Annotated in this window: 41 protein-coding genes, 1 rRNA gene and 1 riboswitch; of the genes, 22 read left to right on the top strand and 20 right to left on the bottom strand. The window is 59.5% G+C overall.

Annotation, left to right across the window (positions count from 1 at the left end; genetic code table 11):
• Positions 1–157: 157 nt before the first annotated feature.
• Complete coding sequence (gene yfbV / locus ACB042_RS19730; RefSeq protein WP_043851809.1) at positions 158–598, bottom strand: terminus macrodomain insulation protein YfbV; 441 nt, start codon at positions 596–598, stop codon at positions 158–160.
• Positions 599–902: 304 nt separating this feature from the next.
• On the opposite strand from yfbV, the gene ACB042_RS19725 reads away from it, so the two are divergent.
• The 5 genes from ACB042_RS19725 to ACB042_RS19705 all read left to right on the top strand — a co-directional run bounded on the left by ACB042_RS19725 (position 903) and on the right by ACB042_RS19705 (position 7,658).
• Entirely contained in the window at positions 903–2,105 is a 1,203-nt protein-coding gene (locus ACB042_RS19725) for an acetate kinase (protein WP_005349210.1), read from the top strand.
• Positions 2,106–2,160: 55 nt separating this feature from the next.
• Positions 2,161–4,341 carry a phosphate acetyltransferase gene (gene pta / locus ACB042_RS19720; RefSeq protein ID WP_005339119.1) on the top strand — a complete coding sequence of 727 codons (2,181 nt, stop codon included), beginning with the start codon at positions 2,161–2,163 and terminating at the stop codon, positions 4,339–4,341.
• A gap of 377 nt (positions 4,342–4,718) precedes the next feature.
• Entirely contained in the window at positions 4,719–5,039 is a 321-nt protein-coding gene (locus ACB042_RS19715; protein WP_371178969.1) for a ComEA family DNA-binding protein, read from the top strand.
• Positions 5,040–5,135: 96 nt separating this feature from the next.
• Positions 5,136–6,047 (top strand): UTP--glucose-1-phosphate uridylyltransferase GalU, encoded by a 912-nt coding sequence (galU, locus tag ACB042_RS19710; protein WP_128816261.1) that lies wholly within the window; start codon positions 5,136–5,138, stop codon positions 6,045–6,047.
• Positions 6,048–6,260: 213 nt separating this feature from the next.
• Positions 6,261–7,658: a peptide MFS transporter gene (locus ACB042_RS19705; RefSeq protein ID WP_047436211.1), complete on the top strand. Its 1,398-nt coding sequence runs from the start codon at positions 6,261–6,263 to the stop codon at positions 7,656–7,658.
• Positions 7,659–7,732: 74 nt separating this feature from the next.
• Here the strand turns inward: ACB042_RS19705 and ACB042_RS19700 are convergent, their stop codons facing one another.
• Positions 7,733–8,704, bottom strand: coding sequence for a response regulator (locus ACB042_RS19700; protein WP_371178968.1), 972 nt, complete (start codon positions 8,702–8,704; stop codon positions 7,733–7,735).
• 239 nt (positions 8,705–8,943) lie between these two features.
• On the opposite strand from ACB042_RS19700, the gene ACB042_RS19695 reads away from it, so the two are divergent.
• The 3 genes from ACB042_RS19695 (at position 8,944) to ACB042_RS19685 (ending at position 11,337) form a co-directional block, all read left to right on the top strand.
• Entirely contained in the window at positions 8,944–9,642 is a 699-nt protein-coding gene (locus ACB042_RS19695) for a DnaT-like ssDNA-binding domain-containing protein (RefSeq protein WP_005349201.1), read from the top strand.
• A gap of 71 nt (positions 9,643–9,713) precedes the next feature.
• Positions 9,714–10,568, top strand: coding sequence for a DnaA ATPase domain-containing protein (locus ACB042_RS19690; RefSeq protein WP_371178967.1), 855 nt, complete (start codon positions 9,714–9,716; stop codon positions 10,566–10,568).
• 133 nt (positions 10,569–10,701) lie between these two features.
• Positions 10,702–11,337 (top strand): SDR family oxidoreductase, encoded by a 636-nt coding sequence (locus ACB042_RS19685; protein WP_371178966.1) that lies wholly within the window; start codon positions 10,702–10,704, stop codon positions 11,335–11,337.
• Positions 11,338–11,447: 110 nt separating this feature from the next.
• Here the strand turns inward: ACB042_RS19685 and ACB042_RS19680 are convergent, their stop codons facing one another.
• The 4 genes from ACB042_RS19680 to ACB042_RS19665 form a co-directional block, all read right to left on the bottom strand.
• Complete coding sequence (locus ACB042_RS19680) at positions 11,448–12,644, bottom strand: ABC transporter permease (RefSeq protein ID WP_371178965.1); 1,197 nt, start codon at positions 12,642–12,644, stop codon at positions 11,448–11,450.
• Positions 12,644–13,798 carry an ABC transporter permease gene (locus ACB042_RS19675; RefSeq protein ID WP_371178964.1) on the bottom strand — a complete coding sequence of 385 codons (1,155 nt, stop codon included), beginning with the start codon at positions 13,796–13,798 and terminating at the stop codon, positions 12,644–12,646. Before ACB042_RS19675 ends, ACB042_RS19680 begins: the two co-directional genes overlap by 1 nt.
• Entirely contained in the window at positions 13,798–14,802 is a 1,005-nt protein-coding gene (locus ACB042_RS19670; protein WP_080771367.1) for an HlyD family secretion protein, read from the bottom strand. The genes ACB042_RS19675 and ACB042_RS19670 overlap by 1 nt, the downstream gene beginning before the upstream one ends.
• Positions 14,803–14,875: 73 nt before the next feature.
• Positions 14,876–16,273 carry a TolC family protein gene (locus ACB042_RS19665; protein WP_259584060.1) on the bottom strand — a complete coding sequence of 466 codons (1,398 nt, stop codon included), beginning with the start codon at positions 16,271–16,273 and terminating at the stop codon, positions 14,876–14,878.
• A 292-nt stretch (positions 16,274–16,565) separates the two neighbouring features.
• Here ACB042_RS19665 and dusB point away from each other — a divergent pair, with 292 nt between their 5' ends.
• From dusB to ACB042_RS19635, 6 genes are all read left to right on the top strand, one after another.
• Positions 16,566–17,531: a tRNA dihydrouridine synthase DusB gene (gene dusB, locus ACB042_RS19660; protein ID WP_019445016.1), complete on the top strand. Its 966-nt coding sequence runs from the start codon at positions 16,566–16,568 to the stop codon at positions 17,529–17,531.
• 26 nt (positions 17,532–17,557) lie between these two features.
• Positions 17,558–17,854, top strand: coding sequence for a DNA-binding transcriptional regulator Fis (gene fis / locus ACB042_RS19655; RefSeq protein ID WP_005309538.1), 297 nt, complete (start codon positions 17,558–17,560; stop codon positions 17,852–17,854).
• A gap of 112 nt (positions 17,855–17,966) precedes the next feature.
• Positions 17,967–18,848, top strand: a complete 882-nt coding sequence (locus ACB042_RS19650; protein ID WP_335839388.1) for an EamA family transporter — start codon at positions 17,967–17,969, stop codon at positions 18,846–18,848.
• Between the two features lie 258 nt (positions 18,849–19,106).
• Positions 19,107–19,925: a DUF3100 domain-containing protein gene (locus ACB042_RS19645; RefSeq protein WP_005339140.1), complete on the top strand. Its 819-nt coding sequence runs from the start codon at positions 19,107–19,109 to the stop codon at positions 19,923–19,925.
• A complete protein-coding gene (locus ACB042_RS19640) occupies positions 19,922–20,371 on the top strand; it encodes a hypothetical protein (RefSeq protein WP_005349183.1) in 450 nt (149 codons plus the stop codon). Before ACB042_RS19645 ends, ACB042_RS19640 begins: the two co-directional genes overlap by 4 nt.
• The gene (locus ACB042_RS19635; RefSeq protein WP_371178963.1) at positions 20,371–21,552 is read left to right on the top strand and encodes a M20 family metallopeptidase; all 1,182 of its coding nucleotides are present in this window, start codon (positions 20,371–20,373) and stop codon (positions 21,550–21,552) included. Before ACB042_RS19640 ends, ACB042_RS19635 begins: the two co-directional genes overlap by 1 nt.
• A gap of 103 nt (positions 21,553–21,655) precedes the next feature.
• Here ACB042_RS19635 and ACB042_RS19630 read toward each other — a convergent pair whose 3' ends face one another.
• The 8 genes from ACB042_RS19630 to ACB042_RS19595 all read right to left on the bottom strand — a co-directional run bounded on the left by ACB042_RS19630 (position 21,656) and on the right by ACB042_RS19595 (position 28,632).
• A complete protein-coding gene (locus tag ACB042_RS19630; protein ID WP_005339144.1) occupies positions 21,656–22,615 on the bottom strand; it encodes a LysR substrate-binding domain-containing protein in 960 nt (319 codons plus the stop codon).
• A 135-nt stretch (positions 22,616–22,750) separates the two neighbouring features.
• Entirely contained in the window at positions 22,751–23,377 is a 627-nt protein-coding gene (locus ACB042_RS19625; protein WP_236382452.1) for a LysE family translocator, read from the bottom strand.
• 104 nt (positions 23,378–23,481) lie between these two features.
• Positions 23,482–23,976 carry an acetolactate synthase small subunit gene (ilvN, locus tag ACB042_RS19620; RefSeq protein ID WP_005311605.1) on the bottom strand — a complete coding sequence of 165 codons (495 nt, stop codon included), beginning with the start codon at positions 23,974–23,976 and terminating at the stop codon, positions 23,482–23,484.
• Positions 23,976–25,694 (bottom strand): acetolactate synthase 3 large subunit, encoded by a 1,719-nt coding sequence (locus tag ACB042_RS19615; RefSeq protein WP_005339146.1) that lies wholly within the window; start codon positions 25,692–25,694, stop codon positions 23,976–23,978. Before ACB042_RS19615 ends, ilvN begins: the two co-directional genes overlap by 1 nt.
• Positions 25,695–26,084: 390 nt before the next feature.
• The gene (locus tag ACB042_RS19610; protein ID WP_005339147.1) at positions 26,085–26,237 is read right to left on the bottom strand and encodes a hypothetical protein; all 153 of its coding nucleotides are present in this window, start codon (positions 26,235–26,237) and stop codon (positions 26,085–26,087) included.
• A gap of 37 nt (positions 26,238–26,274) precedes the next feature.
• Positions 26,275–27,384, bottom strand: a complete 1,110-nt coding sequence (locus tag ACB042_RS19605; protein WP_005349173.1) for an MJ1255/VC2487 family glycosyltransferase — start codon at positions 27,382–27,384, stop codon at positions 26,275–26,277.
• The gene (locus tag ACB042_RS19600; protein WP_075115363.1) at positions 27,381–27,884 is read right to left on the bottom strand and encodes a phosphatase PAP2 family protein; all 504 of its coding nucleotides are present in this window, start codon (positions 27,882–27,884) and stop codon (positions 27,381–27,383) included. The genes ACB042_RS19605 and ACB042_RS19600 overlap by 4 nt, the downstream gene beginning before the upstream one ends.
• A 127-nt stretch (positions 27,885–28,011) precedes the next feature.
• Complete coding sequence (locus ACB042_RS19595) at positions 28,012–28,632, bottom strand: TetR/AcrR family transcriptional regulator (protein WP_005349170.1); 621 nt, start codon at positions 28,630–28,632, stop codon at positions 28,012–28,014.
• A gap of 408 nt (positions 28,633–29,040) precedes the next feature.
• Here ACB042_RS19595 and leuA point away from each other — a divergent pair, with 408 nt between their 5' ends.
• From leuA to ACB042_RS19570, 5 genes are all read left to right on the top strand, one after another.
• Positions 29,041–30,603 carry a 2-isopropylmalate synthase gene (gene leuA, locus ACB042_RS19590; RefSeq protein ID WP_005341192.1) on the top strand — a complete coding sequence of 521 codons (1,563 nt, stop codon included), beginning with the start codon at positions 29,041–29,043 and terminating at the stop codon, positions 30,601–30,603.
• Between the two features lie 192 nt (positions 30,604–30,795).
• A complete protein-coding gene (gene leuB, locus ACB042_RS19585; protein ID WP_042052497.1) occupies positions 30,796–31,881 on the top strand; it encodes a 3-isopropylmalate dehydrogenase in 1,086 nt (361 codons plus the stop codon).
• Between the two features lie 33 nt (positions 31,882–31,914).
• Positions 31,915–33,312, top strand: a complete 1,398-nt coding sequence (gene leuC, locus ACB042_RS19580) for a 3-isopropylmalate dehydratase large subunit (protein ID WP_021231979.1) — start codon at positions 31,915–31,917, stop codon at positions 33,310–33,312.
• A 12-nt stretch (positions 33,313–33,324) separates the two neighbouring features.
• On the top strand, positions 33,325–33,924 hold the full coding sequence (leuD, locus tag ACB042_RS19575) for a 3-isopropylmalate dehydratase small subunit (protein ID WP_129504700.1): 600 nt from the start codon (positions 33,325–33,327) through the stop codon (positions 33,922–33,924).
• Between the two features lie 117 nt (positions 33,925–34,041).
• Positions 34,042–34,971, top strand: coding sequence for a transglutaminase domain-containing protein (locus ACB042_RS19570; protein ID WP_371178971.1), 930 nt, complete (start codon positions 34,042–34,044; stop codon positions 34,969–34,971).
• A 30-nt stretch (positions 34,972–35,001) separates the two neighbouring features.
• Here ACB042_RS19570 and ACB042_RS19565 read toward each other — a convergent pair whose 3' ends face one another.
• The gene (locus ACB042_RS19565; protein ID WP_005339160.1) at positions 35,002–35,292 is read right to left on the bottom strand and encodes a PilZ domain-containing protein; all 291 of its coding nucleotides are present in this window, start codon (positions 35,290–35,292) and stop codon (positions 35,002–35,004) included.
• A gap of 89 nt (positions 35,293–35,381) precedes the next feature.
• Positions 35,382–35,472: riboswitch (TPP riboswitch) on the top strand.
• A gap of 60 nt (positions 35,473–35,532) precedes the next feature.
• On the opposite strand from ACB042_RS19565, the gene thiB reads away from it, so the two are divergent.
• The 3 genes from thiB to thiQ all read left to right on the top strand — a co-directional run bounded on the left by thiB (position 35,533) and on the right by thiQ (position 38,909).
• Positions 35,533–36,513 (top strand): thiamine ABC transporter substrate binding subunit, encoded by a 981-nt coding sequence (gene thiB, locus ACB042_RS19560; RefSeq protein ID WP_371178962.1) that lies wholly within the window; start codon positions 35,533–35,535, stop codon positions 36,511–36,513.
• Positions 36,510–38,132, top strand: a complete 1,623-nt coding sequence (gene thiP, locus ACB042_RS19555) for a thiamine/thiamine pyrophosphate ABC transporter permease (RefSeq protein ID WP_371178970.1) — start codon at positions 36,510–36,512, stop codon at positions 38,130–38,132. Before thiB ends, thiP begins: the two co-directional genes overlap by 4 nt.
• 81 nt (positions 38,133–38,213) lie before the next feature.
• Complete coding sequence (thiQ, locus tag ACB042_RS19550) at positions 38,214–38,909, top strand: thiamine ABC transporter ATP-binding protein (protein WP_128815406.1); 696 nt, start codon at positions 38,214–38,216, stop codon at positions 38,907–38,909.
• A gap of 80 nt (positions 38,910–38,989) precedes the next feature.
• Here the strand turns inward: thiQ and ACB042_RS19545 are convergent, their stop codons facing one another.
• From ACB042_RS19545 to rrf, 5 genes are all read right to left on the bottom strand, one after another.
• Positions 38,990–40,360: a PhoH family protein gene (locus ACB042_RS19545; RefSeq protein WP_005358170.1), complete on the bottom strand. Its 1,371-nt coding sequence runs from the start codon at positions 40,358–40,360 to the stop codon at positions 38,990–38,992.
• A gap of 220 nt (positions 40,361–40,580) precedes the next feature.
• Entirely contained in the window at positions 40,581–41,264 is a 684-nt protein-coding gene (locus ACB042_RS19540; protein WP_139493764.1) for an NrdJb, read from the bottom strand.
• Between the two features lie 10 nt (positions 41,265–41,274).
• Positions 41,275–43,422: an adenosylcobalamin-dependent ribonucleoside-diphosphate reductase gene (locus ACB042_RS19535; protein ID WP_371178961.1), complete on the bottom strand. Its 2,148-nt coding sequence runs from the start codon at positions 43,420–43,422 to the stop codon at positions 41,275–41,277.
• A 211-nt stretch (positions 43,423–43,633) separates the two neighbouring features.
• Positions 43,634–44,086 (bottom strand): pullulanase, encoded by a 453-nt coding sequence (locus ACB042_RS19530; RefSeq protein ID WP_005349109.1) that lies wholly within the window; start codon positions 44,084–44,086, stop codon positions 43,634–43,636.
• A 283-nt stretch (positions 44,087–44,369) separates the two neighbouring features.
• A 5S ribosomal RNA gene (gene rrf / locus ACB042_RS19525) occupies positions 44,370–44,475 on the bottom strand; the annotation flags it as partial.

Genomic DNA, 44,475 nt, shown 5'->3' with positions numbered 1-44,475 from the left:
GCCAGTTTAAAAGTCAGCGAGTAATCGCGCTGTGTCCGTTTCACACCTTGTCCCATCGGGTTCTCCATTTATTGGGGGGAAAGGTGTAAACCATATTCAGGACGGGACAACCGCAACAAAAAAGGCGCCACTGGCGCCTTTTTGCATCTGAAACGGGTTATTCGTAGAGAAAGGATTTATCGAGCTGCTGAAACGCAGCCTTGAGGGTATCGGCCAGCTCTTCATAGCGCGGTTGTGACACCAGCTGACGACGGCCACCCTGCTCGTTCATCTTGCCGTTGATCTCCCGATACCAGCTCGCCAGCGACGGGGGTAAACGGGTGTCGGCACGCTGGCCGAGCCAGTAGTAGCCCTGCAGCGGCAAGCTGAGCAGAAACAGCACCGAGGTGATGACGGAGGGCCAGTAGTGCTGCTCCCCAAACTGGAACTGCAGCATCACGCTCAGCACCGCCAGCGCGGGGATCACCTTGAGGGCGAACTCGGTCGCCTTGATCACCCGATTTTCAGGAAACATCGAATTGAGCTCGGGACGGCGCGGCCAAAGCGTCATATAATGGCGGCCTTGCTGTAACTTAGTTCCAAAAATGTTCATGCTCATACTACCTCCGAGCGCTTTTTGAACGTACTAACGGCAAAACCTCGACAAAATTTGATGCAAAGTAACAAAGGTTGAGGATGACTTTGTTATTTTTCAACAATCGGGTTATCCTTTGTACGCCCATTTTTGCGTCAAAAGCTTCTTGCTATTGACCTGTCAGGGACGTCTGGATTTCGGGTCTTGTATCACTATACAAGGGGCAAGCAACAGATTGCCAACCCTCATAAGGATAAGTTGAAAGTTTTTGGCCGCACCGCGTCCAACGCATCCGCCTACACAACCCAATCTGCGATAGGATTTATTCATGAGTAAGCTGGTTCTTGTTCTTAACTGTGGCAGCTCTTCCCTGAAGTTTGCCGTCATTGACGCAACCACCGGTGATGACCTGCTGTCCGGCCTGGCCGAGTGCTTCAACCTCGACGATGCCCGCATCAAGTGGAAACTGAATGGCGAGAAAGGCAGTGCCGATCTGGGCGCGGGTGCCGCTCACCAGGAAGCGCTGGACTTCATCGTCAACAAGATCCTGCCGCTCAATCCGGAACTGTCCAAGAACCTGATCGCCATCGGTCACCGTGTTGTTCACGGCGGCGAGCGCTTCACCTCTTCCGTCGTTATCTGCGAAGACGTGATCGCCGGCATCGAAGCTGCTGTTCCGTACGCACCGCTGCACAACCCGGCTCACCTGATCGGTATCCGTGAAGCTCGTCGCGTATTCCCGGCGCTGGCTGACAAGAACGTGGCCGTATTCGATACAGCGTTCCACCAGACCATGCCGGAAGAAGCCTTCCTGTACGCCCTGCCGTACAAACTCTACAAAGAGAACGGCATCCGTCGCTACGGCGCTCACGGCACCAGCCACTACTACATCAGCCTGGAAGCTGCCAAGCAGCTGAACAAGCCGGTTGAAGAGCTGAACATCATCAACTGCCACTTGGGCAACGGCGGTTCCGTCTGCGCCATCAAGAACGGCAAATCTGTTGATACCTCCATGGGCCTGACCCCGCTGGAAGGTCTGGTGATGGGTACCCGCTCCGGCGATCTGGACCCGGCCATCATCTTCTTCCTGCACGACAAGCTGGGCATGAGCGTTGCCGATATCAACACCATGCTGACCAAAGAGTCCGGCCTGCAGGGTCTGACCGAAGTAACCTCCGACTGCCGTTTCGTTGAAGACAACTACGACAGCAAAGAAGAAGCCAAGCGTGCTATGGACGTTTACTGCTATCGCCTGGCCAAGTACATCGGCGCCTACGCTGCCGCCATGGACGGTCGTCTGGACGCCGTTGTTTTCACCGGTGGTATCGGTGAAAACTCCGCCCCGATCCGTGAAATCACCCTGAACAAGCTGGGTCTGCTGGGCTTTGACGTCGATCACGACGCCAACCTGAAGGCTCGTTTCGGCAAGGGTGGCGAGATCACCAAGGCTGGTTCTACCAAGGCCCTGGTAATCCCGACCAACGAAGAGTGGGTTATCGCCCACGACGCGCTGGAACTGGTCGGCGCTTAATTGACGCAGTAACTCGAGGCCGCCCACCAGGGCGGCCTTTTCCTGATCCCAAAAAATGAACAAGGGGTATAAAGTGGCACGCACTATTATGCTTATCCCGGTCGGCACTGGTGTCGGCGTAACTTCCGTGAGTCTGGGCGTTGTTCGCGCCATGGAGCGTCACGGTGTCAATGTCAGCTTCTTCAAACCGGTTGCCCAGCCGCGTCCGGGTGAAACCGGTGCCGAGCGCTCAACCGCCGTTATCCGCGCAGCTGCCAACATCAATCCGCCCGAGCCCTTCACCCTCTCCTACGCCGAGAACATGATCAGCTCCAGCAACACCGACATCCTGCTGGAAGAGATCGTTGCCCGCTTCGAAGAGCACGTGAAATCCAGCGGTGCCGAAGTGCTGGTTGTCGAAGGTATGGTGCCGACCGACAAGCAGCCCTTTGCCAACAAGCTGAACTACGACGTTGCCAAGGCGCTGGATGCCGACATGGTATTCGTGACCCACCCTGGCCATGACTCCAGCCAGAAGCTGAAAGAGCGCATCGAACTGGCCTGCTCCAACTTCGGTGGTGTCAACAACCCCCGTATCGTTGGCTGCGTGATCAACAAGGTTGGTGCGCCGGTTGACGAGCATGGCGTAACCCGCCCTGACCTAACCGAGATGTTCGAAGCCCATCACCACGCTTCCGACGCCGCCCACAACCTGGAAGTGCTGCAAGTGTTTGGCAAGAGCCCGCTGCGCATCCTGGGTTGCATCCCCTGGAACACCCAGCTGATCGCCCCGCGCGCCAAGGATCTCGCCAAGCATCTGGCCGCCAAGATCCTGCACAAAGGCGAGCTGGACAGCCGTCGCCTGCAGACCGTGACCTTCTGTGCCCGCTCCATCCACAACATGGTCGAGCACTTCCGTCCGGGCAGCCTGCTGGTGACCTCTGGCGACCGCTCCGACGTCATCGTCTCCGCCTGCCTCTCCGCCATGAACGGCGTCAAGCTGGGCGCCCTGCTGCTGACCGGTAACTACCATCCGGAGCCGCAGGTCATGGCGCTGTGCCAACAGGCCATGGCCACCGGCCTGCCGATCATGATGACCGGTACCAATACCTGGCAGACCGCCGTCAGCCTGCAGAACTTCAACGTCGATATTCCGGAAGATGACCGCGAGCGTATCGAGCTGGTACAGGACTACGTCGCTGGCCACATCGACAAGCACTGGATCGAGTCGCTGACTGTCAGCTCTACCCGTTCCCGTCGCCTGAGCCCGCCGGCATTCCGTTATCAGCTGACCGAGCTGGCCCGTCAGGCCAACAAGCGTGTCGTGCTGCCGGAAGGCGACGAGCCGCGCACCATCAAGGCTGCCGCCATCTGTGCCGAGCGTGGCATTGCCCGTCCGGTACTGCTGGGTAACCCGGAAGAGATCCGTCGAGTTGCCGAACAGCAGGGTGTGGTACTGACCGATCGCGTCGAGATCATCGATCCGGCCGTTGTGCGCGAGCGCTATGTGCCGCGTCTGGTCGAGCTGCGCAAGAACAAGGGCATGACCGAAGTGGTTGCCCGCGAGCAGCTGGAAGACAACGTGGTACTGGGTACCATGATGCTGGAGCGCAATGAAGTTGACGGCCTGGTATCCGGCGCGGTGCACACCACTGCCAACACCATCCGTCCGCCGATGCAGATCATCAAGACCGCTCCGGGCTCTTCCCTGATCTCCTCCATCTTCTTCATGCTGCTGCCTGACCAGGTTCTGGTCTACGGTGACTGCGCGATCAACCCGGATCCGACTGCCGAGCAACTGGCCGAGATCGCCATCCAGTCCGCCGACTCTGCTGCCGCTTTCGGCATCGAGCCGCGCGTCGCCATGATCTCCTACTCTACCGGTACCTCTGGCGCCGGTGCCGATGTAGAGAAAGTGCGTGAAGCGACCGAGCTGGCCAAGGCCAAGCGCCCCGACCTCATCATCGATGGCCCGCTGCAGTACGACGCGGCCATCATGGAGAACGTGGCCAAGTCCAAGGCACCGAACTCACCGGTTGCAGGTAAAGCCACCGTGTTCGTGTTCCCGGATCTGAACACAGGTAACACCACCTACAAGGCGGTGCAGCGTTCCGCTGACCTGGTCTCCATCGGCCCGATGCTGCAAGGCATGCGCAAGCCGGTCAACGACCTCTCCCGTGGTGCCCTGGTTGACGACATCGTCTACACCATCGCCCTGACCGGTATCCAGGCTGCCCAGGCTGACGAACAAGCTTAATCAGCTCTAGCCTGAAAAAACCGATCACAAAGGCTGCTCACCCCAGGTGAGCAGCCTTTTTTCTTAGTTCTCTTTTGAAGACCAGTGAAACATGCCATCAGCGCAGTGTTGCACAGAATAATGCCATGTGATGTGCCAGAAATGTCTCGAGCGTAGCGCCGCGGGAAAGAGTGCCCGCCACCTTAAAGATGTATCTAAAATAGATTCAAGATCATAAGGTTGGATATATGAAGGCATTCATAGCGAAGCGCTTATAGCAAATATTTCGCCATCGGCATGAGGATTTGACCTGTTAGAAATAACAGTGAAAAAGACCCGTTCGATACGCTATTCATCAATGTGCCACTCGGCAATATCCACATCATGGAGGAATGGAAATGCTGATGAAGAAGCTCTCTGCTGTCATGCTGCTGGCCTGCTTGCCCCTGTTCAGCCAACCCGTACTGGCCGCAGATAAGGCAGCGCCCAAGCAAACCACCACGACCGCGGTCGCCAAGGAGTCCGGCAAGCTGAATATCAATACGGCCACCCTTGCCGAACTCACCAGCCTGAAAGGGATTGGCGACAAGAAGGCACAGGCCATCGTCGACTATCGGGAAAAACAGGGAAAGTTCACCTCGGTCGATCAGCTGGCGGATGTAAATGGCATTGGCCCTGCCACCCTGGAAGCCAACCGTGACATGATCATCGTCAAATAACGTCCGAGCTCTGCATATACGAATGGGGTCGCCTGTGGCTGCCCCATTTTTCTTGGAGTATCATGGCCGCACTTTAATCCCGCTGGATAGTTTTCCATGAAAAAGACTCCTCTGACAGTTCGCAAAGCCGTGCTCCCGGTAGCCGGTCTGGGTACCCGTATGCTGCCAGCCACCAAGGCCATCCCGAAAGAGATGCTGCCGGTGGTCGACAAACCGCTGATCCAGTACGTAGTGCGCGAAGCCATCGCCGCCGGTATCAAAGAGATCGTGCTGGTCACCCACTCGAGCAAGAACTCCATCGAAAACCACTTCGACAAGAGTTTCGAACTGGAAGCGACCCTCGAGAAGCGAGTCAAGCGTCAGCTGCTGGAAGAGGTGCAACAGATCTGCCCGAAAGACGTCACCATCATGCACGTCCGCCAGGGCGAGGCCAAAGGTCTGGGCCACGCGGTGCTCTGCGCACGCCCGCTGATCGGTGACAACCCGTTTGCCGTGCTGCTGCCGGATGTACTGATTGATGAAGTAGCCAGCGACCCGAAAAAAGACAACCTGGCCGAGATGGTGCACATGTTCGAAGAAGACCAGATCAGCCAGATCATGGTGGAAGCGGTTCCTGAGAGCGAAGTGGACAAATACGGCATCGCCGACATCAAGGGCGAGGCCCTGAGCGAGGGGATGTCTCTGCCGATGCAGGCCATTGTCGAGAAGCCGCCCCGTGACGAAGCCCCCTCCAATCTGGCGGTGGTGGGTCGTTACGTCCTCTCCTCCAATATCTGGCCGCTGCTGGAGAAGACCCCGGCCGGTGCCGGTGACGAGATCCAGCTGACTGACGCCATCGCCATGCTGATGGAGCAGGAGCAGGTCAACGCCTACTTCATGAAGGGCAAGAGCCACGATTGCGGCAGCAAGCTGGGCTACATGAAAGCCAATGTGGAATATGGTGTGCGCCATCACGAGCTGAATGGTGAATTCATCGGCTGGCTGAAGCAGTTCGTCAAGCAGTTGTAATCGCTGATAAATCTGTTTTTTATAGAGGTATTTAAGGGGCATCAAATGATGCTCCTTTTTCATTTTTGCAACAAAAAATCAATCAAGAGTAAATAAACTCTCAGCAAATCATAATGTTGTAATTTATTCACACATGCTCTATAAGGATTGAGGCGTGTTTCTCGCCCTTGCATAAAAAACTCAAAAAAATATAAGACACAGGTGGAAGTTCCAATGAATAACCCGTCAAAAGGGACCTTTTTAGGTCACCCTAAAGGGCTTTTTTTGCTCTTTAGTACCGAACTGTGGGAGAGATTCTCCTATTACGGCATGCGTGCCGTGCTGGTGCTCTATCTGACCGACCTGACTGCCAACGGCGGTCTGGGCTGGAGTCAGGCAGATGCCCTCAAACTCTACGGTATCTATACCGGTCTGGTTTATATCACTCCGCTGATCGGCGGCTGGCTGGCTGACACCTTCCTGGGTCAACGTCGTGCCATCCTGATCGGTGCCGTGCTGATGGCCGCAGGTCAGTTTACTCTGGCACTGCCCCACGCCATGTTCCCGGATATGGTCAACACCATGTTCTACGCGGGCCTCGCGCTGCTGATCGTGGGTAACGGTCTGTTCAAACCGAACATCTCCACCATGGTGGGTGACCTCTATGAAGAGGGCGATCACCGCCGTGATGGTGCTTTCACCATCTTCTACATGGGTATCAACCTGGGTTCCCTGCTGGCAGGTGTGATCTGTGGTGCTGCCGCTACGGCCTACGGCTGGCAAGCTGCCTTCGTCGGCGCTGGTATCGGTATGCTGCTCTCTCTGGTGATCCAAGCCACCATGGCCCAGCGTTTCTTGGGTGACATCGGTCGCGTCACTGCCGCCCAGCGCGCAGCAGCCCTGCGTACTACCGAGCAGAAAGCACCGCTGACCAAGCAGGAAGTGGATCGCATCAAGGTTATTCTGGTACTGGGTCTGTTCACCATCATCTTCTGGGCCGGTTTCGAGCAGGCCGGTGGTCTGATGAACCTCTACACCCAGGAGTATACCGACCGCATGATCGGCAGCTTCGAAGTGCCGACCGCCTGGTTCCAGTCCCTGAACCCCTTCTTCATCATCACTCTGGCACCGGTCGTTGCGGCCATCTGGATCAAGCTCGGCAAGAAAGAGCCTAACTCTCCGGTGAAATTCGCCATGGGTCTGCTGTTCCTGGCTATCGGCTTCCTGTTCATGGTCGGTGCCGTGCTCCAGCAGGGTGGTGACAACACCGTCAAGACCTCCATGTTCTGGCTGGTAGGTGCTTACCTGTTCCACACCCTGGGCGAGCTCTGCCTCTCCCCGATCGGCCTCTCCATGGTGACCAAGCTGGCTCCGCTGCGTCTGGCTTCCCTGATGATGGGTGCCTGGTTTGGCTTCGTTGCCCTGGCCAACTACGCTGCGGGCTTTATCGGCTCCTTCGTGGGTGAAGCCGGCCCGATCGCCATCTTCGGTGGCATCGCCCTGGCGGCGGTACTGAGCGCCCTGATCCTGCTGACCATGGCCAACCGCCTGGTTTACTGGATGCACGGTGCCGAAGGCCCGGCCAAAGAGCCGCAAGCTCAAGAGAAGAAACTGCACTCCGCCACCGTCTAAACGGTCAGGATTGTAAACAACAAACAGGGCGCCCATCGGCGCCCTGTTTGTTTTAGCCTGTTTATCAGGCGGCATCAGTGATGACGAACCTGCACATCCAGCGAGCCGCCGCTGTCGCTGCGAAACTGCAGGGCGAACGGTTCATGCCAGCTACGTTTGTGCAGGGCGTAGTGGCTGCTGCGCATCAGACCAAGGGGTAGCCCGCCGGAGCGCATCAGCCAGTGGGGAGAGGTGAGCCCTGCGTTGGCAAACACCAGCCCATCATGCTGATCAAACAGCAACGCCGCCATGGCAAAAGAGTGGCGAAGCCCGGACGCCATCAACTGATGGTTGAGGTATTCTAGCAACCGGTGCGGCTGGCTCAGCAACCGGCTCTCGTTCTGCTGAAACTGGCGGTAGGGGACGTTCATCAAGGAGCGCACCAGTGCCCCACAAAATGCCGTATCCGTCCCCATGATCGGCAGTTCCATCACCAGCACCAGCAGCTTGTCTTCCACCTTGAAGGTATCGGGAATAAACAGCTGCCCCAGCCCCTTGAACGTGACCTGCCAGGGGCCCCACTCCTGCAAGCCCGGCGGCTTGAGCCCCGCCAGCAGGCGGCTAGCTGCCTTGTCATGGGCACTGAAATAGTCGATGTGATCCATCAGCTCCAGCTGCTGCGCCCGGTTGGCGCTGCCGTTGAGACACTGTTCAATGCTGCGCTCTACCAGCGCGTAATCCTCAAGGGGTTTGAGCAGATAGTCCCGCGCACCGGCACGCAAGGCGCTGGCGACTGCCTCCATGGTGCTCTGGGCCGAAATGACGATAACCGGAATATGGGGATAGCGCGCAGAGAGGCAGGCGATCACCTCGTGGCCATCCATATTGGGCATATTGAGATCGCACAACACCACATCGGGATGGTAGAGGGCCGCCGCCGATAGCCCCTCAATACCATCTTCGGCCTGAAATACCGTTGCCCCGTCCCGTGCGAGGTAACTTACTAACGAGTGGCGAAAAACGGCCTCGTCCTCCACCACCAGGATCCGTAGCCCGGCTTTTGACATCTTGATAAAGCTCTTATTAGTCAATTGGTTATTTAGGTATTAAGACTAGCTCAAAAGTGCGGTCAGCGCGGAAACCCTGCGTCAAAAGTAGACCTCGATCATACGAAGGCATCAAGAGAACCCCATCTGTCCGCGCAGCTCTATTCACTCGGGTGGCCCCGTGACTGCGACCGCCATCCGAATTGTGCAAGTGGGCGCCATAAGGGATAATGCCCCCACTCCAGCTCGTGAAGAAGACCATGACCCCAGCCGAATACAGCGCCCTTGCCCACCCCAGATTGTCCCATCCGGCTCGCAGTCTCTATACCCTGCAGCTGCGCCGACTGGTGCTGGAAAATCAGGCGGCCCGGCTCAACTATCCCGAGCTGGGTCGGGCGCTGGCGGTGGTCGATCCGGGTGATCCCTGCGGCTTCTCGTTTCAGGTCAATGCCCGTCAGCTCACCGAGCTGTTCGATGAACTGATGGAGGCGGGCCTGCTGCAGGTCGAGGCTCAGCCCGAGAGTGAGCACTACCATCAGTGCCCGTTCCAATTGCCACTGCTGACCCAGAAATTGCGCAGCCCGCTGCCGGAACGCCCCTTCCAGATGCATCTGCAATGGCGACCGGACGAGGAGCTGCCCGCCCTCGCCCGTCTGTGCGGGGTGATCGATGCCAGCTATAGCGAAGAAGATCTGGGGGAGTTTATCGCCTACTGGCTAGGGCGCCCCGAGGTGTTCGACTCCCAGCATCAATGGATGCTCAAGTTCATTCGCGCCCTCAAGACCCGCCGCTATACCCGTCGCAAACCGATGGAGGTGCAGGGCTATCAGCAGGTGACGCCGGCACCAGCAGAGTCGGGCCCCAGCAAACGGGCCCAACAGATGATCGAAGAGGCCAAGCGACTGGCCCAACAGCAGACGCAAGAACCCGCAGCGCAGCAGGAGCCGGATAATGATTGATAGCGGCCCCCGCCTGCAGGCAGAATCAACCCCTTGTCTACCCATCCCTGATCGAGCAGAAGGAGCATTCCATGACTGACCCGCAAGATCCCCTGCGCCAGGAGCTGGAAGAGATCGAAGCCAAGCGCCAGAAGATCGCCAAGGCCAAGCAGGATCACCGCATTCACGACCCGGAATTGAGCCGCCATGTGGGTGGCCTGCTGGAGCGCATTCGTCGCCTGCAAAAAGAGACCGGTGGCGGCCAGTATGACTACGAGACCCTGCGCAAGGAGTACGACGCCAAGGCCAACGCCGAGGTGCGCGAGCTGCAGAAGGCGGCCCGCCAGGAGCGGATCCAGAAACTGATCGCCCAGGCCGACCTCAACCCCGACTGGGTGTTCGACAAAATGGATGCCACAGACCCGGCGCTGCAATACCCCATCGAAACAGCCCGTTACTTTATTAGCGGCTTCGAGCACTGGGAGAAGAGCGGTGGCGGCTGCATGCTGATCTACGGCGACTACGGCACCGGCAAGTCAACGCTGGCGGGAGCGGTGGCGCATGAGCTGATCGCCCGTCACCAGAAATCGGTGATCTTCCAGCAGTGGGCCTCCATCGTCGATCGGCTGTTCTTCAACGTGATCCCCGATCAGGACGAGCGCAACCAGTACCGCCGCGCGCTGGAAGAGGTGGATCTGCTGATCATCGACGAGGTATCGGCCAACCGCGCCAAAATGGCGGAGAGCCAGTCCAGCTTCCTCGGCCACCTGCTGCGCCGTCGTCGCAACCTGTCAAAGAGCGTCATCATCATCACCAATCACACGCCCCAGACCCTGCATCAGGCGATCGGTGATTTCAGCTATGAGGCGATCAAGGCATTCAATCCGGTGGATATCCACCTGAGCGGCCCAAGCCGTCGCCCCAGCATCGGCAACTACAACGGCTGATGCCTCTCAAAGAGTGCGAGTCGCTGGCGGCTCGCACTCTCTCCTCCCTGCCAGCTCACAAATAGAAACAACTCTCATTTACAGCAGACGAACAAGCCACTAGGCTAGCCCCTTTTGCCAAGGGAGCTCATCTATGCCAACCACACTGATTTTCGGAGCCAGCCGCGGGCTGGGCCGCGCCTTTACTCACCACGCCCTGAGCCAGGGTCACCGGGTCGTTGCGCTGGTACGCAACCCCGAGATGGCCACCGAACTGAGTGCGCTGGGAGTTGAGGTGATCGAAGGGGATGCGCTGGATCCGGCTGCGGTGCAGCAGGCATGTGTCCGGGCGGGGCAAGATGCACAAGTCGTCTCTACCCTCGGCAGCTTCCGTCAAGCCGCGCCGGTGGACTATCAGGGCAACCGCCATGTAATCGATGCCATGGAGCAGGCAGGCCTGAAACAGCTGCTGCTGGTCACCTCCCTCGGCTGTGGCGACAGCTGGCAGTATCTGCCGGAGCGGGCACGCGCCGCCTTCGGTCACGAGGTACGTCTCAAGAGTCTGGCGGAGAGCTGGCTGCAGACCAGCTCCCTCGCATGGACCATTCTTCGCCCGGCGGGCCTTCAGGATGGCGACGCCACCGGCCGCGCCGAACTGAGTCAGGGCAAGGAGATACACGGACTGGTTCGCCGCGCGGATGTGGCCGCCCAAGGACTGCGCCTGCTGGCGGATGAGACGGCGGTGGGGCAGATCTACGCCATCGGGGATCCCACGCTGCAGCGCGGCTAAAGCAGCAGTAAAACCGCTTAACCCCACCACATAGCAAAACGGTCAGCCCAAGGGCTGACCGTTTTCGCTTTACCGCACACGCCATCTTGCTCGCGCTTGCACCATCCCGCTTAACCGGCGGTCGTTTCACCCTGCACGACTGACGGACGAGCAACCGGCAGCGACCGCTGCCGCCAACACAGCAACAGGCAGGCCAGCACACCGTAAAGCAGCGCCAGACCCCATAGTTGCCACCAGTAGCGGGCAACCTGCGCAAAGTCGGCCCCCATCTGGTTAAGGCGCAGAAAACCCTCGATAGCGGGGATAGTGGGCACCCACTGAGCCAGCCAGTTGAGGGGCGCCGGGATCAGCTCGAGCGGCCAGATAAAGCCCGCCAGAAAGACCAGCGGCAGGGAGGAGATGAGTACCACCTGAGTGGGCAGATCCCGCCGGGTAAAGATGGCGCCCAGCACAATCCCGAACCAGCAGGTCGCCAGCAGGAACGGCAGGGCGAACAGCCACAGCTCCAGCGGATCTGCATGACGAGCGATATTGTAGTGATCGAAGCAGAAGCCGAGGAAGTAGCTCACCGGCAGCAGGAACAACCCAGCCAGCACCAGGGTTCTGGCCAGCAGCAGCGGCAACACCGGCGCGCTTTGCCAGTAACCGTGCTCGCCGCGACAGCTGCGCTGGTTCTGGGTCGCTCCCTGGATCCCCGCCCCCATCAGCAACACCTGATGGAGGATCAGCACGAACACCGCCGGCACCACGTAATTCACATAGCCCATGGTGGGGTTGAAGACCGGCACCACGTTGAGGGCCACCGCATTCCAACCCATGGCCGCTTGTGGCAGCGCCTCGCCGTGGCTCAACAGCCGCGCCACCTTCACCTGCGCGGCGAGAGTGCCACCGGCCTGCGCCAACCCCTCGGCAATGGTACCGTAGACCAGAAAGTAGGAGGCATCACCGGCATAGCTCAGGGTGACGCTCTTGCCCAGCATCAGGTCCCGATAGAAGTGGTTGGGGATGTGCAGGATCCCGCTCGCCTCCCCGGCCATCATCAGCTGGCGCGCCTCGGCCAGCGAATTGGCCCGCGCCACCAGCTTCACCTGCGGCGTGGCATCGGCCATAAACTCCAGCTGACGGGACAACTGACTGCCATCCTCGTTGACCACCACCACCGCCTCTTCCCGCGGCAGCTGATGCAGATAGGGCTGGGGATAGAGAAACGAGTAGAAGATCACCCCGCCAAACAGGGTCAGCATGATGGCGCGATCCGCCAGCAGGGTGCGCAGCTCTAGGCGCAACAGATCGACAAATCCCAGCATCACTCAGGCTCCTTTTCGGCGATCGCCACTGCGGCTGATTGACGGGCCAGCTCGGCCTGCTGCTTGTAACGGCGCACCACCAGCAGCAGGGGGAGCAGGAACAGCAGCATCGCCCCCAGTTGCGGCAACGCCGATGCGAGAGGCAGACCATAGTTGCTCTGACCAATCTGCAGCTCCACATAGTGAGAGACCGGCAACAGGCTGCGCCAGAAGCGGGCAAATTCCCCCATGGCACTCACCGGAAAGGTGACCCCCATAAAGGCAAAACCGGGCGCCGTGTAAGCCCCCGCCAGCGACAGGGCGCGGGCCGGATCCCGAATGATGCCGTAAAAGAAGGCCCCCATGGTGACGCAGGCGGCCGAGGCCAGCCCCAGACCCACCAACAGCACCAGCCAGTTGCCGTGCATGGGGTAGGAGAAGCCCTTGAACAGCAGCAGCGTCCAGACAATCCCCCAGCCCCAGCCAATCAGCACGTGGGGCAGCAGGGTGCGCCAGAGACCAAACCAGACACCGCGAGTGGTCCAGTCCAGCCCCAGCCGATCGGTACGGGCCAGCGCATTGAGGCCGAACAGCACCACCAGGATCTGCCATACCGCGGGCAGAATGGCACTCAGCAGAAACTGGGCGTAGCTGGAGTTGAGGTTATAGAGCGCAGTGACCTGACTGCTGATCGGCACCGACTGCCCGAGTGCGCCGGGCAGTGCCTTGCCGTCAGCCATCGCCTCCAGCACGCCGACCTGACCGTTAAGGGTGCCTACCACCTGCGCCAGCGCTGAGTTGACCAGCTTGGCGATCAGGATGAACTGGCCGTTGTTGAACACCGTCACCTGCGGCTGGGTGCCCTGACGGGCATCCCGCTCCAGATGGTTGGGGATCACCACCAGCGCATAGATGTCGCCACCGCGCAGGGCTCGGGCGCCGGCATCGATGGAGTCAAACTGTTGCGCGACCTTGAGCCCGGCCGAGCCATCCAGCGAGAAGGCGAGCTGGCGCGAGAGCATGCTGTGGTCGAGATCCACCAGCCCTACCTTGAGGTCGCGGGCCAGCCCTGCCGAGAAGATCCAGCAGAGGATCCCCATCAGCAGCAGCGGCACCCAGCTCATCAGGGCACGACTGAAGGGATCCTGCCACAGCAGCCGAAATTCACGTCCCATCAGAGTTCAACCAGCACACTCATGCCAACCCGCAGCCCCTCAACCGGTTGCAGCGGGCGAGCCTCCACCTGGAAGCTCTTCATGTCGAAACCCTGACGGGTATCGGTAGCGCGCCAGGTGGCAAAATCCCCCATCACGGCCACATGGGTCACCTTGAAGCGCACCATCTGATCGCCAAGGCCCGGGATGCGGGCATCGAACTCGGTACCGACCGGGAAGCGGGGCAGCAGATCCTCGCGAACGTGGAACTGGGCCCAGGCATCACTCATATCGAGCAGGGTCACGACAGGGAAGCCTTGCGGCGCCAACTCGCCGCTACGCAGCAACACCTGACTTACTTCACCATTGTGGGGGCTGGTGATGCGGGTATCAGCCAGATAAGCCTCTACCTCAGCCACGGAACCCGCCGCCATTTTGGCCTTCTCGCGGGCGGCGATCTTGGTCTCTTCCCGCGCCCCTTCCAACGCCATCTGGTACTGCTGCCACGCCATCCCTTCGCTGTAGCGGGCGGCTTGCCAGGCAGTCCAGGCCTCGTCGCGTTTTTGCAGCGGCATCACGCCGTCGCGGTGCAGACTGGCCACCCGCTCATAGGTCTTGCCACGCAGCTGGGCGGCAGCCTTGGCTTTTTGCCACTGATCCTTGGCGGCAGCGATCTGCTGGGCTCGGGCCCCTTTCTCGGCCTCTTGCGCCAGCGCCCCCGCAGCGGCCTCACCGGCCTTGGCCTGGCTCAGCTTGGCTTCGATCTCGGGGCTCGCCAGGGTAAAGACCAGTTGATCCTTGGTCAGCTGATCGCCCTTTTTCACCAACACTTCGTCGATGCGCCCCGGCACCTTGGAGGAGACCGAATACTGCTGTGCCTCAATCTGCCCTTGCAGATGCACCGGCTCGGGTTGATAGGCGAGCCAGAAGCGCCAGCCGAGCCAGACCACCAGGATCACCAGCACCAGCGGCAACAACAGCGGTTTACCCTGGCTCATCTTCTTTTTGATGGGGGGATGGCTCATCACTTCACCTCGACAAACGGGCGACCCTTGGCGGTCGAAACAGAGATAGAAAAAGGAACGGACTGGAGTGCGATCATGAGTTCACCTCGATCACCTGACCGTGCTGATATTGATTGAAACTGTTCATCTGGCCGGAGAGCGCCAGCAGGCGGGCCAGCGACACCACATATTGATAGGCCGCCGCTGCGCGCTGGGTCTTGACCCCCGCCAGCTGGTTCTGGGCATCCACCACATCAAGGGAGGTAGAGAGTCCCTGCCCGAAGGCCTTGTCCCGCAGTAGCACGTTCTCCTCTGCCAACGCCTGGGTGGAAGAGAGGGATTGATACTCCTCCAGCCCCTGCGCTGCTTCGCGCCAGGTCTTCTCCACCAGCAGCTTCAGATCATCGCGAGTCTTGGCCTGCAGCAGATTGACCTGCAGCTCGGCGCTCTTGGCGGCCTGCACCGTCTCTGAGCGGCCATCGCGGCTCACCAGCGGCATGCTGACACCCACCCCCACCAGCCAGTCCGGCGCTGTCTTGGAGGCGAGTGAATCATCTTCATAGAGGTTGTAGTTGCCGAACAGGAACACCTCGGGGGCATATTTGCCCTGCTCGACCCGGATCAGCCCCTTGGCCTGCTCCTTCTTGGCAGTGAGCAGCTTGAGACCGGGGTGCACCTCCAGGGTCTGGCTCACCAACCCCTCGAGGCGCGGCAGCTCCTTGTTGACGAACAGGCCGCTGCCCGGCTGGGCATTCGGCAACTTCAGCATGCGGCCAAGGGCCAGCTCGGCGATCTCGAGGCTGCGGCGCGCCTTCTGGGTATCGATGCGGGCCCGATCATAGGCCGACTGGGCGGAGAGGCGCTCCACCCTGGCGATCTGGCCCTGCGCTTCTAGCTTCTTGGCATGATCCAGATGGTGGGCCAGTCCCTCTTCGATCTCCTGTTTGGTCTGCACCACCTGAGCAGCCAGCACCACGCCGAAATAGGTCTGGGAGAGGCTCTCGAAGGTGGATTGCTGCTTGAGCACCAACAACTGCTGCGCCTCGCTCACCTGCGCCTGGCGGATATCCTGCGCCGCATCGATGCGACCACCGGCAAACAGCGGCCAGAGCATCTTGACCGAGCTGGTCACCACATTCTGTTTGGTCAGGGGAGTGACAAATGCGTTGGCCCCGACCCCGAACAGGCTGCCGAGTGCCAGGATCAGATCTTTCTGCTTGGCCAGCGGATTGAGATCGAGGGCATCAAGTTCAATCGGCTGATCAAGATGGGTATAGCTGGCCCCCAGATCCACCTTGGGCAGATACATGTCCTTGGCCGCCTCGCGCAGCTGCTTGGCCCGATCGACCCCGGCCTGCTCGGCAGCCAGCCCTTCATCCTGCTGGATGACCCGGGTCCAGGCTTCGCCAAAACTGATGGTTTGCGCCTGCGCCGACCCCAGCACGGCCCCCATCAGACACGGCCAGAGTGATTTAATGAACCTTGACGTCATAGATCCCCAATCCGCTTTTGTTGCATAAATGTTTGGAGCATTTGCTCGACTTAAGCCCGCTATCATAACGCAAAGCGGGCCTGCAAGTGGACTGACAATTATGCAGGTGTCCGACCCGAATGGTACAGCGCTCACTCTCCGTCAATCTGGCCGTTTTTCAATAACTCCAGAATTTGCAAGCCTTGGCGCGACGTTTTTTTCAGAAAAAAATGGCTGACGCTCAAATACTAACCTTTTCTCCTGCCTAAAAAATGCGTAATATACGCCGCCCTAAGCCGATGGTAACCGTGGAATGCAGATAGGTCCCCACACGCTTGAAACTCCCTTGATTGTGGCTCCCATGGCCGGTGTAACTGACCGACCATTCCGTGAACTTTGTTTGCGATTGGGGGCTGGCATGGCCGTTTCCGAGATGCTGCTGGCCAACCCGGATGTCTGGGATACCCAGAAAACCCGGATGAGGATGGATCACTCTGCAGAAGGCGGATTGCGATCGGTCCAGATTGCCGGAGCCGACCCCGAGATGATGGCGTTTGCTGCCCGCTACAACGTTGAGCAGGGCGCACAGATCGTCGACATCAACATGGGATGTCCGGCAAAAAAAGTGAATAAGAAGTTGGCAGGTTCTGCCCTGCTGCGAGCCCCCGATCAGGTCAAAGCAATTTGCCGGGCCGTGGTGGATGCAGTGGAGGTGCCTGTCACCTTGAAGATCCGCACAGGATGGGATCCGGATAACCGCAATGGCGTGGAGATCGCCCGAATCGCCGAAGATTGCGGTATCGCGGCCCTTGCCGTGCATGGTCGTACCCGTGCCTGCCTCTACAAGGGCGAAGCGGAGTACGACACGATCAGGGCGATTAAGCAGGCCGTATCGATTCCTGTTGTCGCCAATGGTGACATCAACAGCCCGGAGAAAGCCCGGTATGTCCTCGACTATACCGGTGTTGACGCCGTGATGATCGGCCGAGCTGCGCAAGGACGACCCTGGATTTTCCGGGAAATCCGTCATTTTCTTGAGACGGGCACCAAGCTGCCGCCTCCCGAGAGGGAAGAGGTTCGCACCCTGATGAACGAGCATGTAACCAACCTGCACCGGTTTTATGGTGCATATCTGGGAGCGCGCATAGCCCGTAAACACGTGGGCTGGTATCTGGATGAAGAAGAGACGGGCCGAGAATTCCGTAAGCACTTCAATGCCCTGGATTGCGCAGACGCGCAACTTGAGGCACTCGAAGCGTATTTCGATGGATTAGGTTAACAAGATAACTAAAGAGCCGACCGAATATGTTCGAACAAACCCTGACTTCTGATGCATTGGTAACAACTACTCACAATCACGCTGCCGAGCCGACCCAGCGCCCCCTGCGTGACTCTGTGCAACAGGCCCTGCGTAACTACCTGGCCCAGTTGAACGGTCAGGAAGTGATTGATCTGTACGATATGGTTCTCTCCGAAGTCGAAGCGCCGATGCTGGACGTGATCATGCAGTACACCCGTGGTAACCAGACTCGCGCTGCCGTGATGATGGGTATCAACCGTGGCACCCTGCGCAAGAAGCTCAAGCGTTACGGCATGAACTGATTGCTGGCCGCGAGCCGCGACGGCGGTTCAAGGCAGATGCGAAAGGCGCCAGGTAGCAATACCTGGCGCCTTTCCTTTATGCTCTCCCCTCCATTTCACCATGGCGACCCCGATGAACCGCACTCCCCTGCTGCTGATGGTACTGGTCACCCTGCTGGCCGCCGCTGGCTGGCTCTTCTCGAAAGAGGCGATCCGCGAACTGCCCCCCGCCGCCTTTATCGGCAGCCGCTTTCTGCTGGCCGCGCTGCTGTTGCTCCCCTTGGCCTGGTTGCGTGAACCGCCGCCGACTCGCGCCCAACTGGTGCGCGCTGCCGGTTGCGGCACATTGCTCGGTGCCAGCCTGCTGCTGTGGGTCACCGCCATCAGCCAGAGCGATGCGCTGGGCAGCGGCGCCTTTATCATGAGCGTCGCGACCCTGATGGCCCCACTGGCCGCCTGGGGAGCCTTTCGGGCCAAGCCTGGCCGCCACTACTGGCTCACCCTGCCCATCGCCATCGCCGGTTTGCTGCTGCTCTCCAGCAGTACCCACTGGGGCGTGTCGCTTTCACTGTTCTGGTTTCTGGCGGCGGCCACCACTCTCGGCATCCAGCTCGCCGTCCATCGCCACTTTGCCCAATCCATTGCCCCCACCTGGCTCACCTGCATCCAGCTGGCGATGACCGGCCTGCTCGGCACCCTGCTCTCCCTGCTGACCGAACAGTGGCCCGAGGCTGGAGTCAGCAACAGCATCTGGGGCTGGTTTGCGGCGAGCGTCTTGATCGCCACCACATTGCGCTACTGGCTGCTCACCCATGCGTTGAGCAAGATGACCACCGCCCACGCCGCCCTGATGATGCTGCTGGAGCCGGTCTGGACTCTGCTGCTGAGCACCCTCTTCTATAGCGAACCCCTCGGCGGCGCCAAACTGGCCGGAGCCGGACTGGTGCTCGGCGCCCTGGTGCTCTACCAACTGCCCCTGCTGCTGCGCAGTGCACGGCTCAAAACGCCCGTCTGATCCGCGTCACTGCCCTGCGGGGCGGTGTCACCATTTCCCTCCTGTTTGCTTATCTTGTCCTGCCAATGCTGACGTTCTGTTAACGGCCTTTAACCCTTGGTATCCAGAGGGTTAAAGGGCATACCCCATGAAAAAATGCCATATGGCCAGCTTGATGAAGGTCACATACCTGCCCCTCTTAGCTCCCTATGATGCCCCCATCATCGGTCTGGACAATCCTGACGATGGCCACACATGGGAATAACAAGAGAAAAGACTATGCAGCAAACTAGCCCCCTCAAGACGGTCACGGTCAGCATATTGGCAACCGCCATGCTGATCTTTGTGGCCCAGTACCTGATAGGCAAGCAGGAGATCAAGATCGGCATCGCCATCATTCCGATCCTGCCGATGCTCTTTGCCGTCATCATCGGCATGATTGTCTCCGCCAAGCCGGTCAAGGATCGCATCCCCGGCTGGAAGCAGCTATTCACCGAGAAAGAAGAGGGCTTCTGCGGCAAGATGGTGGGCTTCAGCCTGCTGATCCTGGGTACCCAGTACGCGGGGATGATCATCCCCAACCTGAAGATGATCCTGAGCGTCGGCGTGCCGTTGTTCCTGCAGGAGATCGGCAACCTGCTGCCAATCCTGATCGCCATTCCGCTGGCGGTGAAGTTCGGCTTTGGCCGTCGCGCCATCGGGGCCTGCTCCTCCATCAGCCGTGAGCCGTCCGTTGCGGTCATTCAGGGCAAGTTCGGCACCGGCTCTCAGGAGTACATCGGTGTGCTGGCCATCTACCTGTGCGGCTCCGTTATCGGCACCCTCTGGTTCAGCGTACTGGGCAGCATCGCCCCGCTCACCGGTCTGCACCCGCTGGCACTGGCTGCCGGTTCCGGTGTGGGCTCAGGCTCCATGCTGAGCGCTGCCTCCGGCGCCCTGATCAACGGTCTCGACGAAGCGCTGGCTCAGCAGGTGCTGAGTATCGCGGCAGCCTCGAACCTGCTCTCATCTGCCCTCGGCGCTCTCTCCCTCACCTATCTGGGTCTGCCGCTCGCTGAAAAAATCTATGCCCTGACTGCCAAAGGAGAGAAAGCATGAAAAGCATCGTAATGGATATGCGGTTTGTCTTTCTGGCGATCCTGCTGGCCATGTTTACCCAGACCCTGACCACCGGCACTCCGCTCTGGCTTATGGGTGACAGCTTCGTCGCCATGTCACTGGTGGTGTTCGCTTCGCTGATTGCCAAGCGCTATCTGCCCTCCTCCCTGCCAGCATTTGCCTATGCCACCATCATCGGCATTCTCATCTGCCTGCCGGAAACCCCGGTGCGCGGCCTCTTCATTGACGCCGTTGCCAAGATCTCCTTCCTCTCCTGCTGCGTACCGCTGCTGGCCTTTGCCGGTCTCTCGGTGGGTGGTCAGCTGGAAGAGCTGAAGAAGATGTCCTGGAAAGTGATCCTGATCTTCATGATCGTCTCCACCTGCTGCTTCTTCGGCGCCTCGCTGGTGGCCCAACTCGGCTTCTCCATCCAAGGGATCATCTGATGAACAACATTCACATTGAACCGGCCCTGCTGGCCCTGCGCGACTTCAGCCACGAAGTACGCCACCACCTACACACCATTCCGGAGGCCTCCGGCGTCGAGTTCAAGACCTCGGCCTACTGCCGCGAGCTGATGGCAGGCTTTGGCTATCGCCTCACCGACTATCCGGGCTTCACCGGTTTCCACGGCGATCTGGTGGTTGACCCCGTACTGCCGACCATCGCCTTCCGTGCCGACATGGATGGCCTCGAGATGCACGACATGAGCGACGTTGCGTTCAAGTCGACCCACGAGGGAATGGCCCACAACTGCGGTCACGACTCCCATATGGCGATCGCCCTGACCGCGGCCAAGTTTCTGGCCGCCAACCGCGATCGCCTGCAGTACAACGTCCGCTTTATCTTTCAGATGGCGGAAGAGGACATGCGGGTGCCGGGCGCCGAGAAGATGGTGGAACTGGGCTGCATGAAGGGGGTGGACGAGGTCTATGCCCTCCATAACGACGGCGCCATGGAGATTGGCACCATCAAGTTCAACCACGGTGTCATGTCCTCCTGGGGCTCCGCCTGGACGCTGGATGTGCACGGCATCTCCGCCCACGGCTCAACTCCCCACAAGGGGCTGGATGCCATTCGTGAAGCGGTGCGGATCATCGAAGACATGGACTACATCGTCGCCAAGCGCACCAGTCCGTTCAGCCCGGCGGTGTTTGGCTGCGGCATGATCAACGGCGGTACCATCCCCAACGCCATCGCCGACCATGTGCAGGCGCGCGGCACCATCCGCGCCATGGATGCCGAGACCGACCAGATCCTGAAGAACAGCTTCAAGGAGATCGTGGCCCAGAGCGAACTGCGCGGCTTCAAGACCAAGATGGTCTATGCCGGTTATCCGGCGGTCGAGAACCACGCCGATGCCTGCGACCGCCTGCTGCAAGCGGCCGCCGATGTATTACCTTCTGAGGGGATCAATGCTCAGGGTCAGCCGATGACCGGCAGCGAGGATTTCAGCTACATGGTCAACGCCTGCCGTGGCCGCAAGGGGGCCATGTTCTTCCTCGGCAGCGGCTGTCAGGCCAAGGGGATCTGCAACTACCTGCATGCAAATCCCTACTATCTGGATGACGACTGCCTGTTAGTGGGAGCCCAGATCTTTATCAATCTGGCGACCTGCCGCGCTTAATCCCGCATACCGATAAAACCAAAAGAGAGGCCAAGGCCTCTCTTTTTTTGTCTTTGCACTTTTTATTCCAGCGCTTTATCTCTGCACTGCAAGCAACCGACGCCTACAACCACGGCAGCTCCACCATATTGGCGGCGGGCGGCTGGTTGATAAGGTGCAGCTGCACCGTCTCCCGGCTGATATGGGGAGCGTAGAGGTGGATAAAGTCATACATGTAGTCGCGCAGATGGGCATGTTTGCGCAGGCAGATGTGGGTCGCGCTCGAAGCGATCAGGTGGTCAATATTGAGGCTCACCAGATCCTCCCTGTCCCCCTCGTCAAAGGCCACGCTGGCGATCACCCCGACCCCCATGCCGAGCCGGACGTAGTGCTTGATCACGTCGGTGTCGGTGGCGGTCAGCACTGTTTTTGGCGAGAGGCCGTGGCGGCCGAAAGCCTTGTCCATCTTGGAGCGTCCGGTAAAGCCGAACACATAGGTGATGAGGGGATAGCGAGCCAGATCCGCCATCGAGAGCGGCTGGCAGTCGAGCAGCGGATGACCGTGGGGCACCACCACGCTGCGCCCCCAGCGATAACAGGGTACAGCGGCCAGCTCGTCGAACAGATACATGGATTCGGTAGCGATCGCCATATCCACATCGCCGCTTTGCACCATCTGGGCCAGCTGGGCAGGCGCCCCCTGATGGAGCTGGATCGCCACATCGGGATAACGACGGCTGAACTCCGTGATCACCGCTGGCAGCTTGTAGCGCGCCTGGGTGTGGGTGGTGGCGATACGCAGCACCCCGCTGGTGGCCAGTTGCTCCCCCAGCGACAGCTGGTTGATCTGCTCCACCTGCGCCACCACTCCCTTGGCCAGCTCCATCACCTTCTCGCCTGCGCTGGTCAAGCCGACCAGATTCTTCCCCTTGCGGGTAAAGAGGGCGAGCCCCAGCTCATCTTCCAGCATCTTCATCTGTTTGCTGAGAGTGGGCTGGGAGGTGTAGAGCTTCTCCGCCGTCGCCGAGATGTTGAAGTTGTTCTTCACAATCTCGGTAAAGTTCTTGAGCCGGGCGATGTTCATCTGGGCAAGGGATCTCGCTGCTGCAGCCAGCAATGCTGGCGTTGATAAGAGCGCGCGGGAGAGACCCCGCATCTGACAGCCGACCATACCACAGCGCCGCGCACGATAACCTGCCCCAAGTCAGAAAGCGGCGAGCTAGTCGCTGGCCAGCTTGATCCCGAGTCCGACAAACAGGGTGCCGATGCCCCGATTGAGCCAGCGACCAAGACGCTGTGACAACCGAACCCTGTGGCTGGCATAGACGGTGGTAAAGACCAGCAGGTGACACCAGATGATGCCGCCCAGATTGAAGATGCAGCCAAGCAGAATAAAGGCGAGCGCCTTGTCGGGGGCATCCGGTGCGATGAACTGGGGCACGAAGGCGAGAAAAAAGAGCGCCACCTTGGGGTTGAGCACATTGGTCAGCACTCCCTGCCGGTAAATCTGGCCATAGGATAGGGCAGGCAAGGTGATCCCTCTCTCCATTGCACCCGTTGCCTGCTGGCGCAGCAGGGAAAACCCCAGATAGATGAGGTAGATGGCGCCAGCCAGCTTGATAAGGGCAAACAACTCGGCCGAGGCACTGAGCAGGGCCGACAGACCGAGGGCCGCCGCCAGCACATGCACCATGACACCTGTGCCGATGCCAAGGGTCGCGACCGAACCGGCACGCCACCCTTGCGAACCGCTGCGCAGCATGACCAGCAGGGAGTCGGGCCCCGGCATGATATTGAGCAGCAGCCCCGAGACCATAAACAGAGCAAGATCATGAATACCGAACATCATCCCTACCCTCGTAAAGCAAAACCAAACAAAGAGGGCTCCGCAGAGCCCTCTTTCCTTTCACTCTGCGGCAGCTGACGAGTCATCAGCTGTCCCGCCAGCCATCAGGGCCGCAGCGCCTTGTCCGCCCGGGAGATACCGCAGACGCCGGAGCGCACCACTTCGATGATCTCGTTGGTCTGGGCGGCAGTCTTGATAAAGGCATCCAGCTTCTCGCTGGTGCCCACCAGCTGTACCGTGTACTGCTCGGGGGTGACGTCGACAATCTGGCCACGGAAGATATCTGCCAGCCGTTTCAGCTCGTCACGGGCCCCACCGGCGGCACGCGCCTTGACCAGCGCAATCTCCCGCTCGATATGCTCCCCTTCGCTCAAGTCGCACACCTTAAGCACATCCACCAGCTTGTGCAGCTGCTTCTGGATCTGCTCCAGCACCCGCTCGTCACCCATGGTGACTATGGTCATGCGTGACAGGGTGGGATCCTCGGTCGGCGCTACCGTCAGGGTCTCGATGTTGTAGCCGCGCTGGGAGAAGAGACCCACCACCCGGCTCAGGGCGCCGGATTCGTTCTCCAGCAGTACTGAAATGATGTGTCTCATCAGGTTCTCTCCGTCTTGCTCAGCCACATCTCATCCATGGCACCAAACTTGATCTGCATCGGATAGACGTGCTCATCCGGGTCGACCGAGATATCCATGAACACCAGCCGATCCTTCATAGCGAAGGCCTTCTCCATGGCGCTCTCCAGCTCCGCCGGATCACTCACCGCGATGCCGACGTGGCCGTAGGCTTCCGCCAGTTTGACGAAGTCCGGCAGGGACTCCATGTAGGAGTGGCTGTGACGGCCGCCGTAGAACATCTTCTGCCACTGCTTGACCATGCCCAGCGCACGGTTGTTGATGGAGATGATCTTGATGGGCACCCCGTACTGCATGCAGGTAGAGAGCTCCTGAATGTTCATCTGCACCGAGCCATCCCCGGTGACGCAGCAGACCACCGCATCAGGGTTGGCAAACTGGGCCCCCATGGCGGCCGGAATACCAAAGCCCATGGTGCCGAGGCCCCCTGAGTTGATCCACTGGCGCGGTTTGGCAAACGGGTAGTAGAGGGCAGCAAACATCTGGTGCTGACCGACGTCGGAGGCGACGAACGCCTGACCCTGAGTCACTTTGTAAAGGGTCTCGATAACCTGTTGCGGCTTGATCTGGGTAGCCGACTTTTCGTAGGCCAGACAGTGACGGGAGCGCCACTGGTTGATCTGGCTCCACCAGTCCGCCAGCGCCTCCTTGTCGTTATCGAAGCCACACTCGCGGATCACTTCCAGCATCTGCTCCAACACGGTTTCCACCGAGCCGACGATGGGCACATGGGCCTGCACCGTTTTGGAGATAGAGGTGGGGTCGATATCGATATGAACCACGGTCGCATTGGGGCAGAACTTGGCCACGTTGTTGGTGACGCGGTCATCGAAGCGGGCTCCCACGGCGAAGATGAGATCCGCGTTGTGCATGGTTTTGTTGGCTTCGAAGGTGCCGTGCATCCCCAGCATGCCGATAAATTGCGGATGGACGCCGGAGAAAGCCCCCAGCCCCATCAGGGTGGTGGTCACCGGCAGGTTCAGCAGCTCTGCCAGCTTGGTCACCAGATGATCCGCGTTGGCATTGATAGCGCCGCCGCCCACGTACATCACCGGGCGCTGGGCTTCTACCAGCAGCTTGGCTGCCCGCTTGATCTGCCCTTTATGGCCAGACTTGGTCGGGTTGTAGGAGCGCAGGGAGACCGTCTCGGGATACTGGTAGGGGAATTTTTCTTTCGGGTTCTGCACATCTTTGGGCAGATCCACCACCACCGGCCCCGGGCGGCCGCTGGCGGCAATGTAGTAGGCCTTCTTGATGGCCTCGGGAATATCGCTCGCCTTCTTGCACAGGAAGCTGTGCTTCACCACCGGGCGGGAGATACCGATCATGTCGGTCTCCTGGAACGCATCCTCACCGATCATGCTGGTCGGCACCTGGCCGGAGAGGATCACCAGCGGAATGGAATCCATATAGGCGGTGGCAATACCGGTAATGCAGTTGGTCGCTCCCGGGCCTGACGTTACCAACACAGTCCCCACCTTGCCGGTGGAACGCGCGTAACCGTCAGCCATGTGAACCGCGGCTTGCTCGTGCCGCACCAAGACATGCTCCATCTTGCCGTTTTCGAAGAGAGCGTCATAGATGTCGAGCACTGAGCCACCAGGGTAGCCGAAGACGTGCTCAACTCCCTGATCTTCCAGCGCTCTAACCACCATCTGGGCGCCTGATAACATCTCCATGATAAAGCCCTCCAGGCTTTGCTCCGTTTAGCGAATCCCGCCGACGATGCCGTGCTTCCCGGCACGGCCCGATCCGTTTCTTGTTGTTATCTGAATGCAGATCGGCCCAATTCAGCCCCGTCGACAGTAGAAAAAAAGGATTTTTCCGTCATTCACCCGAAAATAGGGTGAAAAACCAACTTAACCCGCTTCATAACGCTTGTCCACGGCTTTATCTGACCAGAACAGTCATACATTTCAACCGGCTATTAACATTCAATGACTTGCTGCAGCGACCATGAGACAAAAGGGAAGGAAGTCGGGGAATGGCCAGCGGATCATTCCGCTGAGGGGGAAAACAGCCACAAAAAAGCCCACCGCTCAGCGGTGGGCTTGATGCCGAATGATGACTCAGTTCTCCTGATCCGGCTCCGCCAGCCAGATCTGCTGATCCGGATCGGTCTCTTCACTGACCGAGATGCTGACACCCATATCGAGCAACTCGTGCAGGGTGAGATTGTCAGCCAGGTTCATGACTTCGCCGTTTTCATTGGTAAAGCGCATTTGCTCCGTCCTCTCCTTGGTGGGATCGCCTTTCAGTCTAGTCAACAACGCTCACTTGCGATAACCAGCAACTGGATAAACAGTCGCCCCCATCCAGCTCGCTCAGACGATCACTCACCTCCTCCGGAAACAGGGTGCGCGCCCAGAGCCGCCGTGACAGAGAGGCTACGCTCTCGTCGGCTCCCGCCGCCAGCCAGCGGGCCAGCTCCCCCGCTACATCGGGGTAGCAAACCGCCCCCGGCGAGGCGCTGTCGAGCCAGGTGCGCACCAAATTGGCATCGAGCACATCCATCAGGGTCGCCAGCCCCATCATCTCGAGCGTCTTGCCGTTGGTCAGCTGCTCGAACTGGCCGCCGAGGGGCTTGACCAGCAGCTTCTTGCCGAGGGTGAGCGCCTCGGAAGCCAGCTCGAAACCCGCGTTGGAAATGACACCGCGACAACCGGCCAGCACGGCGATAAATCCGTGCCGCGACGGTGGTTCGAAGCGCAGGTTGCGCCACTGGCTGGGGGTACGAATGGCGGGGTGAAAGCAGACAAAGCGCTGCTGACCAAAGCGCGACAACAGGGCGGCGATCGCCTCGGTCTGCTCGAATGGCAGATAGACCAGGATCTCGCCATTATCCGGCGCAGCGGCGATAGGGTCGATCACCGGCGGCAACAAGGGGTGACCGAAGTGAAACCAGTGCAGCCCGAGCGGCTGATCCACCGGGGCAAAGTGGCGCATCAGCTGGCGGCTGACCCCATCCTCCCCCCAGCGCGGAATGGGCCAGTTGAAGCTGGCCTGATGGCTGACGGTGAGGCTCGGCTTGCCATAGCGGCGGGCAGCGTGGGCGGTGAGTGGCTCAAAATCGCTCACCACCAGATCGTATTCGCTGCAATCGAGAGACCGCAGATCCCGCCAGAAGGTGAGCGGCGAGGCGGCTTGCAGGGTGCGCCACGGAGAAACTCGCCCCTCGTGACTGACAAAAGTGAGGCCGGGAAAGGCGCGGTAGGCGCCAAACTCCTCCATGTCGAAGTAGCGGTCGGCGGGGCGACCGCTGAAGAGATAATCCACCTCGACCCCTGCCGTGCGCAGCGCCCGCGCCAGGGTGCGACTGCGACTGATATGACCGTTGCCGGTGCCTTGCACCCCGAACAGTATCCTCATGAGTGGCTCCAGCTGAGCGCCAGCACGGCGCAACCGCCACCCAGCAGGGCACCGGCAACCAGATCGCTCAGGTAGTGTACCCCGAGCAGCAACCGGGATGCCCCCACCAGCGCCGCCCAGCCAAACAGCAGGGGCGCCCAGAGCGGAAAGCCGGAGGCCAGTATGGTGGCCATCAGAAAAGCGGCAGCGGTGTGGCCGGAGGGGAGGCTGTAACGATCGGAAGGAGTGATGAAGACCGGCAAGCCGACCGGCCGTTGCCGTTTCAGGCTGTTTTTCAGCAGCAGATAGAGGGGCAGTTCGATGGCGAAGGCTAGCAGCGCCAGTCGCACCAGCTCCCGCTCTGCCTCCCCCTGCCACCAGAGCAAGGCGGCCAGCACAGCGTAAAGCGGGCCATCGCCGGTGCGGGAAATGAGACGACTCACCCTCGCCTGCTGCCGGTTGTAGCCGTGAAGCAGGCAGACCCGGCACACCTGCAGGTCCCATTGCTGGATCTTGTTCATATCCCCTCCTCCCCTGAATTCTGCTTGCAGAGTAAGAAAGCGGGATGACGTTACGTTGAACAAGGGATAACAGATTTATGAAAAAAGGGCCGAATGGCCCCTTTTTAATCTCGATGTTGCGGCAAAATCAGTGGCTGCCGCGCAGACCGGTCTCCATCAGACGGCAATTGTGGTCCGCCAGACGGGCCATGAAGTGCTCATCCACTTTCAGGCCAAACACCTGCTCGTAGAGATCTTTCATCACGAATGGCTGCCACATCATGCTGAGGAAGGAGATCTTCAGCATGTCGGGATCTAGGTTGTCACCCAGCTCGCCGTTGGACTTCATGGTTTCCAGCAGGGCATCGAACTGCGGCAGCTGACGTTCCAGCAGGCGGTTCAGCACAAAATCCCGGCCCGGACTCTTCTCGGTCGACAATGCGCTGGAGATTGCAGAGGTCAGCTCGCTGTTGGGCGCCATCACCTGATAGTAGGTGTTGAGCAGCTCGTTGAGGCTGTGATTGCTGTGTTCATCTTGCCAGGCATGGTCGAGGGGCTCGGCCACATCGCCCAGCACCGCTTTGTAAAGACCCTCTTTACTGCCGAAGTAGTAGTGGATCATTGCCAGATTGGAGCCAGCAAGCTCCGCGATTTCGCGTGTAGTCACCTTGCTATAGGGAGTATTGAGAAAACGCTCACGGGCGGCAGCAAGCAACTTGTCACGAATGTCAGAACGTCCGACCGGACGACCAGGTCTACGTTTTTCCATTTAACACCTCAGATAATTCAGCCAATGCTGATAAGTCGATCTGGTTGTGCAGAGAATAGAGCACAGCAGGAATGACCAGATAATCGGTCATGGGCCGAATATGGGACAAGGAAATTTGCAATCCTTTACAATCCGATTAAATACGTCAGCAGATTGCCCCTGACCTTCCGTGTTGACACAGCATAAAAATCTCGATATTGGTAAAAGCGTTATCGACTGGAAGGAATAACAACGTCATGCGTATTGCCACCCCGCTACTACTAATCTCCCTAATCGCGTTAACTCGCGCGGGATCCTTGTAGCCGGGCTAAGGCATAGCCGGAATTTACAAAAACCCGTGCACCCTGCACGGGTTTTTTTATGCCGCCGCAGGATGCACGTTACCGAACTTAGGAAGAGGGAAGTCACATGTCAGATCGGGTCATCATATTCGACACCACCTTGCGTGATGGTGAGCAGGCCCTGGCGGCCAGTTTGACAGTCAAGGAGAAGCTGCAGATAGCCCAGGCGCTGGAGCGGCTCGGTGTCGACGTCATGGAGGTGGGCTTCCCGGTCTCCTCTCCCGGCGATTTTCAATCGGTGCAGACCATCGCCCGCCACATCAAAAACAGCCGGGTCTGCGCCCTCGCCCGCGCCCTGCCCAAGGATATCGACGCCGCCGGTGAAGCCTTGCGGGTCGCCGAGGCGTTTCGCATCCACACCTTTATCTCCACCTCCTCCATCCATGTGGAGAGCAAGCTGAAAAAGAGCTTCGAGGATGTGCTGGAGATGGGGGTCGGCGCCATCAAGCACGCCCTGCGCTACACCGATGATGTGGAGTTCTCCTGCGAGGATGCAGGCCGAACCCCCATCGATAATCTCTGCCGCATGGTGGAGGCCGCCATCAAGGCTGGCGCCCGCACCATCAATATCCCGGATACCGTGGGCTATACGGTACCGACCGAGTTCTCCGGCATCATCCACACCCTGTTCAACCGGGTGCCCAACATCGACAAGGCCATCATCTCGGTCCACTGCCATGATGATCTGGGGCTCTCGGTGGCCAACTCCATCGGCGCGGTGCAGATGGGGGCCCGCCAGATCGAGTGCACCATCAACGGCATCGGCGAACGGGCGGGCAACTGCTCGCTGGAAGAGGTGGCGATGATCCTCAAAACTCGCGCCGACCTGCTCGGGGTGCAAACCAATATCCGCCACAACGAAATTCATCGCACCAGCACGCTGGTCAGCCAGCTGTGCAACATGCCGGTGCAGCCCAACAAGGCGATCGTCGGGGCCAACGCCTTCTCCCATAGCTCCGGAATCCATCAGGATGGGGTGCTCAAGGCGAAAAATACCTACGAAATCATCACTCCCGAGAGCATTGGCCTGACCCAGAACAACCTCAACATGACCTCCCGCTCCGGCCGTCACGTCATCAAGCACCGGATGGAGTCCATGGGCTACGCCGAGAGCAGCTACGACCTCGACCACCTCTACGGCAAGTTCCTGACCCTGGCCGACAAGAAGGGGCAGGTGTTCGACTACGACCTCGAAGCACTGGCCTTCTTCAGCCAGATCCACGAAGAGCCGGAGCACTTCAAACTGGAGTACCTCGGGGTGCAGAGCGGCAGCTCGGTACTCGCCACCGCCTCGGTCAAATTGAAGGTGGGACAGGATCTGATCTGCGAAGCGGCCACCGGCAATGGCCCGGTGGATGCGGTCTACCAGTGCATCAACCGCATCACCGGCTATGAGATCCGCATCGACAAATATGCCCTCAAGAGCAAGGGCGAAGGGGAAGATGCCCTCGGTCAGGTCGATATCGTCGCCGAGTACAAGGGGCGCAAATTCCACGGCATGGGACTGGCCACCGACATCATCGAATCCTCGGCCCACGCCCTGCTCCATGTGATCAACAGCATCTGGCGCGCCGATCAGGTGGCCGAACAGATGGAACGCAATAACAGCATCAAATCAGAAACCGTCTGAACAGGGCTCGGAACCAAACAGACGGAATGGAATGACAGCATCAAATCGGAAACCGTCTGAGCAGGACTCGCAGCCACACAGACAGCATGGAATGACAACATCGGGACGGGGAACGTCTGAACCGGTAACCGCGCGCAGCGTCGGGGAAACCGGACAGAGGGATCTCAAAGACAATATCAGGATGGAGAGTGTATGAGCAGTTATCGGATCGCAGTATTGCCGGGTGACGGCATTGGCCCTGAAGTGATGGCCGAGGCCATCAAGGTGCTGGAGAAGGTGCAGGCCAGGTTCGGCCTCGCCTTCGAGTATGATCGCCATGACGTGGGCGGCATCGCCATCGACAACCACGGCACCCCGCTGCCGCAAAGCACGATCAAAGGTTGTGAAGCGGCCGATGCCGTGCTGTTTGGCTCGGTGGGCGGCCCGAAATGGGAACATCTGCCCCCCAACGATCAGCCGGAACGTGGCGCCCTGCTGCCCCTGCGTGCCCACTTCAAACTGTTCTGCAACCTGCGCCCGGCCCGCATCTACACCGGTCTGGAGCAGTTCTCACCCCTGCGCGCCGACATCTCCGATCGCGGATTTGACATCGCCTGTGTGCGCGAGCTGACCGGTGGCATCTACTTCGGCCAGCCCAAGGGGCGCGAGGGAGAAGGGGCGAACGAAAAGGCGTTCGACACCGAGGTGTACCATCGCTTCGAGATTGAGCGCATCGCCAAGATTGCCTTTGAGTCGGCTCGCGTGCGCCGTGGCAAGGTCACCTCCATCGACAAGGCCAATGTGCTCGCCTCTTCCATTCTGTGGCGCGAGGTGGTGACGCAAGTCGCCAAGTCCTATCCGGACGTAACCCTCAACCATATGTACATCGATAACGCGACCATGCAGCTCATCAAGGATCCGTCCCAGTTCGATGTGCTGCTCTGCTCCAACCTGTTCGGTGACATCCTCTCCGACGAGTGCGCCATGATCACCGGCTCCATGGGACTGCTCCCCTCCGCCAGCCTCAACGAATCGGGTTTCGGCCTGTTCGAACCGGCCGGTGGCTCGGCGCCGGACATCGCCGGCAAGGGCATTGCCAACCCCATCGCCCAGATCCTCTCCGCCGCCCTGATGCTGCGTTACAGCTTAGGGATGGAGGCTGCCGCCCAGGCCATTGAGCAGGCCGTGGCCCAGACCCTGGCCGAGGGTTACTTCACCGCCGACCTGCATCAGGCCAGCGCCCGCCATCCGGTGCAGAGCACGTCCGAGATGGGTAGCCAGATCGCCGCCCGGATCTGAGCCGCATAACAGAGAACAAGGAAGAGAGAAGCAATGGCCAAGACCCTCTATCAGAAAGTATTCGACGCCCACGTGGTACGGGAAGTGGAAGGGGAGACCCCCCTCATCTACATCGACCGCCATCTGGTACATGAAGTGACCAGCCCGCAGGCATTTGACGGCCTGCGCGCCATGAACCGCCAGCTGCGCCGCCCAGACCTGACCTGGGCCACCATGGATCACAACGTCTCCACCACCACCAAGGACATCGCCGCCTCCGGCGAGATGGCTCGCATCCAGATGGAGACGCTGGCGGACAACTGCAAAGAGTTCGGGGTTCGCCTCTACGATCTCAACCACAAATATCAGGGGATCGTCCATGTGATGGGCCCCGAGCTCGGCATCACCTTGCCCGGCACCACCATCGTCTGCGGCGACTCTCACACAGCCACCCACGGTGCCTTCGGCTCACTGGCGTTCGGCATCGGCACTTCCGAAGTGGAACATGTGATGGCGACCCAGACCCTGAAACAGGGTCGCGCCAGGACCATGCGCATTTCGGTCAACGGCAAGCTGGCGGAGGGCATCAGCGCCAAGGACGTTGTGCTGGCCATTATCGGCAAGGTCGGCCACGCCGGTGGTACCGGCTACGTGGTGGAGTTTGCTGGCGAGGCCATTGCGAGCCTCTCCATGGAAGGGCGGATGACGGTGTGCAACATGGCCATCGAGCTCGGCGCCAAGGCCGGCATGATCGCCCCCGACCAGACCACCATCGACTACATTCGCGGCAAGGAGTTTGCCCCCAAGGGCGAGGTGCTGGAGCAGGCCATCGCCTACTGGCAGAGCCTCAAGAGCGATGAAGGTGCCCGTTTCGATGCCGAAGTGATGCTCGATGCCGCCGATATCGCCCCACAGGTCACCTGGGGTACCAACCCGGGCCAGGTGATTGCCGTTAATGAACCCATTCCGGCGCCGGAATCCTTCAGCGATCTGATGGAGCAGCAGTCAGCCCGCAAGGCGCTCGCCTACATGGACTTGCAACCGGGTCAGAAGCTCTCAGACGTTGCCATCGACAAGGTGTTTATCGGGTCGTGCACCAACAGCCGCATCGAGGATCTGCGTGCGGCCGCCGCCATCGCTCGCGGTCGCAAGGTAGCCGCTGGCGTGCAGGCGCTGGTGGTGCCGGGTTCCGAGCAGGTGAAGGCGCAGGCCGAAGCCGAGGGGCTGGACAAGATCTTCATCGAGGCCGGTTTTGAGTGGCGCCTGCCGGGCTGCTCCATGTGTCTGGCCATGAACAACGACCGGCTGCAACCGGGAGAGCGCTGCGCCTCCACCAGCAACCGCAACTTCGAAGGGCGTCAGGGCCGCGCCGGCCGCACCCATCTGGTCAGCCCGGCCATGGCCGCCGCCGCCGCCGTCACCGGCCGCTTCGCCGACATTCGCGCACTGTAAGAGGAAAGAGCGATGACAGGATTCAAACAGCATAAAGGGATCGTCGTCCCCCTCGACAGCGCCAACGTCGACACCGACGCCATCATTCCGAAGCAGTTTTTGCAAAAAGTAAACCGCATCGGTTTTGGCAAGCACCTGTTCCACGACTGGCGCTTTCTGGACGATGCCGGCCAGCAGCCCAACCCCGAGTTTGTACTGAACCAGCCGCAATTCGCCGGTGCCAGCATCCTGCTGGCGCGGGAGAACTTCGGTTGCGGCTCGAGTCGCGAGCACGCCCCTTGGGCGCTGGCCGACTACGGCTTCAAGACCATCATAGCCCCGAGCTTTGCCGACATTTTCTACGGCAACGCCATCAACAACGGCATGGTACCGGTACGCCTGAAGGAGGAGGAGGTCGACGCCCTGTTCCAGCTGGTGGCCGCCAAACCGGGCATCGAGATCGAGGTGGATCTGGAGGACAATCAGGTACGTGCAGGTAGCCTCTGCTTCGGTTTCGAGATCGATGAATTCCGCCGTTACTGTCTGCTCAACGGCTTGGATGCCATCGGCCTGACTCTGCAGCACGAGGCCGCCATCAGCGCTTTTGAGGCGAAGCAGCCGAGCTGGATTTAACGCGCCAGTTGCAAAAAAACGAGTAGAATCAACAGGGAGCTTCGGCTCCCTGTTTTACTGTCCGCTACGCTTCCCACTTTGGGCCACCGGAACTGGCCCGCGCCACAGGAAAGGATGATGAAGAGACCGACGGCAATTCCTCTGCTCTGTGCCCTGCTGCTTGCCCTGCCTGCGGGGGCCAGCCAAACCAGCTTCAACAACAGCCTCGGCCAGATCAGCGTCGGCTGGCAGGATAGCGAAGGTAAACCCCAACAGCTCACCTACCGGCTCGAACAGGGCAAGTTGCCGCCCCTTATCGCCTATCGCCCGGCGAGAATGCAGGAGGAGGTGTTGCAGGTGTTGCTGCGGGAGGTGCGCCAGAACTACCCCGAGGTGCAGTTCACCCTCGCCCGTCCCTCGCTGGAGCTGCATCTGAAAAGCCGCAATCAGGACAAGGCGCGCGAGGCGATGGCCTTTCTGCAGTCCAAGCGGAGCAAAGAGGAGCAGGCGTGGCTGACCAAACACTACTTCCAGTACTTCAACACCCCGGACGGGCAGCTGGCGGTGAAGCAGGACCATGTGCGCATCGCGCTGGAGAGTCGCAGCGGGCTGGCTCCGCTGGCGGATCAACTCAAGCAGCAAGGCAGCACCGAAACGGAAGCGCGCCAGAAGACCGTGGCCCATATGCTCACCTTTATCCAGAGCATCCCCTATCAGCAGCTCGACAGCCTGAACGGCAGGCAGGGCAAGGGCTTTCTCCCGCCCCGTCAGGTGCTGGAGCAGAACCGGGGTGATTGCGACAGCAAGGTAACCCTGATGGCTGCCATGCTGGCCCAGCTCTTTCCGGAGCTGAAACAGGCCATGGTGTTCGTCCCCGGCCATGCCCTGCTGGCCGTTGACCTGCCCGCCAAGCCGGGGGATGTGACCCTCAACTGGCAGGGGCAGAACTACCTGTTGCTCGAACCTACCGGTCCCGCCACCTTGCCTGCAGGCCAAATAGCATCGTCCAGCAAAACGCTGGTCGATAGCAAGCAGTTGAGTGTGCAGCCGGTTCAGGAAAAAGGCTAATCCCCTCCCTCTGCCGATGGGGAGAGAGGATTAACCCTGAGGCAGAAACTCTACCGCCAGCAACAACCCGCTCTCCTCCTCCAGCACCCGGATAATACGGGCATGGGCTTCAAAGGGAGGCAACAGATTGTTGTTGGTGGCAAGACTGATCCGGATGGGCTGATTGATGTCGAGCTGGTGTTCAGAGACCGCAATCCCCATGCCGTTGGCACTGAGATCCCGGCAGATCCCCTCCAGCACCAGCTGCTGCTGATAGACGGTGACCGGAGCATTGATGACCATGCGCGCAAAGGCACGCCTTTCCTTGGTATTGGTAAGCACGCGAACATCCTCTGTTGGGTGGGCGTCATCTCATGGGTATTGCACAATTGTGCTGGTCTACCCAAAAGAACGTTAATACAATGCGGTTCGTTTCTCAAACGGGGTGCGGTTTACCGCTGAGATTATACCCGTGTACCTGATCCAGATAATGCTGGCGGAGGAATTTGAGGCATGGCGCTCATTTTTTGCGCCCTCACCCGCTGGCACCTCGTTATTAACAAGTAATAGGGAGTGCCACCCATGAAGACCCTGCTGCTGGTCACCACCGGCCTGCTGTCGGCCAATGTGTTCGCCGCCGACACCCTCACCGTCTACACCTACAGCTCTTTCACTGCCGAGTGGGGTCCGGGGCCCAAGATCAAACAGGCCTTCGAGAAAGAGTGCGGCTGCACCCTCAATCTGGTTCCCCTCGAAGATGGGGTCGCCATCCTCAACCGGCTGCGGCTGGAGGGCAACCACAGCAAGGCTGATCTGGTGCTGGGGCTCGACGATGCCCTCATCAGCGAAGCCAAGCAGAGCGGTCTGTTCGCCCCCCATCCCGCCAAGCTGGATGGCATCAAGGTGCCGGGTGGCTGGCAGGATGACACCTTCGTCCCCTACGACTACGGCTACTTTGCCTTCGTCTATGACAAAGACAAACTCAAGCAGCCGCCCAAGAGCCTGAAAGAGCTGGTGGAGCGTCCCGACCTCAAGGTGATCTATCAGGATCCCCGCACCTCCACCCCGGGGCAGGGGCTGATGCTGTGGATGAAGTCTGTCTACGGCGACAAGGCGCCTGCCGCCTGGGCCGAGCTTGCCAAAAAGACGGTCACCGTCACCAAGGGGTGGTCAGAGGCTTATGGCATGTTCCTCGATGGCGAAGCGGACATGGTGCTCTCCTACACCACCTCTCCGGCCTATCACCTGATTGCCGAGAACAAGCCCCAGTATCAGGCTGCGGCGTTTGAAGAGGGCCACTACCGTCAGGTGGAAGTGGCCGCCAAGCTGAAGAGCGCCAAACAGGAGAAGCTGGCTGACCAGTTCCTGCAATTTATGGTGAGCCCCGCCTTCCAGAATGAGATCCCGACCGGCAACTGGATGTATCCGGTGATCGATACCCAACTGCAAAAAGGTTTCGAGCAGATGATCACTGTAGCCAAGCCGCTCGCCTTCAGCAGCGATGAGGTGGCCGCCAATCGCAAAGGGTGGATCCGCGAGTGGCTGCAAGCCGTCACCCAGTGAGCCGTTATCTGAAACCACAGGCTCGTCCCCTCTGGTGGCTGCCGGGCAGTGCAGCCACCCTGTTGATCCTGCTGTTATCCCTCGGGCCGCTCGCGGCCCTGCTGTGGCAGGCCGGTTCGCTGGCACCCCGCACCCTGTTCGCAGATCCTTATCTGCGTCATGTGCTGGGCTTCAGTCTGGGGCAGGCACTGCTCTCCACCTTGCTGAGCCTGGGGCTGGCCATTCCGGTGGCCCGTGCATTGGCGCGGCGCCGTTTCATTGGCCGAACCCTGCTGATCAAGCTATTTGGCCTCTCGCTGGTGCTGCCGGTCATCATCGCAATCTTCGGCATCGTGGCAGTACACGGCAAACAGGGGTGGCTGCAGCAACTGTTGCGCTCACTGGGGCTGGATCCCGGCAATTATCTCTACGGCCTGTTCGGCATTCTGCTGGCCCATGTCTTCTTCAACATGCCGCTGGCGGCACGTCTCATCCTGCAGAGCATCGAGAGTATCCCAGAATCTAGCTGGCGCCTCGCCAGCCAGCTTGGCATGCGCTCATCCCATATCTTCCGGCTGCTGGAGTGGCCGCTCATTCGCGGTATATTGCCCGGGCTGGCCAGCCTCATCTTTATGCTCTGCTTCACCAGCTTCACTACCGTGCTGGCGCTGGGGGGCGGGCCGAAATCGACCACCCTGGAGGTGGCCGTCTATCAGGCGCTGCGCTTTGACTTCGATCTCGCCACCGCGGGCAGATTGGCGCTGGTGCAGCTGATCCTGACCGCCGCCCTGCTCGCCCTGCAGCACAAGCTGCAGAGCACCCCGGCCAGTCGGGTGACGCCTCGTCGCCCCTGCCTACGGCCAGATCGCCATCAGCCGGGCACAGCCGTGGTGGATCTGCTCTCGCTCGGTATCGGGCTCGCCATCTTTCTGCCGCCGCTGCTGGCCATCGTGGTGGCGGGCCTTCACCCCGGCCTGCTGACGGCACTCACCTCCAGCAAACTGTGGCAGGCGAGCGGCCAGTCGCTGCTGATTGCACTGGCGGCAGGCACCCTGGCGACCCTGCTCGGCAGCGGCCTGCTGCTCACCAGCCGTCACCTCAAAGTGCGCACCCGCCAGCGGCGGGCTGCGGCCCTGTGGGAGGCCAGCGGCTCGATGATCCTGATGATCCCGGCAGTGGTGCTCTCCACCGGTCTCTTCATCCTGTTTATGCCGTTCTCCGATGTATTCGCACTCGGCCCCTGGCTGGTAGTGCTGGTCAACGCCCTGATGGCGCTACCCTATGTGCTGCGCACTCTCTCCGCCCCCATGCAGCTGGTGGTGCGCCAGTATGACCGGCTGGCGGACAGTCTGGGGGTACGTGGCCGGCATCGCCTGCGACTGGTGGAGTGGCCGCTGCTGCGCCGCCCGCTGGCACTGGCGATGGCGCTGTCGATGATCCTCTCGCTGGGGGATCTCGGTGCCATCGCCATGTTTGGCAGTCAGGAGCTCACCACCCTGCCCTGGCTGCTCTACCAACAGCTTGGCAGCTATCGATTGACCGAGGCAGCCGCCACCGCTCTGCTGCTGCTGACGCTCTGTTTCTCCCTGTTCTGGCTGGTGGAGCGGGGGCTTGGAGGAAAAAATGGCGAGCAACATTGAGATACTAAACGCCTTGCGCCCCTGTGCCAGCGTTTCTGCGGCTGCTCCGGCTGATGGAACGAACCCTTTGAGGAGGAAAACATGCTGAACATTGATACGCTGGTGACCAGCTACCCCGACTGGCGCGTCAGCTTCAGCGCGACCCTGCCCAAGGGAGAGATCACCGCACTGATCGGCCCAAGTGGCGCAGGTAAATCGACCCTGCTCGGGATGATCGCCGGCTTCGTGCCGGTGGAGTCGGGCCGCCTCAGCTTCGATGGCGAAGATCTGCTGCCGCTGGGCCCGGCCGAGCGACCAGTCACCACCCTGTTTCAGGATCACAACCTGTTCCTCCATCTGTCGGTGTTCGACAATATCGCCATCGGCTTGCACCCGGGTCTGCGCCTGAGTGCCGCCCAGCGGGCACAGGTGATCGATGCAGCCGCACGGGTTGGTCTTGGCGAGATGTTAAACCGCCAGCCTGAACAGCTCTCCGGCGGCCAGCAGCAGCGAGTCGGGCTGGCTCGCGCGCTGGTGCGCGGCAAACCGCTGCTGCTGCTGGATGAGCCCTTCTCTGCCCTCGATCCCGCCCTGCGCCGGGAGATGCTGGCGGAAGTGGCGAGGCTAGCCTGCGAACAGGGCATTACCGTACTGATGGTGTCCCACAATCCGGAAGATGCCCAGCTGATTGCCGATCAGGTGCTCTTTGTCGACGAGGGCCGCATCGCCCTGCAAGGCAAGCCGGATATTCTGCAAAATAGCGACCACCCGGGGCTGCTGCGCTACCTTGGCCAATAGCCCTTGGGAGTAAAGACTGCGCCATGATCAAAAAAGGAGGCCGATTGGCCTCCCTTTGTATCTGGAAATATTCATTTAAATCAGAGGTTTTCCTCGGCGAACGAAGCCAATCGGCTGCGCACCACACCATTGAGGAAAATGTTGGCACTGCCGTCAAAATCCTTGAAACGCTCGACGATGTAGGTGAGACCCGAGGTCACTGGGCTCAGATAGTTGGAGTCGATCTGGGCCAGGTTACCGGAACAGACGATCTTGGTGCCCTCCCCGCAACGGGTAATGATGGTCTTGATCTGGGAAGCCGTCAGGTTCTGGCACTCATCCAGCAGCACGAAGGTGTTCTGGATGCTGCGCCCGCGCATGAAGTTGACCGATTTGAACTGGATGTTGGCCTTCTCCATGATGTAGCTGAGCGAGCCGCTCATGTTCTCGTCCTGCTTGTGCAGCACCTCCAGGGTGTCGGTCACCGCCGCCAGCCAGGGCATCATCTTCTCCTCTTCGGTGCCGGGCAGGAAGCCGATGCTTTCGGCAATTTCCGGGGTATTCCGGGTGACGATCACCTTCTCGTAAATGCCCTTCTCAATCACCAACTCCAGCGCAGCAGCCATGGCCAGCAAGGTCTTGCCGCAACCCGCCGGGCCGGTCAGGATAACCAGATCGATGTGCGGATCGAGCAGTGCATCCAAAGCCATTCCCTGATAGACGTTCTTGGGATGGACACCCCACGCCTTGCGGGACATCAGCCGCTCGCGGCCCAGATCCTTGATGCGGATCTTGTTGCCATCGTGGCTGAGCACCCGGGCTGCGAAGAAATTCTCCTCATCCACCAGATACTGGTTTACGTGAACCCCTTCCAGCAGATTGGCATCGATCACATGGATGGTGTCGCGGCCATGGGTCTCGCTCTCGCACTCGCCAACCCGCTCCCAAAAGCTGCCGGGCACAACCTGAAAGCCTTTAGCCAGCAGGCGGATATCGTCGATCAGCTGGTCGCTACGGTAATCTTCAACGTGAGCAAGCCCGGCCCCCTTGGCCTTAAGGCGCATGTTGATGTCTTTGGTGACCAGCACCACCTGACGCTTCAACTCGTGCTTTTGCAGATAGAGGGCCGCGTTGATGATGCGGTTGTCGGCCTCCTTGTCGGTAAACACCTCGGCATCCTGCGGCAGATGGTGATCGCTGAAGATGCAGATATTGCCGCTCGCTTCGCCAGCCAGCGGCACGCCCTGGGTGATCTGATCCGGGGTTGCATCGCGGAACACATCTTCCAGCGCACGAATGGCCACCCGCGCGTCGCGGCTGACATCCTTGTTGCGATCCTTGATGTTATCGAGCTCTTCCAGCACCGTCATGGGGATGAGCACGTCGTGCTCTTTGAAGGAGTAGATAGCGAGGGGTTCGTGAAGCAGAACGTTGGTATCCAGGATAAACAGCTTTCGGTCCGTATTGTCCATAAGCATCCTCCTTGGCACTGAAGGGCCACGTGTGTGAATCTCAGATGTCATTGAAACCACACGGCCGTGACAGTTTTATTACCCTCAACGCTACGCCCGATTTTACTATCGCGCAACAAATCACTTGGCCGCCTGATTTGATTGAGCATAAAAACAGCAATAAAAAGACCGGCACTGTGGCCGGTCTTTTTTCTATCGTTCAACTACTTGAACATGTCTGTCAGCCGCACTTGGAGTCGCCACAGTTGAGGCAGGTCATGCAGCCATCCTTCAGCACCAGCGCCTTGGTGTGGCACTTGTAGCAGAGCGCTGCATTGGCCGGGAAACCACTGCTCGTCTGCTGCTCTTCAGCCTCCTGAGCGGCTTTCAACTCGGCCTGCTTCTCGGCCAGAAATGCCTGCTGATGCTCGTCCAACCCCGGCGCCTTGAGCATGCCGATCTCGGTGAGATGGCTCTCGATCACGTTGCCAATTTCGGCGATCAGCGACGGCACATACTTGCCCTTGTTCCAGTAGCCGCCCTTTGGATCAAACACCGAGCGCAGCTCCTCGACCAGGAAGGTGACATCCCCCCCCTTGCGGAATACCGCCGAGATAATGCGGGTCAGCGCCACGATCCACTGATAGTGCTCCAGGCTCTTGGAGTTGATGAAAATCTCGAACGGACGGCGAGTTTCGTGAACCGTGCCCTCGTTGAGAATGATGTCGTTGATGGTGATGAACAGCGAGTGCTCGGAGACATGCTCCGGCGTCTTCAACTTGTAGGTGGTGCCCATCAGCCGCTCCGGGCGCAACACGGTTTCGTGCATATGCACTACGTCATCCTGCACAGAGAGATCTTCTTGCGGCTCATCCTTGGTACGCACCTTGTAGGCGACGATTTTCTTGTCGATCTTCTTGACCATAATGTCGTTCTCAGAATTTACCGTAATAGCCTTCTTTCAAGGCGTCGTAGAGGTTGGCGGCCGTATGCAGCTCGCCATCGTATTCGATCTCTTCGTTCCCCTTGACGGAGATGACGGAGCCATCCTCCAGGGTGAACTCATAGAGGGTGTTCTCCAGATCCTTCTCCTTCACCAGCACGCCCTGGAAGGCCTCCGGATTGAAGCGGAAGGTGGTGCAGCCCTTGAGGCCAGAGTCCGAGGCATACATGTAGATGTCCTTGAACTGCTCGAACGGGAAATCGGTTGGCACGTTGGCGGTCTTGGAGATGGAGGAGTCAATCCAGCGCTGGGCCGCAGCCTGAATATCCACATGCTGCGCCGGGCTGATGTCATCGGCAGTAATGAAATAGTCCGGCAGACGGCTCGCTTCATCATCGGCATAGGGCATGGCGGCCGGATTCACCAGCTCGCGATAGGCCAGCAGCTCGAAGGAGTAGACATCGACGCTCTCCTTGCTCTTCTTGCCCGGCTTGATGACGTTGCGGCTGTAGTGGTGGGCAAAGCTCGGCTCGATGCCGTTGCTGGCGTTGTTGGCCAGGGACAGGGAGATAGTGCCGGTGGGCGCAATACTGCTGTGGTGAGTGAAACGCCCACCCACTTCCGCCAGCTCGGCGACCAGCGCAGGATCCACTTCGGCAACCTGCTGCATATAACGGCTATAACGAGCGTGCAGCACCTTGCCCTTCACCTTGTCACCCACCTTGATGCCATCAGCCGCCATTTCCGGGCGCAGACGCATCATCTTGCCAGTCACTTCAAACTCCTGCTCCATGATGGGGGCCGGGCCCTTCTCCCTGGCAAGACGCAGGGACTCCTGCCAGCCGGTCATTGCCAGCTCCTGGGATACCTGCTCGGTAAAGGCTACGGATGCCGCAGAGCCGTACTTGATCTGCAGCATAGTAAGGGTCGAACCAAGCCCCAGGAAACCCATGCCGTGACGGCGCTTGGCTGTGATCTCCTCGCGCTGTTTGGCTAGCGGCAGCTGGTTGATCTCTACCACGTTGTCGAGCATGCGGGTAAAGATGGCTACCACCTTGCGAAACGCCTGCCAATCGAAAGCCGCTTTTTCAGTAAAGGGGTCACGCACAAACTTGGTCAGATTGACCGAGCCGAGCAGACAGGCGCCGTAGGGCGGCAACGGCTGCTCACCACAGGGGTTGGTCGCGCGGATCTCTTCACAGAACCAGTTGTTGTTCATCTGGTTGACCTTGTCGATCAGGATGAAGCCGGGCTCTGCATAGTCATAGGTGGAGGTCATGATGACATTCCACAGCTTGCGGGCTGGCATGGTCTTGTAGACCTTACAAGCGACCTGCCCCAACTCGTTGAATACAACCCCTTCCTTGTTGGGCCAGTCGGCCCAGAGCACCTGAGCGGGATCGTCCAGCGCAATGCCATCCTGCTCCACCTCTTTAGCGGTATAGGGGAAGATCAGCGACCAAGGGGCATCCTCTTTCACCGCCTTGACGAAATCTTCAGTGATGAGCAGAGAGAGGTTGAACTGACGCAGGCGGCCATCTTCACGCTTGGCCTGTATAAACTCGATCACATCGGGATGGCGGATATCCATGGTGCCCATCTGGGCGCCGCGACGGCCACCGGCTGACGAGACGGTGAAACACATCTTGTCATAGATATCCATAAAGGAGAGCGGGCCGGAAGTGTAGGCACCGGCACCGGAGACAAAAGCACCGCGCGGGCGCAGGGTCGAGAAGTCATATCCGATGCCGCAACCGGCTTTCAGGGTCAGACCGGCCTCGTGCACCTTGCCAAGGATATCGTCCATCGAATCTTCGATGGTACCCGAAACAGTACAGTTGATGGTTGAAGTGGCAGGCTTGTGCTCAAACGCCCCGGCATTGGAGGTGATGCGGCCCGCCGGAATGGCCCCATTGCGCAGCGCCCACAGGAATGGCTCATACCAGACCTCCGGTTCCAGCTCCTGCTCTGCCAACGCACGGGCTACCCGCTGGTAAGTCTCATCGATAGAGCTGTCGATGGGAGTGCCATCCTTGCTCTTGAGGCGATACTTGCTATCCCAGATCTCGAGGGACGTTTCCTGCATGGGGATAAGGCGGGAGCCAAGCTCACTCTCCAGCACCGGGTTCGATTTAGCCATTTTCAATCAACCTTATGTGAATGCATCAACATCATGACAACAGCAGAAAACACAACCAATGGTGCCATCTAAAATTAATGGCACAACATATAGTACACCTGATGCCATGAGGGCGCCGATTCTAACCTAAAAAAATGCCCCGGCCAGCAGATTTCTGGGCCGAGGCACTTAACTGATTAATTTGCTGAGAGATTTAACACTCAGAGATAGATCAGGGCTTCTTGACGTAAACGGTCGGTGTTTCACCCGCCATATTCAGATAGAACTCGTAGACGCCATCAGCATCTGGTGAGAACTTCATGTCCTCATACTTGGAGCAGGGGTTGACCGGCACCGCCTCACCACCCAACACGGCAACACCATCACTCGGGCTCTTGTAGCCAAAGTTGGTACCGCAGCTCCAGCCTGAATCAGCAAACTTGAACTTGTAGGGGGCCCACTCTTTCTTGAGGGTGCCTTTGGCCATATAGAGCTTGTCGGCCACCTTGACTACCTTGCTTTCATCAGTCGCCATCCAGTCATTCATCTCCCCGCGCAGGTAGATGGACTTGCCACCGAAGTCGCTGTTGTCTGCCCCCGCCTGCTCTGCACCACCATTGGATGCGCAACCGCCTAATACCAGGGTTCCCGCCGCCAGCATCATCGTTACTGTTCTTTTGAACATGGGTCTATTCCTTAAATTATTGTGATTCCTTGGTCCATCCATGTGGACTGAAGAATTAAACCAGAGCAGGCATCACAAGAAAGGTAGAGGCATCACATTCTGTGCTTTTTATATCCAACACATTGAACTAGTGAGGAAATATCGAACAGAAAAGGGGCCTTTTTGGGGCTTTAGAAGGGTAATCAATGAATGACAAGAAGGGTAAAGTCTAATAATCCGGCGACGTGCTGAATTGCAGGCAATAAAAAACCCCGCTCGATGAGCGGGGTTTCTTGTATTTGGTGCCTGGCAGTGTCCTACTCTCGCATGGCGAATGCCACACTACCATCGGCGCTACCGCGTTTCACTTCTGAGTTCGGCATGGGATCAGGTGGTTCCACGGCGCTATG

The organism is Aeromonas sp. S13(2024) (assembly GCF_041402405.1).
GTDB classification, from domain to species: Bacteria; Pseudomonadota; Gammaproteobacteria; order Enterobacterales; family Aeromonadaceae; genus Aeromonas; species Aeromonas veronii.
The sequence above is the reverse complement of the archived record's forward strand: the minus strand, read 5'-3'. Positions and strand labels throughout refer to the sequence as shown.

Bases quoted from the DNA above. Each gene is read 5' to 3' on its own strand.
- ACB042_RS19715 (WP_371178969.1), top strand. From the start codon at position 4,719: ATGCTGATGAAGAAGCTCTCTGCTGTCATGCTGCTGGCCTGCTTGCCC.
- ACB042_RS19670 (WP_080771367.1), bottom strand. From the start codon at position 14,802: ATGAGCCATCCCCCCATCAAAAAGAAGATGAGCCAGGGTAAACCGCTG.
- ACB042_RS19630 (WP_005339144.1), bottom strand. From the start codon at position 22,615: ATGAACATCGCCCGGCTCAAGAACTTTACCGAGATTGTGAAGAACAAC.
- ACB042_RS19570 (WP_371178971.1), top strand. From the start codon at position 34,042: ATGAAGAGACCGACGGCAATTCCTCTGCTCTGTGCCCTGCTGCTTGCC.
- ACB042_RS19610 (WP_005339147.1), bottom strand. From the start codon at position 26,237: ATGCGCTTTACCAATGAAAACGGCGAAGTCATGAACCTGGCTGACAAT.
- dusB (WP_019445016.1), top strand. From the start codon at position 16,566: ATGCAGATAGGTCCCCACACGCTTGAAACTCCCTTGATTGTGGCTCCC.
- thiQ (WP_128815406.1), top strand. From the start codon at position 38,214: ATGCTGAACATTGATACGCTGGTGACCAGCTACCCCGACTGGCGCGTC.
- leuA (WP_005341192.1), top strand. From the start codon at position 29,041: ATGTCAGATCGGGTCATCATATTCGACACCACCTTGCGTGATGGTGAG.
- ACB042_RS19640 (WP_005349183.1), top strand. From the start codon at position 19,922: ATGAAAAGCATCGTAATGGATATGCGGTTTGTCTTTCTGGCGATCCTG.
- yfbV (WP_043851809.1), bottom strand. From the start codon at position 598: ATGAGCATGAACATTTTTGGAACTAAGTTACAGCAAGGCCGCCATTAT.
- ACB042_RS19725 (WP_005349210.1), top strand. From the start codon at position 903: ATGAGTAAGCTGGTTCTTGTTCTTAACTGTGGCAGCTCTTCCCTGAAG.
- thiB (WP_371178962.1), top strand. From the start codon at position 35,533: ATGAAGACCCTGCTGCTGGTCACCACCGGCCTGCTGTCGGCCAATGTG.
- galU (WP_128816261.1), top strand. From the start codon at position 5,136: ATGAAAAAGACTCCTCTGACAGTTCGCAAAGCCGTGCTCCCGGTAGCC.
- ACB042_RS19595 (WP_005349170.1), bottom strand. From the start codon at position 28,632: ATGGAAAAACGTAGACCTGGTCGTCCGGTCGGACGTTCTGACATTCGT.
- fis (WP_005309538.1), top strand. From the start codon at position 17,558: ATGTTCGAACAAACCCTGACTTCTGATGCATTGGTAACAACTACTCAC.
- ACB042_RS19665 (WP_259584060.1), bottom strand. From the start codon at position 16,273: ATGACGTCAAGGTTCATTAAATCACTCTGGCCGTGTCTGATGGGGGCC.
- ACB042_RS19650 (WP_335839388.1), top strand. From the start codon at position 17,967: ATGAACCGCACTCCCCTGCTGCTGATGGTACTGGTCACCCTGCTGGCC.
- ACB042_RS19700 (WP_371178968.1), bottom strand. From the start codon at position 8,704: ATGTCAAAAGCCGGGCTACGGATCCTGGTGGTGGAGGACGAGGCCGTT.
- ACB042_RS19600 (WP_075115363.1), bottom strand. From the start codon at position 27,884: ATGAACAAGATCCAGCAATGGGACCTGCAGGTGTGCCGGGTCTGCCTG.
- ACB042_RS19545 (WP_005358170.1), bottom strand. From the start codon at position 40,360: ATGGACAATACGGACCGAAAGCTGTTTATCCTGGATACCAACGTTCTG.
- pta (WP_005339119.1), top strand. From the start codon at position 2,161: ATGAACAAGGGGTATAAAGTGGCACGCACTATTATGCTTATCCCGGTC.
- ACB042_RS19615 (WP_005339146.1), bottom strand. From the start codon at position 25,694: ATGGAGATGTTATCAGGCGCCCAGATGGTGGTTAGAGCGCTGGAAGAT.
- ACB042_RS19645 (WP_005339140.1), top strand. From the start codon at position 19,107: ATGCAGCAAACTAGCCCCCTCAAGACGGTCACGGTCAGCATATTGGCA.
- ACB042_RS19685 (WP_371178966.1), top strand. From the start codon at position 10,702: ATGCCAACCACACTGATTTTCGGAGCCAGCCGCGGGCTGGGCCGCGCC.
- ACB042_RS19625 (WP_236382452.1), bottom strand. From the start codon at position 23,377: ATGTTCGGTATTCATGATCTTGCTCTGTTTATGGTCTCGGGGCTGCTG.
- ACB042_RS19705 (WP_047436211.1), top strand. From the start codon at position 6,261: ATGAATAACCCGTCAAAAGGGACCTTTTTAGGTCACCCTAAAGGGCTT.
- ACB042_RS19695 (WP_005349201.1), top strand. From the start codon at position 8,944: ATGACCCCAGCCGAATACAGCGCCCTTGCCCACCCCAGATTGTCCCAT.
- ACB042_RS19675 (WP_371178964.1), bottom strand. From the start codon at position 13,798: ATGGGACGTGAATTTCGGCTGCTGTGGCAGGATCCCTTCAGTCGTGCC.
- ACB042_RS19530 (WP_005349109.1), bottom strand. From the start codon at position 44,086: ATGTTCAAAAGAACAGTAACGATGATGCTGGCGGCGGGAACCCTGGTA.
- leuB (WP_042052497.1), top strand. From the start codon at position 30,796: ATGAGCAGTTATCGGATCGCAGTATTGCCGGGTGACGGCATTGGCCCT.
- ACB042_RS19540 (WP_139493764.1), bottom strand. From the start codon at position 41,264: ATGGTCAAGAAGATCGACAAGAAAATCGTCGCCTACAAGGTGCGTACC.
- ACB042_RS19535 (WP_371178961.1), bottom strand. From the start codon at position 43,422: ATGGCTAAATCGAACCCGGTGCTGGAGAGTGAGCTTGGCTCCCGCCTT.
- leuC (WP_021231979.1), top strand. From the start codon at position 31,915: ATGGCCAAGACCCTCTATCAGAAAGTATTCGACGCCCACGTGGTACGG.
- ACB042_RS19680 (WP_371178965.1), bottom strand. From the start codon at position 12,644: ATGCTGGGATTTGTCGATCTGTTGCGCCTAGAGCTGCGCACCCTGCTG.
- ilvN (WP_005311605.1), bottom strand. From the start codon at position 23,976: ATGAGACACATCATTTCAGTACTGCTGGAGAACGAATCCGGCGCCCTG.
- ACB042_RS19605 (WP_005349173.1), bottom strand. From the start codon at position 27,384: ATGAGGATACTGTTCGGGGTGCAAGGCACCGGCAACGGTCATATCAGT.
- ACB042_RS19635 (WP_371178963.1), top strand. From the start codon at position 20,371: ATGAACAACATTCACATTGAACCGGCCCTGCTGGCCCTGCGCGACTTC.
- ACB042_RS19690 (WP_371178967.1), top strand. From the start codon at position 9,714: ATGACTGACCCGCAAGATCCCCTGCGCCAGGAGCTGGAAGAGATCGAA.
- leuD (WP_129504700.1), top strand. From the start codon at position 33,325: ATGACAGGATTCAAACAGCATAAAGGGATCGTCGTCCCCCTCGACAGC.